Below are 57,267 nucleotides of genomic sequence, written 5' to 3'. Positions count from 1 at the left end.
AGGTCGAGCGCGTACATGAACGCCGATTCCGCCTCGTCCGAAAGGTCGACGGGGATGATTATTCTGGTGATGGCCCCGCCGTCGAAGGGTTTGTCCCTCTTGGCCGCGAGCACCGGCACGCGCGAGCCCCGGAGCACCTTGGCCGTTTCGCTGCCGACGACGACTTTTTCGAGGAGGCTGTGCCCCCTCTTGCCCATCACTATGAGTCCCGCCTTTCTTCTTTCCGCGAAGGCGATTATTTCTTCCGCGGGCTCTCCGCGCACGAGGACGCCCTCGAACGGTATGCCCGATTCCTCGAGCTCCTTCTTGGCGTCGGCGAACCTATCCTCGGCCTGGGCCTCGATGCCCTTCTGCCATTCGTCGAACGAAGCGTCCTTTTCCCTGAGCGCTTCGAAAAACAGCCCGCCGGGAAGCGGTATTACGTGAAGCCCGATGATTCCCGCCCCGGTGAGACCGGCCAGGTATTTCGCGTATCCGAGCGCGAGCTCGGCCTCCTGCGATCCGTCCGTGGCCCATAGTATCGTATCGATTTTCATATGCTTTTCTTCCAGTTTCCGTCAGTGTCTCCGTACCGGCCATGGGGCGGACGGGCTAAGATAATATTATCATAACGCGCCGCTTTCGTCAGCGCACGGGCCCCCGGCCGGCCGCGTCAGAGAGGCCTTACGGTGATTACGGGGCAGTGCGCCTCCTGGACGACCCTTTCGGTTATGTTCCCCACGAAGTCGTCCTTTCTCATCTTGTAATCACCGTACGTCGTCATGACGATAAGGTCGATTTCCTTGTGCCGGGCGAAATTCACGATCCCCGTCCACGCGTTCCTCGCGGTTTCGACGACCGTCTCGACCCTGTCTTCGAGCTTTGCGTCCTCGACCTGCTCGGTTAGCTTGTTGTAGGCGTCGCCTCTCGCGAGCTCTATCAGCTTCGGCGGGTATTTCCCTTCGCCCGTGACGACGATATTAAGGCTGTATATGTCGGCGTCGATCTGCCTCGCGATGCCCAGAGTGACCTCGAGGTCTCGCGACAGTATGCGGTAGAGGTCCGTCGGGACGAGTATCTTTTTTATCTCCTTCGGCGGCTTCTCGCCCTTCGCTATGTACACGGGGATCTTCGAGTGGCGGAGCACCTTGAGCGCCGTCCCGCCTATGATGTTCTTCTCTTCGGCCTTCCCCTTGCCGAGGATTATCAGGTCGGCATTTTCCTCCTCCGCCGTCTCTATTATCCTGTGATAGGGGACGCCCTGCTTTATGCGCGTCGTGAAGTCGAGCCCCTTTTCGCGCATTTCGGCCGCTATGCTGCTGAGCCTGTTGCTCCCCTTGGATTCCTTCTCCTTTATCCAGCTGGCCAGAAGGTCGAGCCTCTCGGATTCGAACTCGTCTATGGTGCTGACCTCGAAATACTCGGGGATGACGTACAGCCCCACTATCCCGGCGCCGAACATCCTCGCCAGGTTCTCCGCGTGCGACAGCGCATGTATGGAATCCTTCGACCCGTCCGACGCCCAGACGATCTTCTTAATCACTTTAAAATCCTCCTTGGTTTCATTACAGAGCCGGTCTAATCCTTCGAGAATAATAATAAATTAAATTATTACGCCGAGCCGAACGCCCATTACAACGCCGCCTGGTTTTATTCGTGGAAAGCCGTCACATACATTATACACAAAAAACGACGCGATTTTGCGAGTTTATAGCCCATTTTTTCGGGAAATTTTCGTGTTCCCCAGTCATATGCCCGCCCGCATTCCGCCGCGTGCGCGGTCCGGGTAAAATAGTAAAATAAACATAGGATTAACGCTCAGAAAACGCCGGGTTGATGTTATTCTATTACGCATCTTTATACACGCCGGGGCCGGGCACACATTTCGCATCCACGAATGGGCGGTATATAAGCCCGCGGACGCCAGCGGCGGCCGGTACGGGACACTGACTATATGAATAAAAAATATCTCATTATCGGGGGCATCCTCCTCGCGGGGGGCCTCGTCTATTTTCTCATGTTCATGGGGGACGACGGCACCGGCGTCGAAAAGGCCGAGAAGAGGCGCTACATAAAGTCCGTTTACGCCTCGGGATACGTAGACAGCATAGGCAAGGTGCAGATAAAGCCCGAGGTCTCGGGGTACATACAGCGGATATTCGTCGCCGAGGGGGACGAGGTAAAGAAGGGCGACGTCGTCGCCATCATACGGAACGACAAGCTCGACGAGCAGCTAAGGGAAGTCCGTGCGAAGAAGGAGCTCGTCGAGAACAGGATGAAGGAAGACTCGCCTTTCCTGAAGGCGCTCCGTGACGAGATAGACATCTGGAAGATGAACACCGAGATCGAAAAGGGCAACTTCGCCCGGAGGGAGTCGCTCTACCGGAAAGGCATCATATCGAAGGAGGCCTACGACCAGGCCCGCCAGAGCGTCGAAGTCACGGAAAAGACGTACACCAAGTCCATGGAAGCCCTGAAAGACCAGCTCGCCTCGCTCGGCTCCGAGCTCGATTCCCTGACCGCGTCCGAGCAGGCGGTCGTCGAGGAGATCGAAAAGCACAGGATAAAGGCGCCCGTGGACGGCAAGGTGCTGAGGAAGTTCATCGAAGAGGGCGACTACGTGAACAGCGTCTTCAAGGACGACCTCCTCTTTTCCATAGGCGACACGGGCAAGCTCGAAACCGTGCTCCAGGTAGACGAGGAATTCGTCCCGCTTCTTAAGCCCGGGCAGAAAGTGCTCGTCACGACCGACGCCTATCCCGGCGAGGTCTTCGAGGGGAAGCTCACCGTCATAGAAAGCGAGGCCGACAGGGTGTCGAGGACGGTCAAGGTCAAGGCCGATAACGACTATCCGCCGGGCATACCGGTCGGCATAACCGTCGAGGGCAACATCATCGTAGACGACAGAGATGGGGTTTTCGTCAGCGAAGAGGCCGTCGATGACGGCTACGTCGAGGTAGTAAGGGACGGAAAGAAGGTGAAGGTTCCCGTCGAGGCCGGGGCCAATACCGACGGCGTCGTCGAGATCAAAAAGGGCGTCGGGGCGAACGAGGAGATAATCACCCGTTGAGCCCCATAGTGTTCATAGCGCTCAAGCTGCTGACGGAAAGGAAGCGGCAGGCGCTCGTCTCCACGCTCGGTGTCGCGATAGGCGTCGCGGCCTTCATATCCATGAGCGCCGTCATGAACGGCTTTCAGCTCTACTTCATCCGCCAGGCGATAGACATAAACGCCCACATCACGCTCAGGGTCCAGGAAGAGGACGACGAGGGCAGGATACTCCGCGCGGCGTACGGCGACGGCGTGGTAGCCGACGTCCTGGGCTCGCGGCCCAAGGAGCTCAAGGACAAGATAATCGGCTACAACAATTTCCTTAAGCAATACTCGGCCGACCCGCGCATAGTGGGCATCGCGCCCCACCTCACCGGCGAGGGCATAATAAACTACGGCACCAAGGACAAGGGCGTGAGCATGATAGGCGTCGATCCCGAGCTCGAAAGGTCGGCCTCCGTCGTCGACGACTACCTCCAGCACAAGAACCTCGACAAGCTCGTCACCGACCGTAACAGCGTTATTCTCGGCAGCGAGCTCGCACGCGATCTCGGCGTCAAGGAGATCGGGAAGAAAGTCACGATAGTCTCCCCGGCGGGGGGCCTGTACACGCTCAAGGTGGCGGACTTTTTCGACTCCGGCATAACGAGCATCGACAAAACCAGGGTCTACTTCAACATGCGCACCCTCCAGGCGATACTCGACAAGCCCAACCAGGTGAACGAGCTCATCGTTAAATTGAAGGACGTCGACGACGCCGAGAGCATAGCCAGGGAGATGTCCTCGGACACGGGGTACTACGCCGAGAGCTGGCAGAGAGCCTTCCGGAATTTTCTCCAGATATTCAAGATGCAGAACATGATCACCTACATGATAGTCTTCGCTATACTCATCGTCTCGGCGTTCGGAATATTCAACATCATGATGATGACCGTCCTCGAAAAGAAAAAGGACATAGCGATACTAAAGGCCATAGGCTACGAAGACAGGGAGATTACGAAGATCTTCGTCATACAGGGCATACTCGTCGGCTTCATCGGCGCGCTTCTGGGCTGCCTCCTCGGCTATCTCATACAGGAGTGGCTCGCTTCCCTCAGGTTCGACATCGTGGGCATAATCAGGACGAAGGGCTTCGTCCTCGACAGGCGCCCCGCGTTTTTCGTCTACGGCTTTATCTTCGCGATGCTGTTCTCGTTCCTGGCGTCGTTCTACCCGTCGTGGCGGGCCTCGAAGCTCTTCCCCGTCGATATATTCAGGTCAAGCGTATGAACGTGATACTAGAAGGCAGGGATCTCCATAAATCCATAGGCGAAAGCAGCATACTGAACGGCATATCGCTCGCCGTCGGGAAAGGCGACTTCACCTCTATAGTCGGCTCGTCCGGCTCGGGCAAGAGCTCGCTCATGTACGTCCTCGGGCTTCTCGATTCGCCGACATCGGGCGAAGTTTACGTGGACGGACAGAAGGTCGATTTCACCGACAGCAAGTCCCTCTCCGACATCAGGAACCACAAGATCGGGTTCGTGTTCCAGTTCCACTACCTCATCGCCGAGCTCACGGCCTCCGAGAACGTCATGGTCCCTATGCTGAAGCACGGGATAAAACGCCCCGAAGCGAAGGACAGGAGCTACTCGCTATTGGCCGAGCTCGGGCTCGAGGGGAAGGAAGGACGGAAGCCCTACCAGCTTTCAGGCGGCGAGCAGCAGAGGGTCGCCATCGCGAGGGCGCTCGCGAACGACCCCGAGATAGTCATGGCCGACGAGCCCACGGGCAACCTCGACTCCAAAAACTCGGCCCTGGTCATGGACGTATTCCTCGAGCTCAACGAAAAGGGAAGGTCTATACTTATGATAACCCACGAGCCCGAGCTCGCGGAACGGACGAAAAAGGTCTACGAGATAAAGGACGGCCTCATCGTAGGCGAGGAAGAAACGGCCGGGGGGAAATGACGCCTTGAAAGCGATGTTGATAACCGAACTAAAGCCGGTCGGGCGGAATACACGTCCGCTGGCGGCGGCCGACCTCCCGGTTCCCGTTCCCGAGGGCGACGAAATACTTATACGAGTCTCGGCCTGCGGCGTCTGCCACACGGAGCTCGACGAGATAGAGGGCAGGACCCCGCCCCCGGACTTGCCGGTTATCCCGGGCCACCAGGTCGTGGGAACCGTGGTAGATGCCGGCGAGGACGCCGCGCTCCACCGGGCCGGGGACAGGGTAGGGGCGGCGTGGATATACTCCTCCTGCGGCGAGTGCGCGTACTGCGCCTCGGGCAACGACAACCTCTGCCCCGAGTTCCTCGCTACGGGGAGGGACCGTAACGGCGGCTACGCCGAATACATGCTCGCCCGCGACGCCTACGTCTACCCCATACCGTCCGTCTTCTCCGACGCCGAGGCCGCGCCCCTCCTCTGCGCGGGGGCGATAGGTCTAAGGTCGCTCAGACTTTCGAACCTCTCCGACGGCGGCGCGCTCGGCCTTACGGGTTTCGGCGCTTCGGGGCATCTCGTGTTAAAAACAGCTCTTCACCTCTACCCCCAGTCGCACATCTACGTCTTCGCCCGGAGCGAAGCCGAGCGCGAGTTCGCCGAAAGCCTCGGCGCGATATGGACGGGCGATACCGGGGACACCCCTCCCGTCCAGCTCGACGCCGTCATCGACACGACGCCCGTCTGGAGGCCTGTGGTCGAGGCGCTCGGGAATCTCGCCCCCGGCGGACGGCTCGTCATAAACGCGATACGCAAGGAAGAGGCCGACAAGGACTATCTACTCAAGCTCGACTACGCGCGGGATCTGTGGATGGAAAAGGAGATAAAGTCGGTCGCCAACGTCAGCCGCCGCGACGCCGCCGACTTCCTCGAAATCGCGGCCGGGATAAACCTCCGCCCCGAGATCGAGGAGTACCCTCTCGAAGACGCGAACGAGGCGCTCGTTCAGCTCAAGGAAGGGCGCATAAGGGGCGCGAAGGTCCTGAAATTGTAATTCTTCATTTCCCGACCCTGGCGGTCCTGTAACGAATATAATCTTCCATAAGCCCCGGCGCCGATGCGCCGAACATGCGTATGCGCCCGGTGTGGAGTAGAAGCAAAAGCCCCGAGGCATGTGCGAACACGTCCACCATCAAGAGGTTCGCCTCGTCACGCGTAGCGCCGAGGGCTTCGGCGGCGTCCGCTATCGGATGGAGGGCCGCCTCGAGCCCGGCATTTAGGGCCTTGTCACGTTCGCGCCCGAGCCCTACCGGCTTCATACCGCCCCTGAAAAGATAAAACCCGAGGTCGAGGTCGCGCGGATTGTCGGCGTAAAACTGGAAGAACGCCATTGCCGCCGCCCTGAGGCGCGTTTCGGGGGTGCGGGCCCCGGACACTGCGCCGTTAACCGCTCTGCCGAGCTCGGACAGCGAAACCCTTAGGAGCTCGGCGTAGACCGCCTCTTTGGAATCGAAGTAAAAATAGAGTGCGGCGGCCGTATAACCGGCCCGCGCCGCGATGGCTCTTATGCTGGCCCCTTCGAGCCCTTCCTTCTCGAACACCTCTCTCGCGGCTTTCAGGATGAGCCCGCGCTTGTGCTCGCTCACGGCCTCCATCCGGCCCCTCCGTCTTCGCTTTTCGAGGCTCTCCCTGGTCTTTGTAACAGCCATTCGCTCACCTTCCGGTATAACGGTTGACAATAATTCTAACACTGTTAGAATTTAGTACAAGTACTGCCTGAAGGGGGCGGCGTCATATGATAATGACAGCATCCGATTATCGCGAATCCCTGCGCGAATACAAGCCGCGCGTGTTCATAAACGGAAGCGCCGTCGATAGCGTTCCCGACGAGCCGCTTCTGGCGCCGGGCATAAACGCCGTCGGCGTAACTTACGACTTCGCCGACCTGCCCGAGTATCTCCCCGTGATGAGGGCCCGCCAGGGCACGTCCGGCGAGATCGTAAACCGCATGGTTCACATCGACGAGAGCTCTACCGACCTCCTCAATAAGCTCGAGGCCGTCCGGCTCGTGTGCAAGGTCTCGGGCTGCGCCATGCGCTACCTTACGCACGACGCGCTGAACGGTATCTTCCAGGCGACACGGCGTACGGACGACGCCCACAATACGGATTACTCGCAGCGCTTTCTCGAATATCTTCACGGAGTACAGGAGCGCGACCTCACGCTCGCCGTCGCCATGACCGACGCCAAGGGCGACCGCTCCATGCGTCCCGGACGACAGGCGAACCCAGACGTATACGTCCACATAAAAGAGCGCCGTCCGGGCGGCATAGTGATCCGCGGCACCAAGGCAATAGTCACGGGCGCGCCCTACGCTCACGAATTCCTCGTGATGCCCTGCCGCACGCATACGAAAGAAGACGCGGACTTCGCCGTCTGCTGCGCCGTGCCCGTGGACGCGCCCGGCGTAACGATAGTTGCGAGGCCGGCGGGACGCCCGGGAGAGCCCGCGGCGAAATTTTCGGCGAAATACGGACAGTCGACCGGCGTCGTCATTTTCGACGACGTGTTCGTGCCCTACGAAAGGGTCTTTCTCGCAGGCGAATACGAGGAGGGCGGCTTCCTTACGACGTCCTACGCCACGCACCACCGCCATTCCTGCATCGGCGCGCGCGCCGGGTTCGGCGACCTCCTCATCGGGGCCGGCGCGGTTATGGTCGAGGCGAACGGGCTCGACGCGGACAGGCACGGACACATACGCGAGCAGATGGTGGACCTCATCACGATCACGGAAAGCTTCTTCGCCTGCGGCGTGGCTGCGTCCGTGTATTGCACCGAGGACCCCGCCGGCTCGGTGATGCCCGACGCCGTGTTCTCCAATATAGGGAAGCTCCTGCTGGCGACAAAAATTTACGACATGCAGAGGATTGCCCATTACGTTTCCGGCGGACTTATCGTAGCTCTGCCCGGCCCGGACGAAGACCACAACCCCGAGACGAGGGCGTCGTTGACGGCCGTGCTGGGCGGACGCTCCGATATCCCGGCCGAGCGGCGGATGGAAGCCGCACGCCTCATAGAGGACCTCACGGTCTCCGGGCAGAGCGGCTGGTACTCGGTCATATCGCTCCACGGCGGCGGCTCGCCCGAGGCGATGAAGCGCGAGATATGGCGCAACTACCCCGTGGTTGAAAAGACGGAGCTCGTCCGGAACCTCCTCGACAGGGGCGTCCTCGCCGGAGAGAAGAGCGCTTCGAAGCAGCCCGGACGATGCTGCGCGGCGGGGTGCCGGGTCCCGAAGCCGCCCGAGCTGAAGTAATCCCCCCGCGCCATTATGGGCAGGTGTTCCGGGCAGGGGACTGTGCAGGTGCAATTAATGCTCCCCTGGCTCGCAAGCCCCCGCTCCGGTTACAAAATAACCGGTAAGTTCACACAATCTTAATATTTCCTTAATAATTCCGTAATATAATGCGTATGGTCCCGAAGATGTCCTCGCATCCGAAGCCGCCCCTAACGGGAGACCCGGGGGACCAAAATTCCGGAAACAAGGAAACGGTATTGCACAAAACGGAATATTATTCTATTTCTGACCCGGCGCGGCTGGACGAGATAAAAACCGCGCTGGAAGGGGCTTTCGCCGTCTCGCCCGGGGGGGCCTCGACGGTGAAGGAAACCTACTACGACACGTTCGACAGCGCGCTCTACAAAAGCGGCTGGTTCCTGACGAGGCAGGCCAAGCGCTTTCATCTCCGGGAGAAGGGACGCGAAGCGTCCTCGGCGGGGGCGGTGCCCCGATCCGGCTCCGCGTATCCGAAGTGGGCCGATTTCCCCGAGGGCCGCTTGAGAGACGTGCTCCGCGAGGCCGGAGAGATAAGGGCCATCCTCCCCCTGGTTACGATCACGAGGCACACACGGTCGTGGGCGCTCCTGGGCGCCGAGGAGAAAACGGTAGCCCGCGTAAGGCTCGTCGAATCCGTTTCCGGGGAAGAGAACGACGCGGCACCGATAAGGGCCGCCATACTCGAGGCCGAGCCCGTCCGGGGGTACGGGGCGGAGTTCGAAAAGCTGACCGGGATTCTGTCCGGCCTCGGGCTCGAGCCCGGCGAAGACGACATACTGTCCGCTTCCCTCAAGGCCGGGGGCGGGACGATCGGAACGTATTCGTCGAAGGTCAACGTATCTCTCGTCCCCGGCATGCCGTCGGGCAAGGCCGTCAGGAAAATATTGAAGGCGCTCCTCGAAACGATGAAAAAGAACGAGGACGGGATGCTCCGCGACATAGACACAGAATTTCTCCACGACTTCCGCGTGTCGGTCCGGCGCTCGCGCTCGGCGCTCACGCTCACGAGGGATATATACACCGAGGAGGAGAGGGAGCGCTGGAAGGACGCCCTCCGGACGCTCGGCAGGATGACCAACCGCCTCCGCGACCTCGACATATATCTTCTCGGAAAGGAGAAGTACGCCGCGATGGTTCCGCCGTCGTTAAGGCCCGGCCTCGAATCCCTCTTTACACTTATCGCCGGCGAGAGAGAAAAGGCGCTCGGGGAATTCAAGGCCTTCGCCGGATCGGACGAATACCGCCGGATACTCATTTCATGGGGGGCGTTCCTCGATTCGCCCGAATCGTCGGGCACCGGCGGTAAGGCCGGAAAGCCGGTCATAAAGCTCGCCCGGAAACACATCGGAAAACGGTACAAAAACGCCCTCGCCCTCGGGAGCGCCATAACCGGCGACTCCCCGGACTCCGACTTCCACATGCTCAGGATAGAGTGCAAGAAGCTCCGGTACTATTTCGAATTCTTCGAATCGCTCTTCCCCGGCGACGAGGTGAAGCGGGCCATAAAGCAGCTCAAATCCCTTCAGGACAATCTCGGGGATTTCAACGACCTCCACGTCCAGCAGGGGAGCATACAGGGCTTCCTTTCGCTCGTGCCGGCGGGCTCGCCGAAAGAAAGGGAAATAGTCGAAGCGGCGGGCGGGCTCATCTCGTGCCTCTACTCCCGTCAGGAAGAGCGCCGCGCGGAATTCGCGTCCCGCTTCGAGGAATTTTCGGGCCCGGAAACGAAGGACCTGTTTGATAAAATGCTCTCGGGTAATTAGAGTATGGTCTCATGATTACGATCGCCCTCTACAGCATGAAAGGCGGGGTCGGCAAAACGGCGGCCACAGTCAACCTCGCGCACCTCGCCTCTTCAGGCGGCTTCCGCACCCTCATATGCGACCTCGACCCGCAGGGGGCGAGCTCGTGGTACTTCCGTATCCGCGCCGGTAAGAACTTCAACTCGAACAAGTTCATAAAGGGCGGGCGCAGCATCGACGAAAACATAAAGGGGACGGATTACCCCGGCCTCGACCTCCTTCCCTCGAAACTCTCTTTCAGGAACCTCGATCTCGCGCTCGACGACCTCAAGAAATCGAAGACCCGGCTGAGAAAAATATTCTCCGAGGTGTCGGACGAATACGACTACCTCTTCCTCGACTGCCCGCCGGGTATCTCGCTCGTCTCCGAGAACGTCCTCGACGCCGCCGACGTCGTCCTCGTCCCGCTCGTCCCGACGCCGCTCTCGGTGTTGACATTCGAAAAGCTGGGCTCGTTCCTAGACAAAAAAGAGTTCGACGCGACGAAGGTATATCCGTTCTTCTCGATGGCCGAGCGGCGAAAGTCCCTCCACATGGAGATTATGGAAAGGCTGTCTTCCGAAAACGGGAACGTGCTCGCGAGCGTCATTCCCTACAGGTCCGAGGTCGAAAGGATGGGCGTATACAGGGAGCCTCTCACGGCGCACATGCCGGGCTCATTCTCCGCGAAGGCGTACGCCGCGCTCTGGGCCGAGGTGAAAGAGCTCGCCGCCGGGGACGCAAGAGAATCCCATGGCTGACGAAATAGAGCGTAAGTTCCTCGTAAAGGAAATGCCCGACGGGCTTTCCGGTTACGAAGTCCATCGGATACGACAGGGCTACGTTTCGATCGGCGAAGACGGGACCGAAGTCAGGCTCAGGGAAAAGGACGGAAAGTTTTTCCTGACCGTCAAATCCGGCGGTAATTTAAAGCGGTACGAGGTCGAAATACGCATCGGGAGGAAAGATTTCCACGCCCTCTGGCCCTTTACTGAAGGCAGACGCGTCGAAAAGCTCCGTTACGAGATCCCCTACGGCCCTCACGTCATAGAGCTCGACGTCTATTCGGGCAGGTTCGAAGGGCTCGTCACCGCCGAGGTCGAATTCGAATCCTCCGAAGCGTCCGCCGCCTTCACACCGCCCAAGTGGATCGGCAAGGACATCACCAGCGACAAGCGGTACAAGAACAAAAACCTCTCCCGGAACGGCCTTCCCCTCGACCTCTAAATGGCCGAAACGGATTATGGATTACCGCTCTTTTTAATACTATAATCATTACAGGCAGTGATGAAGGGGTGAGAACGGGGTAGTAATTTTTTATGGAGGAAGTTAACCATGAACCGGAAGCTGCTTTATACACTGACTATTCTATCGATTGGAATTATCCTGACCGGCTTGCCGGAACCTTCCCGGGCCGAAGATTCGTCGAGCCGCTTCGGGGCGATCGCATTTTCGCCTTCGACGCGCATGTACGGATACGTTTTCGACTATGCCGACAAGGATTCCGCCCGAAACGGGGCTATTGAGGAATGCAAGCTGCGCGCAGAAAAGAAGGACTGCAAGGCCGTGGTCGATTTCGAAAACGGCTGCGGCGCGCTGGCGGTGGGCGACATAGGCTACGGCGCCGGCTGGGGCGATTCGCTCGGGACAGCGCAGCGATATGCGCTCGACTCCTGCAGGGCGTGGACGGGCGGCTGCCACATCGTCCGCTGGGTCTGTACGACGAACGCCGCCGTGTCGAAATAGGGTGCGAAGACATGCCGCTGCAATTATTCACTCACCCGTTCGCATCCTATTGCCAGAAGGTATTGATAGCGCTATACGAGAACGAAACACCCTTCACGCCGCGCATGCTGGATCAATCGTCCGATCCCGCGACGTTCGCCGAGTTCGAGGCGCTCTGGCCGCTGAAAAAGTTCCCGCTCCTGCTCGGCGGCGGGCGGGCTATCGCCGAAGCGACGATCATAATCGAGTACCTCGACATTCACTATCCCGGCCCTCGCCGCATGATTCCCGCCGATCCGGAATCGGCGCTCGAAGTGCGCTTCATGGACCGCTTCTTCGATAACTACGTCCACACCCCGATGCAGACTATTGTCTTCGACGCCCTCCGCGAGCCGTCCGCCCGCGACGCCGGGGGCGTGGACGACGCGCGGGCCATGCTCGATACGGCGTATGGGTGGCTGGAAAACCGGATGACGGATCGTGAATGGGCGGCGGGCGGCGGCTTCGGCCTCGCGGACTGCGCTGCGGCCCCGGCCTTATTCTACGCCGACTGGGCGTACCGGATAAGCGAAGGGTTTCCAAACGTCCGCGCCTACAGGAGCCGCCTGAACGCGCGGCCTTCGTTCGCCCGCGTCATAGAAGAAGCGCGTCCCTACCGCCAATACTTCCCCCTCGGCGCGCCCGACCGCGACTGACCTCGAACGCAAAAGGTGTACGCTCGGGCAGACAGTCCCTTACTTACCCCCGAACGGGTCCTCCATATCCGGATGCCAGAGCTTAAAGTGGTTTTTGTGCATCTCGGTGTAAGCCCCCTCGGCATAGTGCTTGTCGTAGAATTCGAGGTCCAGGTGGTGCGCCTGGAAAACGAGCCTCGTGAACATCGGGTCTAAAAACGCGGGGAACCTTCCGTAATTCTCGTAGACGTACTGGCAAAAATCCTTCACGATCTCTATCCTGACTTCGCTCGGGTGGTACTCGTCTTCGAGTATGCCGCCCGGGTCGAGGTAAGGGTATGGGTTCTCCTCCTCCCAGAACCGCCCCCGCATGGCGAGGAACCTGTCCACTGCCTCGCGCATGTCGCCTACGTACGGCGGGCACAGCGCCTCGAAGACGCCGTCCCTCCCGACGGGCACGGGCGGCTTTGCGCTCCGGACGGTCTTTTCGGGGTGGGTGAACCTGAACCCGAGCCCCTTGTAGTCCGGGTGCACGCCGAGGGCGTAATGCGGCAGGAGCCCCGTGAAAGCCCATCCCCCGAGGCCGAGCGTCTGCAGCGCCAGGTTCATGTTCTGGCATATGAACGCCTGCTCGACGTTGAGCGTCGTCAAAACCCTGAGCTCCAGGTCGAACAGCGAGAGCTCGACGTCCTTCCTTATGTATCCCTTCTCTATCCACTTGTCGAGCCCGCACGACCTCCCGCCGTTCAGCTCGTCGGTTATGTTGAACCCGTACTTGGCGCCGAAGTAGATGAAAAGAAGCACCATGTACTCGACGGTCGTGTTCGTCACGGGCACGAAGAACGTCGTCCCCGGCTTGTTGCAGTTCCAGGCGTTGAAGTCGAAGAGCCCCGGCTCGCCCTTCGGGAGATCGGCGCGCCCGTCCCCGAGCTTAAGCAGGTTCTTCCTGAAAAGCGAGAGGACCTTCTCCAGCTTTTCTTCCTCGGACTTACCGTGGAATATCGACGTCTCACCCGGGCCCGGCATGGCGTCGTGGAGCTTCACCATGTAGACGCCGCTGTCGTTCGTGTAGAAGAGCTCCGTCGAATGCGAGTTACACGAGCACGGCCAGCTCCGGCCCGTCCACTGGAAGAGCCACGAGATACCCGTCCGCGGCAGGTCGCCGAGCGAGAGGCCCGTCATCCCCGTCCCGGCCCATATGAGGAACGCCTCCTCCAGCTCCGTCAGCGGCACGGGCTCGTGGCGCGACTTGTGCGCGAGCGTCCCTTCTTTAATCTCCATCCCGAGGCCGAACCGCCTTGACCGCCTCGTGAATATCGCGTCCATGAATCCGAAATTAAGCGCTTTCTCCAGCCCCTCTGGAATAGACATGCGAACCTCCGGAATTCGGTTTTAATATAGATTTACACGATTGAGGGGTATTTTGGAATGCCGCGCCAGGCGTTTACTTCCAGGATAATGGAAACCGTTCACACGACCGTTGTTCATCCAAACAAAAAAGGGGAGCCGAAGCTCCCCTTTTTCGATCTTTATGGTTCATAGCTCAGGCTGTGAGTCTTCTTTTCCTGTAGGTCAGTATCCCCGCGATGCCTATGAATACTGCCATGATCATCAGCCCCCATTCCGACATCGTCGGTATCGGTTTCGGGCCGGGCGGCTCGCAGCTCCCCTTCCACGCAAGTCCGTCGATCCCTACGAGGCCATTGGATCCTATAAGCGTCGCTGCGCCGGTACCCACATTGACAGTATAGAGAAGCCCGACCTCACCGTCGTTCATATATAAAATCTGGTTGCACTCGTCGTATTCGAGCCCGAACCGGTTCCCCTCGGCAACGCCGGTAGGGCCTATAAGCGTTGAAGTGCCGTCCGTCACCGAGACGGTATAGAGTGAAGCACCGTCGACTGCATACAGAATGCCGTTCGTATCGTCGTAAGCCATTCCTGCCCCGGATATGCCCGTTCCCGTACCGATTTGCTGAGTCGTACCGTCCGGAAACTGCGCCATCAGGATGTACGAATTGTTTATGTCGATCGAGTACATAACGTTCGCCGTTTCGTCCGCGGCCAGGGCCCACCAGTTAGACGAATCGTTCTGGTCGCTGATAATGTTCGTACTGCCGTTCGGCGAGATGGAGGCTACCGCATAGTTATCACAAATTGGCGACTGGCATTCGAAATCCGTGCCGTAAAGAGTTTGTCCCAGGTAAGCCAGACCGACGAGGCTCCAGGCACTGTCCAGCGTCACAATCGGAATCGCCGCGCCTGTGGATTCGTTTATGCGATAGACTACCCCGGGGTTGCCGCTCGAAAGTCCTACGAGACCGTCCGCGAATACCTGAGCTTTTGCAGAACCGGCGGCGAGAAGAATATACAGAACCATGGCAAAACCTATTGTCGTTAGAAAACCCATCCTCGGATTTCTCATCCTGTCCTCCATTAAAGATGCAATTACATAGGACTGATATTATTACAACAAATAACGAAACGCAAGCTGTTTCTGCGACTCTAAAAAAATGGGTGCAGACAATCTGCCGCGGACAATCCGGGCGCCGGGCCCAAGCATCCGGTAAAGGTCGTCTCGTAAGGTAATATTTCTAGTGTGTTGACGGCATGAACGGAGACCCGGCTCAATCGACCGGTTGGTTGCAGGCAGGGTAGGGGCGAACGGGGCACGTATGGAGCATTACAAAAATCTCTCCGGCAACTCGGGAGTCATGGCCTACGAAATCGGCGAGGATTATATAAAGGTAAAGTTCCGCAGCGGCGACGTCTATCTATACAACTACATCGTCACCGGCAAATTCAATATCGAGCGCATGAAAAAGCTCGCCGAAGAGGGCAAAGGCCTAAGCACTTTTATAAGCAGGTATGTGAGGGAAGACTATGCGGCGAAATCGTAGATTCCCTCACGCCACCATCCTGCTGTAAAGCCTGCTGGCGAGGATCACCAGCGCCGCCGTGATGATGAACAGTATCGCGAAGTCGTGGAATATGCTGAACTGCGAATGCGCCCCGTTTATCATGAGCGCCCTGAGAGCGTCCACCTGGTACGTCAGCGGGTTAAACGTCGATATCGTCTTCAGCCAATCCGGCATGAGCGCTATCGGATAAATCGCGTTACTCGCGAAGAAGACGGGCATGGTTATGAGCTGCCCTATGCCCATGAACCTCTCCCTCGATTTCACGATGCACGCGATGGTGAGCGACAGGGTCGCGAAGAGGCCGCACCCGAAACCTATGAGCGCCATGACGCCGAGGATATTCAGCGGCGACAGGTTGAGGTCCGCCCCCATGAGCCCGGCGACGACGTAAACCACTCCCCCCTGGAGCATCCCCCTGAAGCTCGCCGCGAGGGCCTTCCCTATCACTATGGCGGTCCTTGGCGCGGGGCTCACGAGCATCCTGTGGAGGATTCCGAGGTCCCTGTCCCATATGGCTGATATGCCGAAAAATATTGCTACGAAGAGCACGCTCTGCGCCAGTATCCCGGCCGACAGGTAATCGAGATAGCTCATCCCGGCCGGGGCCAGCCCCTTTACCTTCAGCATGACGACGCCGAAGAGGAGCAGCCACAAGAGCGGCTGCACCGCCCTCGTGAAAAGCTCTATAGGATCGTGCCTTATCTTCTGGAGCTCGGCGCACAAAACCCCGTACACCTGCATCACATAGTCCGTGACGGCCCTCGTCAGCCTAGCCGCGGGATGCGATAGATCTGCGGTTACGACGTACTTCACTATAATTTCCTCCCTCGGAATTTTCTTCGAACGAGCTCATGTATTTTGCGAAAACGTCGTCGAGAGTCGCCCCCTCGCCGACGCCTTCCTTAAGCCTGTGCGGCGTGTCGATGGCCACTATCCGCCCGTGCTGAATGAGCGCCATCCTGTCGCAGAGCTCCTCCACCTCGTCCATGTAGTGTGTCGTCAGGATTATTGTCATCCTGTATTTTTCCTTGAGCTCGCGCACGTGGTCCCAGACTGCCTTCCTGGCGACCGGGTCGAGGCCCACCGTGGGCTCGTCCATGAATATCACGGACGGATGGTGGAGCATGCTCTGCGCTATCTCGAGCCTCCGTATCATGCCGCCCGAATAGCTGCTCACGAGACGGTCGGAGAATTGCCCGAGCCCCATGAAGTCTAGCGCCTCCCGTATGCGCTCCTCCTGTTCGGCGCGCGGCACGCCGTAGAGCCTGGCCGAAAGCAGCAGATTCTCCCTCGCGGTGAGCGCCCCGTCCGAGGACACGAGCTGCGGTATGTAGCCGATGCTCCTTCTCACCTCGGTCGGCTGCCGGACGACGTCGTGCCCCGCCACCCGGGCCGTTCCCGACGTGGGCGGAAGGAGAGTCGTCAGCATCTTAATTATCGTGCTCTTGCCCGCGCCGTTAGGGCCGATCAAGGCGAAGACCTCGCCCTTATCGACGGCGAACGACACGCGGTCTACGGCCGTGAACGTTCCGAAAGTCTTCTCCAGTTCTTCAACTTCCAGCGCGGGCTCTGTCCCGTTTTTTCCCATGTTCGTTTTTAACCTTCTATCGATACAGAGTAAAAATCTTATTAAAAGGATGCAGGGTGAGTGCGCCGATTGCTACTGAAATTACCGCACTCCGGGAAGAAAGCACGGCTTTCGTCTCGAAAAACCCGCATAGCTAAGGCCGCCCCGGCGGCGTGGCCCTTCCGCCGCGCATCCAGCGCCTCGTCCTTTCTGTTTTGGAAGGGATTTTAAGAAGCCTTAATTGTCCCTGCAGTCCTTGCAGATACCGTTCAGGAGAACCGAGTAGCCCTTTATCTGGTAGTCGCCGAGTGTTTTGTCGGATATGTCGAGCGTAGTGAAAGAATCGTCGTAGACGTCCTCGACCCTCTTGCACTCGGTGCATACGATGTGGTTATGCGGCTCGAGGTTGGCATCGTACCGTGCGGCGTTATAGAGGACGTTAACGACCGAAATCAGCCCGAGCTTCTCGAAGGTCTCGAGCGTCCTGTAAACGGTCGTCAGCGAAATATTCGGATAATAGTCCTTTATCTTCTTGTATATGGTTTCCGTGCTCGGGTGCTGGTCCGTCGAGGCGAGCTCCTTGTATATGGCTATCCTCTGCGGGGTCACCTTGAGGCCGAGATTCTTGCTCCGGTCGATAAACTCGCTTATCCTGTCCTTTATCATTTCGCTGGTAATATCGCTCATGTGCTTCACACCTCACTAGATTTTACCCTAACCGGATTCGAATATCCATAGCCTGATGATACTGTTTAGAAAATAGTAATCATTATCAATAAAGATGACTTTGCGGTAAGGTCGGACTTGAAACAAGTCCTCCACGTCTGTAAGTTAATGCTGTGAATCCGCTCGAATTCATCAAAAAACACAAGGTCATATCCGTTGTCCGTGCGGAGAATGAAGCGCTCGCGCTCTCTTTCGCCGAGGCCTGTATCGCGGGCGGCCTCAGGCTTATAGAGGTCACGTTCTCCTTCCCCGGGGCCGAAGGCGTGATCGGACGCCTCGCGGAGAGGGAAGGCGTCCTCGTCGGTGCAGGCACAGTCCTCGACATGGAAATGGCCGAAAAGGCGCGCGACGCCGGGGCCCGGTTCCTCGTCTCGCCTCACACGAACGAGGCGCTGATAGGTTTCGCCAGGGCAAACGGCATGGCCGTCATCCAGGGCGCGTTCACGTCGTCCGAAATCGTAAGGGCGTGGAAGCTCGGCGCAGACATGGTGAAGATATTCCCGGTAAGCGCCGTCGGCGGGCCGTCTTACGTCAGGGCGATGAAAGAGCCGCTGCCGCAGATAGATATAATGACGACTGGCGGGGTAGGGCTGGACAACCTGGCGGATTTCCTTGCCGCCGGGGCGTCGGCCGTCGGGCTGTCGACGGCGCTCACGGGCAAGGGGGGCGTCATCGACCCCGAAACGATAACGTCCAACGCGCGCCTGTTCGCCGGGAAGCTCGAAGAAATCGATCGGGCCTGACGCTTTCAAGGGTTAATATTAATCCGGGAGTTACGCATGAACATCCTCTTCGTCGCCTCTGAGATGGAGCCCCTCGCAAGGGTGGGCGGGCTCGCCGACGTCATAGGCACCCTCCCCAAAAGGCTCGCCGCACAGGGGGCCGACGTAAGGGTCGTCCTCCCCTATTACTCCCGCGTGAAGACCTGGCTCTCCACCGCCGGCATAAAGCCGAAGGACGCCGTAAAAGACCTCGTCGTATGCATCGACTGGCTCCCGGTGAGGGGAGTCGTGAAGGAAATAAAGCTGAGCGGCGTGACGGTTTATCTCGTCGAGCAGGACGATTTTTACGCCAGGAAGTACATCTACTCGACGCCCGCCGCCGACTACGAGGACAACGATCTCAGGTTCGGGTTCCTCTCCCTCGCCGCGCTCGAAGCCGCAAAGTCCCTCGGTTTCAAACCCGAAATCATACACTGCCACGACTGGCAGACGGCGCTTCTTCCGATATGCCTCAGGTGGCGCAAGCACCTCCGCGACGACGAGTTCTTCAAGGACACGCGCGTCGTCTTCACGATACACAACATCTCGTTCCAGGGGCAGTACGACAGGACGATACTCGACAAGTTCGGCCTCCCGGAATTCCTCTTCACCTCGCAGGGCCTCGAGTTCTACGGGAAGGCGAATCTCCTTAAGGGCGGAATACTCTATTCGGACGTCGTCACGACCGTGAGCCCTACGTACGCCGAGGAGATCCGGAAGAAGGAATACGCCTACGGCCTCGACGCCGTTCTAAAGTGGGTGTCCCGTAAGCAGGACAACCTTATCGGCATACTGAACGGAATCGACTACGACGAGTGGGACCCCGAAACGGACCGCTATATCTACAAGAACTACGGCACCCAGAGTCTCGCTCAAAAACCGGTCAACCGCGAAAAGCTGAGAGAGGAATTCGGCCTCGACGCCTCCATCGACAAGCCCGTCCTGGGCGTCGTCTCCAAGCTTACGGAGCAGAAGGGCGCCGACCTCCTCCTGGAATCCGTCCCGCAGATAATAGATCTCGGCTACCAGATAGTCATAGTAGGCGCCGGCGACGAAAAGTACGAGCAGGCCGTCGTGCGGGCCGGGAAGAGATTCGGCAAGAACCTCTCCGTCACGATAGCCGTCGACAATACCTCGCTCGAAAGGAAGGTCTATGCCGGCTCCGACATGTTCCTGGTCCCGTCGCGCTTCGAGCCCTGCGGCCTCGGGCAGATAATCGCGCTCCGCTACGGCACGGTCCCCGTCGTCAGGGGCACGGGCGGGCTCCTCGACACGGTCCGCGACTACACCGAAAACCCGGCGGGCGGCAACGGTTTCATCTTCTACGAATTCTCCACGGTCAGCATGCTCGACGCGCTCCTCCGCGCGATAACGGCCTACGAGGACAAGGCCGCCTGGAGGAAGCTCCAGACGAGGGCTATGAGAGAGGACTTTTCCTGGAAGGCCTCGGGCAAGAAATACCTCGGCCTATACAAGGAAGTCATGGAGCGGAAGCCCGCCGTATACGGCGCGAAACACTAGATATTTTTCGGCCGTCCGCACACACGCCGCGGCCCCGGAATCGAGCTTGAAACATTTTGTACTTCTCGCCGGTTTAATATGGTAGTGTTGTATTTACAGGCGAGAGGTAACAGAACATGAAAAAAAAGCTGGCAGTATTAGCTCTGGCATTTGCACTTTTCACAGGGTTCGCGGCGGACGAAAAGGCCCGCGCGAACACCGCCGTAAGCTTCAATCTCTTCTACAGCTCACTTGCCCCGTACGGCAACTGGGTCCCGATGGACTACGGGTACGCATGGGCGCCCGCGGGGGTGGGTGCGGGCTGGCGTCCCTACATGGACGGCCAATGGGTATGGTCCGATCTCGGATGGACGTGGTCTTCCTACGAGCCCTGGGGCTGGGCGACATACCACTACGGCAGATGGGTGATGGACCCTTACTACGGGTGGTTATGGGTGCCGGGCACGACGTGGGCGCCCGCGTGGGTTTCGTGGTACCAGACCCCGGGATACGTCGGATGGTCGCCGCTCCCGCCCGACAATAACTTCTTCCTCGAGATAGGCCTCGGCTTCGGAGGCGGGGGTTATTACGGTGGAGGCTACTACGGCGGCGGTTACGGGTACTACCCCGGCTACGGCTACGGCGGCAACTATTTCAGCTTCAACTATTACGACTACGACTATTACGGCGGCCACAAGCACGGAAAACACCACGGCAACAAGTACCGCCATCACGATAAAGGGCACTACTACGACAACGATTACTACGCGCCGGGCGACCACTGCGTCTTCGTTCCCGAGGATAAATTCGGGAACAAGAACTCCAAGCTCGTCGCAGTCGACATTGACAAAAACCGCGACCTCGTCACGAACCGGAACACCAGGAACGTGACCAACATACAGGTCGATAACGGCAGGGTGCGTAACCTCGGCCCCGACAGGAGCGTCCTGGAAAATTCCGGAGGGGCCAGGATAGAGCGCGTAAGCCTCGTCGATTCGGACCTCACGACCGTAAGGAACCGTAACGCGCGCGGCGCTTCCGTCGCCGAAAACGGCAAGTTCGCGGTCTACAGGCCGAGCATAGAAAGAAAGGACGGCGAGAATCCGTTCTCGGCCGACGCCGTTCACAACCCCGGCCGTAACGGCAGGAATATAAATAACGGCGCCGGCACGGACCGCGCTTCTCTCGACAACGGTGCGAATCCCGGCCGGAATCTCAGGCCCGGCACGGGGGATGGAAACAGCCCCGCGAGCGGCGTCAGGAACCCGGTCGACGCAAACTCCCTTTACGGCAACACGAGCCCGAGCGAGCACGGCGTCATAAGAAGGAACGGCCCAGCGAACGGCCAGGGTGAAGACGGGCGGCTCGGCTCGATTAGGAACGGCGGCGGCAGGCCCGGCATGTCTCCGAACGGCCTGGCCCCGGACAACGGCCCGATGCGTCCCGAAAGGGGCAACCTCGATTCCGGCGGCCCCCGCGGCAACGCCCCGGCAATGAACAGGCCGCAGAATTCCGGGCCTGGGATGAACCGCCAGTCCCTCGACCGCACGCCGAATTACGGCCCGCGCCAGGAAGCGCTTTCGAACCCGGGCATGAACGGCCCGTCCGGCCGGTCTATGAACGGTCCACGGAACTACCAGCCTTCGATGAACGGCCCGCGGGGCAACGCCCCGACGATGAACCGCCCTTCGACGGTAAGGCCCCAGCCCGACAGGCAGGGCAGCGGCCCCCGGAACATGACGATGCCCCGGAATTACTCCCCCGATGCGGGCAGGCCATCGGTCAACCACCGGCAAGGCTACACACCGAGCATGAAAGCCATACCCCAGGGAAAGCAGGGGAGCGCCCCGTCCGTGAACAGGCAAGGGAATATGAGAGCGCCCGAAAGGCGGTCGGCCCCGTCGCCGGTCAGGAATATCGATTCCTCGGCCCCGCGTCAGGGCTACGACAGGGGCGGCGGGCCCGGCCAGGGCAGGCAGAGCGTCCAGCCCCGGAGCTACCGTCAGCCTTCGCAGGGCAACGTCCGCAGCAGCGGCGGCTCCGGCTCGAGGCCGAGCTACAACAGGGGAAGCTCCCGTCCGTCGGGCGGCTCCGTGAGGAGCGCCCCGAGCCGCAGCTTCGGCGGCGGGAACAATGGCGGCGGGTTGTCCTTCAACAGGTCTTCCATCAGGGGACGCTAGCACGGCAGGCTCACGGGAAGGGTGAATTCAGCTTCGGTGTCTGATAGAATATCCGCAGTGAACGCCGGCTCCGAATCCGAAGTTATACATATCGCCGACATAGACGAGAAGGCCGCGTCGCTCCTCCTCGAATCGGGGCGGGCAGTGATAGGCATTCGTATCTCGCTCGCGGACGACGAGGGGAATATCTCGGTCTCCGGGTTCGACCCCGGCACGGATACCATCCCCGGCGTCGGCGTGGACTTCGACCTCTCCCCCTGCGAATGCGCGGGGCTCGAGGACGGCGGCGCAGGGCTCTTCTTATCGACCCCCGTCCACACGAGCTCGGCCCGCGAGTTCTTCGACCTCATGCTCTCCGGCTACCCCGCGCTCGAATGCCTCGTCTCGTTTACGGGGAACGCGTGGAAAATACTGGCTACAACCGCACTCAAAGGCCCGTAAAGCCTTCCGGGCGACTAAAACGTACCTTCCGATGTGATCTTTGCTTTTGAATTCCCTCCTTTGTAAAGGAGGGTCAGAGTGGATTTATCCTTTCCTTCGAATTCTCAAAATTCTCTAAACTTTGCAGGCAGGCAGACGCCGCGAGAAGGCAATTCCAGGGCGCTTCAGTAACGCTGCACGACCTGGTAGTAGGTGTCCCTCCGGGCGGGGACGAATCCCGATGACCTTATCATGTGGACGAGGTCGTCCACGGTGGAGCGGAGCTTGTTCTCGGCGCAGCAGAGGACGTTCTCGTCGAACAGCGTTCCGCCGAGGTCGCTCGCGCCGTAGTGCATCGAGAGCGTGCCCATCTTGTTCCCCTGCGTGAACCACGACCCCTGGATGTGAACGAAGTTGTCGAGGTAAATCCTCGAAAGCGCGAGCACGCGAAGATACCTGTCGCCGCTTACCTCGTTCGGGAGCTTCCTTTCGAGGAATGTGTTCTTGGGCTTGAACGTCCAGGGAATAAAGGCGAGGAAGTTCCCCGTCTCGTCCTGGAGCTCCCTCACTCTATCGAGGTGCTCCAATATGTCCTCGTCCTGCTCGAAGTGCCCGAACATCATCGTCGCCGTCGTTTTGAAACCCTGGAGGTGCGCCTCGCGCGTAACCTTCATCCACTGGTCGGCGTCGATCTTGAGCGGGCTTATCTTCTTCCGGACGCGGTTCGAAAGCACTTCCGCGCCGCCGCCGGGGATAGTCCGGAGGCCGGCGTCCCAGAAGCGACTCAATACTTCCTCCGTGGTAAGGTCCGAGTACTTCGCTATGGCCGTTATCTCCGGCGCTGAAAATGCGTGGAGGTGAAGGCCGGGTATCTCCTCGCGCGTCCTTCTTATTATATCGAGGTAATAATCGAGAGTGATTTCCTTGTTGTGCCCCCCCTGGAGGAGGACGGTCGTGGCCCCGTTGTGGTATGCGGTCCGCATCGTCTCTATCATCTTGTCAACGCTGTGGGTGTAGGCGTCGCTGGCCCCTGCCGGGCGCCAGAACGCACAGAAAAGGCACTCGGTATCGCAGACGTTGGTGTAATTCGGGTTGGTGTCGGCGACGAACGTTACGAGCCCCTCGGGGTGGTGCCTCCGCCTCACGGAATCGGCCACGGAGCCCATCTGTATGGTGTCGGCGTTTTTGAGAAGGTAAAGTCCTTCGTCGCGTGTTACGCGCTCCCCGTCAAACACCTTTCCGAATATATCCATCGCGTCCATATCCTGTTTAGTGAACCTTAAACGCGTCTTTCTGTCAATCGCTTTTTAAAGACTGTTTACGGACGTTTACGAGTAATCGCGGTATCTACTGACAAAAACGGCGGGAAGTCCCGGAACGGCTCATCCTTCCAGCGGGCGGACAGCGCGGACAAGGCAAAACGCGGCCACTGCCAGGGACGACCCGATAAACGGCGCGGTGACGTATATCCATAGATACCCGGGCCTCATCGACACCAGGGCAGGGGCCAGCGACCGCGCCGGGTTCATCGACCCCCCGGACACAGGCCCGGCGAAGAGCGCCGCGAGCCCGACTACCGCCCCTATGGCGCAGCCGGCCATCACTCCCTTCTCCTTGCTCCCCGTAGCGACGCTCAGGATCACGAACATGAGATAGAACGTGAGCACGGTTTCGACAGCGAACGACTGCACCGAAGACCCCGAGGGCATGGTCCTCCCGAGCCCGGAGCCGTCCGCAAATAGCAGGCCCAGTACGAGGCTTGCCAGAACGGCCCCAAGGCACTGGCTCCCGATGTAAGGCGCGACGCGCCGTCCCGGAAAGCGGCGGGCCAGCCAGAACCCTACGGTGACGGCGGGGTTCACGTGAGCCCCGGACACGTCGCCGAAGGCGTATACGACCGTCATAACCACGAGCCCCCACACGACGGCGACGCCCACGTGGGTGACCATTCCGCCGTAGAGGTCGTTCACTATCATGGCCCCCGTCTCGGCGAAGACGAGCATAAAAGTCCCCAGCGCCTCGGCGAAACAGAGCCTGAGATTATATTTCAAGGAATCCTCCGCGAAACGGGAATGCAGCGCAATTCTATAAAACCCGGCGGGCTGTAGCTCTCCCGCGTAAGGTCATACGGCCCTCAGCCTCTCCCCGGCGCCTGACTCCGAAAGCCAGCCGGAGATCTTCTCCTTTATGGCGTCCCGGATTTCTCTTATCCTCTCCAGCTTTTCCTCGTCGCTTCCGGTGAACGTCGAAGGGTCGGGAAAGCCCCAGTGAAGCCTCTCCCTGGTCCCGGGGAATATGGGGCACGATTCGGCGGACGCCTCGTCGCATACGGTTACGACGTATGTGAAGAATTTCCCCTCCTTGAGAAGGTCGAGCGCGGACACCGTCTCCTTGCCGGAAATGTCGATGCCTTCCTCCGAAAGCGCCTTAACGACGAGCGGGTTTATAACACCCGGCTCGAGCCCGGCGCTCGCGACGTCGAACCTGTCCCCGGCCATCCTCCGTAAAAGCTCCTCGGCCATCTGGCTCCGCGCCGAGTTGTGAATGCATATGAATAGAACCTTTTGCTTGATCATTTACCGGCCTCCTTTCGTTTTACGGGTACGAAGCAGCACTCGGGATCGACGGCCCCGCTGCCGGTGCAGCATTCGACGAACAAGAACCTTAGCAGCCCCTCCATACCGGGGCAGTTCACCATGTATCTCAGGTAAGTCCCCTCGCGCCTTACGGTCACGACGCCTGCGGTCCTGAGCTTCTCCAGGTGGTGCGACAGCGTCGAGCCGGGTATCCCCAGCCCGGTCTGGATATCCCCCGCCACCATCCCCTCCGGGTGCGACTGCAGGAGGAGCCTCACGATACGGAGCCTCTGCTCGTTTCCCATCGCCGACATCATATCGGCAAAATGTCCGACCGTTTCGTTCTTATCGAGTAATGTTTCCATGTTACTAGAATACTCGAAATATGTGGCCCGGCAAGGGTCCATGCAACATTCCCCGAAGCGGAGGATAAATATGTTGAGAGAGCGGCCCCGGGTGTGTAAATTATTAGTTCGAATGTCCTTACGCACAGCGCTCTCGCTCCTCGCTCTTTGTTCTCTTCCCTTCTGGAATATCGCCTCCGGGGCTGAAGCCGCGCACGATACCCAAACGATGTCGATTTACTCCGGCGGCCGGAGAGTCGGCTCCTCCGTATATACGATTAAAAAGGAAGGCGGCTCCTCCGAGGTCTTCGAGAAGACCTCCATCAGGATAAAGCTCCTCGATAAGGTCCAGGACGTGAGCACCGTGGGGACGTATCACCTCGCGGGCGGCGAGGTGAAGTCCTTCGAATACGAGTTCGATTCCCCCTCGGGCGGTATGAAGCTCACGGGCGAAAAGGCGGAGGGCGGATTCAGGATAAAGACTGATTCCGTTTCGGGTGGAAGCGAGCTCTTCTTCAAAACCTCTTCTTCCCCGATCCCCGCGGCCCTCCTCCCCGAATGGCTTTCTTCCCGGGATATGAAGCCCGGGGCGGAATATAAAGTCCCTGTCATGGACCCGCTTACGATAGTGACGGGCGGGGACGAGAACGCGCTCCTGACGATACACAGGGTAAAGGGGAGGGAGAAGGTCGAGGTCCCCGGGCTCGGGAGATACGATGCGTGGAAAATCGTCTCCGACGTCTCCGGCATGGAGATAACCTCCTGGCTCACCGATTCGGGCCTTGTCGTAAAGCAGGAGATGCCCCCCGGCCTCACGGCGTATAAAGACGCCGAGGGCGCAGGCGCAGGCGGTCTCGATATATTCGACATCACGGACCTGACCTCCATACCTTCGAACGTCACGCTCGACGACCCGCGCGGGACGACGTACCTCAAGGCCGAGATTTCCGGCCTCCCCCGGGACGGCGGCTTTAAGCTCGCCGACGGCTACAGGCAGTTTACGAACGGCGATACGATAGAAATAAAAGCCGAAGGGCCCGACGGGAACGGCTCTTACGAAACCCCGTACAAAGGCGGCCTCGACGAATACATGAAGCCCGGCCCGCTCGTGGACAGCAGCGCCCCCGAAATCGCGGCGGCCGCCGCGGAGATCACCGGGAGCGAGAAGGACGCCGCAAAGGCGGCCGCGCTCATAAACGACTGGGTCTTCCGCAATATAAAAAAGGAGGGAACGGCCAGCGTGCCCAACGCCCTCGACGTGCTGAAAACACGCTCCGGCGACTGCAACGAGCACTCGGCCCTCTACGCCGCCCTGGCCCGCGCCGCGGGGATTCCCACGAAGGCGGTGTCAGGTACAATATACATCGACGGCAGGTTCTACTATCATGCGTGGAACGAAGTCTACGTGGGCAAGTGGGTGGCCGTCGATTCGGCTTTCGGCCAGATGCCGGCCGACGCCACGCACATCAAGCTCATAGAGGGAAATTTAAGCGATACCTCCCGAATAATGAAAGCCGTGGGTAAAATTAACCTCAGTATTCTGGAAGCGTCCCGATGAACGAAAGAACCGGAAAAAAGCTTCTGACGGCGGCGCTGGCGCTTTTCCTGCCGCTGGCCGCGCTCACAGCCTGCGCCCCTAAATCGGCGAAGACGATAGACCCGATGAATCCCGAGGCTCCGTTCGTCTCGGAAGAGCCGTCCAGGAACGACGCCTACTACCACTTCTCGCTCTCGCGGATGCTTTATCTCGACGGCCGTAACGCCGACTCGCTCCGCGAGCTCGAATACGCCGAGCTCGCCGACCCGGAATCGGCCTACCTTAAATACAACCTCGCACTCATGTACATATCCGAGGGCAGGATGACCGACGCTCTTACGAAGCTCGAAGAATCAATAGAAGTCGGCCCCGGTTTCGCGCCTTCCTACACGCTCCTCGGGAGGGTGTACGCCTCCTCCCGGGACCCGGCTCTCAAGGAAAAATCCGTCGATATACTCAATAAAGCGGTCGAGCTCGACCCGAACGACGCCGAGTCGCTTCTGTTCCTGGCCATAATGGACACGGAGGCCGGGAACCTCGACTCCGCAGAGGCCAAATTCGAGAAAATCACCGAGCTCTACCCCGACAGCGAAAAGGGGTATTTCTTCCTCGGGCGGCTCCTTTACGAAAAGGGCGACTACGCCGGCGCCGAGGCGAGCTACAAGAAAGCCCTCGAAATCAACCCGAGCTTCGGCTCGGCCCTCGTCGAGCTTGCCGTCGTATACGAGCAGCAGGGGAGGATAAAGGAATCCGAAGACATATACAGGGACGTCATCGTGCTTTACCCGAACAGCCTCGAGTCCTACGTCCGCTACGGCAACTTCCTCTTCCGCGTTAACCGCGTCGAGGACGCCCGCGAGCAGTTCGAAAAGGCGGAGACACTCGACTATCACAACCCGGATTTGAAACTCCGTCTCGGCCTCCTTTATATAGAAAGCCGCGACTTCGAAAAAGCGATAGAAGAGTTCAGGCTAATACTCCTCGGCAACCCGAACGACGAAAGGGCCAAGTACTACCTCGCCCTCGCATACGTCGAGACGGGCAACTACGAATCCGCGGTTCAGCTCCTGGACGCCCTCGGCCCCGAATCGGAATTCTACGACGCTAGCCTCGTCCAGAAGGCCTACATCTACGAAAAACAGGGCTCGCTCTCCGAATCGCTCGCCATAATGGAGCAGGCCTACCGGCGCGAGCCGCAAAACGAAATCATAGTCAATTACCTGGGAAGCGTTTACAGAAAGCTCGGGCGCGACGAGGACGCCGTCGGGCTTTACAAAAAGTTCCTCGAAGCAAACCCGGAAAGCGAAACCATATACTACTCGCTCGGGGTCACGTACTACCTCCTCGACGAGCAGGAAAAGTCGATCGAAACCATGAAGGAGCTCATCGGGATAAACCCCGAGCACGCCGACGCCCTTAACTTCGTCGGGTATACCTACGCCGAGCGCGGCGAGAACCTCGACGAGGCCGAGGCGCTGGTTAAGAAAGCCCTCTCCCTGTCGCCCGACAAGGGATACATACTCGACAGCCTTGGGTGGGTCTACTATAAAAAAGGCAGGTACGACGAGGCTATAACCGTCTTGAGGGAAGCCGCCGAAAGGCAGCCCGGCGACCCGTCCATATACGAGCACCTTGGCGACGCCTACTCCGCCGCGGGCGACGACGATACCGCACTGGCCTATTACCGCCGGGGCCTCGATATCATATCCGAGGAAGAATCGCCGGACGACGACGATACCGAGCTCCGCGCGAGGCTCATGGAAAAAATAGAGCGCATCACCCAGGTCCAGAGGATAAGAAGCGAGCTGTGATTCTCGAACCGCGCACCCTCGTTCTCGGAGCTCTCCTGCTGGTGACGGCCGCATCCTGCGCGCCGAAGGCGCCGACCGCGGGCCCGGGTGAGATGACGGCCGGCGAGGCTGCCTCAAAGGCCGCGCTCCTCGACAGCAGCGTAAAATCCGTCAAGGGCCTGGCCCGGGTGAGCATCTCGGCGCCCGGTGAGAAGATCTCCTACACACAGGTCACGGTGGCGAACGAACCCGACAGGATAAGACTCGAAGCGCTCAATCCCTTCGGCAGCACCGTTGGGTTTATATCCTCTGACGGCGAGAAGATATATATAATCTCCTCCTCGGCCCGCGAGGTTTACGAAGGCGGGGAAGAGTTCAACCTCGCCGACATCTATCCCGGGCTCGACCTCTCCGTAACCGCCGAAAGCCTCACGAGCCTCGTTCTCGGGAGGCTCCCGTACGACGTGTTCTCGTCCGGGAGAACGCCCGGCATGAGCACCGACGGCGCGCTTCTCAAGCTGACGTATCCCGGCGGCGCCGGCGGCGGAGATGATATCGTATGGCTCGATCCGTCCACCTTCAAGGCCCGCAAAGCCGAGTTCTCGCTCGAAGGGGGGAGAAAGGCTTCTGTCTCCTACGAGTATTTCGACGGCCTTATCGCGGGGCATTATTTCGCCCGGAGGATAGAGTTCGAATCGAAGGGGCTATCCATAACGCTCGTCTACGAGGACGGCGTCGAGGTGAACGTTCCCGTCGATTCCTCGCTCTTCCGCCCGGCTGCGTCCGCGGCGGCGATTGCAAATATACGCGCTCAAAATTATAATTAAAACGAGAGACAACCGGGCCCGTTCTAATCGTCATATTGGAAAAACTCATATCCTAGCGAGGTCACCACACATTGCCGGAAAAAGAATTGGCAAGGGAATTCACCGTTAAGAACAAGCTCGGTCTCCACGCCCGGGCCGCCGCTGCTTTCGTCAGACTATCCGGCAGGTTCTCGAGCGACGTCAAGCTCTCGAAGGACGGCTACGAGGTAGACGGCAAGAGTATTCTCGGCGTGCTTTCGCTGGCGGCGGCAAAGGGAAGCACGATAAAGGTCGTAACGAGGGGGGATGATTCCGAGAGCGCCATGGATGAAATCGGGGCGCTCATAGAAAGCGGATTCGGAGAAGGCGTATGAGGGTTGAGAGAAAGGCTATCCCCATCTCGGGCGGCATCGCCCTCGGGAGGGTCGTACTCCTCGACAGGTCGAGGATGATAGTAGAGAGGAAGCAGATAGACCCGGCCTCCGTCGAGTCCGAAAAGGACAGGTTTATGACCGCCGTGGGCCGCTCCAAGGCCGAGCTCCTGTCGATAAAGGACGGCATGGGCTCCACCGAAGAAGGCGACCACCTCCAGATACTCAACCTCAATATCATGATGCTCGAAGACGAGCTCCTTTCGGGCGAGGTCCTCCGGCTCATAGAGTCCGAAGGGGTAAACGCGGAATGGGCGGTTAACTCGGTCCTCTCCAGGAAGAGCGAAAAATTCCGTAACGTCGAGGACATTTACATGAAAGAGCGCCTCGCCGACATCTACTACCTCGGCGAGAGGATACTCCGGAACCTCCGCGGGGCCGGGGACGAAAAGCTCCGCCTCGGGAAGGATTCCGTCCTCGTGGCCCACGACGTGTCGGCCGTGGACGTCGTAGAGTACGCGAAGCACGGCGCGCTCGCCATAGTAACCGACATCGGCACTTCCACCTCGCACAGCGCCATCGTCGCCAAATCCGTCGGCGTCCCGGCCGTGATGGGCCTCGAAGACATCACGCTCAGGGCCTGCCCCGGCGACAGGATATTCGTCGACGGCTTCAGCGGCACCGTTATACTCGACCCCGGCGAGCACGAAATCGATAGCTTTCGCAAGCTCAAGTCCGACTACGCGGCCCTCGAAAAAAAGCTCCTCGAATATGCCAAGCTCCCCGGGAGAACCCTCGACGGCAGGGTCGTCCGTATAAACGCCAACGTCGAGCTCACCGACGAGCTCGGCCATGCCTCGTGCTTCGGGGCCGAAGGCATAGGCATGTACAGGACGGAGTTCCTGTTCACGAAGTCCGCGAACTACCCAGGCGAGCAGGAGCAGTACGAAAACTATAAAAAAGTCATCACGTCGCTAGATTCGCCTATAATGACCATCCGGACGCTCGACATCGGGGGCGACAAATTCCCCACGGGCATGGAGCTTTCGAGAATGCTCAACCCTGCGCTCGGCCTCCGCGGCATAAGGTATTCATTGAGAGACGTCGAGACCTTCAAAACCCAGATAAAGGCGATACTGCGGGCGTCCGCATCCACCGGAAAAAAGGTAAGAATACTCCTCCCGATGATCTCGGGGATAAGCGAGCTCCGAAAGGCGAAGGCCATAATATCCGAAGTCGCCTCCGGGCTCGGCGAAGGGCCGTCATGGGCCGTCGGTGTAATGATAGAAACTCCTTCGGCGGCTATAATGGCCTCTGACATCGCGGCCGAGGCCGATTTCCTCAGCATAGGCACGAACGACCTCATACAGTACACCCTCGCCATCGACAGGGTCAACGAGCACGTGTCCTACCTCTACTCCCCGTTTCATCCCGCGATACTAAGGCTCATCTCGGGCGTAGTCGACGCGGCCCGCCCCCGCGGCATTCCCGTCGCCGTCTGCGGCGAAATGGCCGGCCAGCTCCCCTGCGTCCCGCTCCTAGTCGGGCTCGGCGTGGGCGAGCTCAGCATGAACACGCACTCGATACCCAGGGTGAAAAAGCTCCTCGGCTCCATAACGGAGAAGGAATCCAGGGAGATCGCCCGCGCCTCGCTCGGGCTCAAAACGGAAGCCGACATAAGGGACTACGTTACGAGAGAGGTAATAAAGAAATGGGGCGACAGCCTCCCGCCCGAATTCATCGAGGAGATAGTCGTCCCCTCCTAGGCACTGTCCACGAAAGCCGCCCGGCTGCAGACAATTCTCCACCGCTTCTTGCATAGATTTCTACACTCGCCGGCGCTCCCCGGCATACGTTTCTCATAAACCCCTGTCATGCCTCGTTTCCCTCTATCCGGCATGCCAGTTGCTACTATATCGTTAAAACCATTATAGGAGAACAGTCATGCATACGCTCGAACACTTATTCATGAATCAGCTTAAAGACATTTACTACGCAGAAAAACAGATAGCCAAAACACTGCCCAGGATGGCGAGCGCAGCCGCTCAGCTTTCGCTCAAGAATGCCTTCGATCACCACCTCGAAGAAACCGAGCATCACATTGAGAGGCTCGAGCAGGTCTTCGAGATGATGGGCGAGAAGGCGTCCGGAGATAAGTGCGACGCCATGGAGGGCATAATCGAGGAAGGGAAAGAATTCATACAGAACGGCAAGGACTACGATCCCAGCGTGAACGACGCGGGGCTCATAGCGGCCGCGCAAAGGGTCGAGCATTACGAGATAGCCGCCTACGGGACTCTTAGGGCATTCGCCGAACACCTCGGACAGGAGCAAGCCGCCAAGCTTTTCCAGTCCACGCTCAACGAGGAAAAGCAGGCCGACAAAAAGCTCACGGGCATAGCCGAATCCGTAATCAACGAAAAAGCGGCCAAGTAAAATTTCAGGGAACCCATACCTCATGCCTCAGCCGGGGGAGATGCCTGGTCCATGGCCGGCTTCCTCTCCCGGCTCCTTATAATGGGGAGCGGGAATAATTTTTCCGGCGCCCTTTTCCTCTGGCTTATTTTCCTTTATTCTCGATATACCGAACTGTCGATGTAGTGTATTTCACGACGTTTGCACATGCATGTTCGAGTACCCCGTATTCACGCAATTTACTATCAAGAATAAGGCTTTTAATGTAATACCAATACATCGAATTGAGGATTGATTCAAAAAAGGAACGGCTATATAATTAGCGAATAAATCCTGGGAATTCCGTTTTCGACAAGAGCGTCTCGATTACGTGCAGCGGCTTTATACGATGAACACCACATTCCTTTCAGAGCAAAACAGAAGATCCCCGTACCAGAATCATCCGAAGATTCCAGAGGGGGCGCTAGTGGAGGATTCATGACAGCACCCGGAGTGGTCGCTTTTCTGAATGCGTTCTCCAAAACGGCAAGTATTGTCGTAGTCGCTATAGGGATACTTGTGCTTACCGGATGGGTGACGGACTCCGGAACCCTTAAGTCGCTGATTCCCGGATACCCGTACATGAAGGTCAACACCGCCATCGGATTCGTTCTGGGCGGTCTCTCCCTCTGGCTCCTCCTGACGGTGCGGGGGAGCCGGGCCGCGGAAGCCGTGGCCGGCATATTCGCCTTCCTTCTTTTCGTTCTCGGGCTCATGACATTGCTCCAGTACGTCTCGGGCCACGATTTCGGCATAGACAATCTAATCTACGCCGACCCTAATGCCGAAATAAGCGGCGGGTCCCCGGGCAGGATGTCCCCCCTTTCGTCTTTTAACTTCGCTATACTGGGGCTGGGGATGCTGATGGTGGCGGTAAGGACAGGGGCGGAGCCCTATGCCGGGGTTCTCGCCATGATTGCGGGGTTCATGAGCCTCCTTTCGATCATCGGCTATGCCTACGGCGTCGAAGCGCTTTACAAATTCTACGCCTATTCTTCCGTCGCTCTCAATACGGCTATCGCCACGATACTGCTTTCCTTCGGCGTCCTCTTCATAAGGCCGGGCAAGGGGCTGATGTCCGTCGTAACCATGGATACAATGGGCGGGATGCTCGCCCGCCGGGTGCTCCCGTGGGCGATAATACTTCCGTTCTTCTTCGGGTGGCTGAGGCTGAAAGGCCAGGAGCTCGGCTATTACGATACAGGCATAGGCCTCTCGTTCTTCGCCGTTTCCACGATGGTCCTCTTCACCATCCTGATATGGCTCAGCGCGAGGTGGCTCAACAGCTCCGACGTAGAACGCACAAGGGCGGAGAACGAAGTGCATCTTCTGAACGAAACCCTCGAACGGCGCGTATCCGAGCGGACGTCCGAGCTCCAGAGAGCGATAAACGAGCTCGGAAAGGAAATCGGCGAGCGCCGGAAGGCCGAGGAAGCCCTCAACGACACCCTCGAGGAGCTTTCCCGGAAAAACAGGACGGAGGCCATAATAAACGCCATTACCGGCAGCGTTCACGGGTCGGTCGACCTGCGCGAGGTCCTCTCCAACGCCGTAAAATCCATAAAGGAAAATATGCACGGAGCGGATTACATCGGGGTATTCATGGTAGAGGGGGACAGCGCCGTCCTGACCGCATATTCGGGCTATCCCGAAAGCATATACGAGAAGATAAAGATCATACCTTCCCCGAGGGGGCTCACGTGGAAGACCATTACGGAAGGCAAGGCTACGTACTGCCCCGACGCCGGGAACGATACGGCCATGGGGCCCGCGGGGAAAGAGCTCGGAACGAAAAGCTACATTTCGATGCCCATACGATACGAAGGCCGGGTAGCAGGCGTCGTTAACATAAATTCCCTGACGGAGGACGCCTTCGACAAGGAAGAGCTCGGACTGCTAGATACCGCCGCGGTTCAGCTGGAGGCTGCGGTTCATAACGCCAACATAGTCGAAGCGCTCCGCAAAAGCGAAAAAGAGAACCGCTCCCTGAACGCGGAGCTCGAACTGCGTCTCGATGAGCTCACTGCCGTCAACAAGGAGCTCGAAGCGTTCAGCTACTCGGTTTCTCACGACCTCCGGGCGCCGCTCCGGGCGATAGACGGCTTTTCACGTATACTCCTCGAGGATTACTCCGAAGCACTCGACGAGGAAGGGCTCCGCCTCTTCTCCGTCATAAGATCGAATACTCTCAACATGGGCCAGCTCATCGACGACCTCCTCGCGTTTTCGCGCCTCGGGAGGCAGGATGTCCTGCCGGTCGAGGTAAACATCAGCGAGATGGCGAGGATCGTTTTCCAGGAAATTCAGGCCGATAACCCTGACAGGTCGCTGAAATTCACGCTGAACCATCTCCCGTCCGCTTACGGCGACAGGGCCATGATACGGCAGGTGATGGTCAATCTTATCTCGAACGCCGTCAAGTTCACCAGGAACAAGGGCAATGAAGGAACCATAGAGATGACAGGTCATTCGTCCGGACGGGAAAACGTATACTGCATCAGAGACAACGGTATAGGTTTCGACATGACCTATGTAGACAAGCTGTTCGGGGTCTTCCAGCGGCTCCACAGCCAGAACGAATTCGAAGGCACGGGGGTGGGGCTTGCGCTCGTAAAGCGTATAGTGGTAAGACACGGCGGGCAGGTCTGGGCCGAAGGAAAAGTGGGGGAGGGGGCGGCATTTTATTTCAGTTTTCCAAAAGACGAAGGAGGTTTGACATGACGGACATGAACCAGGTCGAGATACTTCTGGTCGAGGACAACCCGAACGACGAGGAGCTCACGCTCAGGGCGCTCAGGAAGAATAATATCGCGAATAACATCCACGTGGTAAGGGACGGCGCCGAGGCGCTCGATTTCATCTTCGCTTCGGGGATATACGCGTCGAGAAGGGTCGAAAGCCGGCCCAAGGTAATACTTCTCGACCTCAAGCTCCCCAAGGTGGACGGCCTCGAAGTGCTGAAGAGAATAAAAGCCGACGAAAGAACGAAGATGACCCCGGTCGTCGTGCTTACGTCGTCCAAGGAAGAAAGGGATATCGTCGATAGCTATAAATTGGGCGTAAGCAGCTATATAGTTAAACCGGTGGACTTCGACAAGTTCATACTCGCCGTATCGCAGCTCGGCCTCTACTGGCTCCTTCTCAACCAGCCGCCGGGCTAGACGGGGACGGACATGTTCGGAGGATGCGGGTTTTAATATTTTTGTTCGAGGAAACCAGATGGAAAAGGAGCTCAAGGTCCTCATAGTCGAGGACGTGCCAACCGATGCAGAGCTTGTCGAGCGCGAGCTCAAAAAGGCCAACATCGCTTTCCGTACGAAACGTGTGGAGACGAGGGAGTCTCTTCAATCCGAGCTCGAGCGGTTCCTGCCCGACATTGTCCTTTCGGATTACTCGCTTCCGTCATTCGACGGTATGTCCGCTCTAAAGCTGGTGAGGGAGAAGGATTCGGAGCTGCCCTTTATATTCGTCTCCGGCTCGCTCGGAGAAGAACGCGCGGTGGACATGCTCAAGAACGGGGCCACCGACTATATACTCAAGGACAAGCTCGCCCGCCTCGTCCCGGCGATAGAGCGCGCCCTCCGCGAAGCCGAAGAGCGCCACGAGCTCGAAAGGGTGTGGAATACGCTCCGGGACAACCTCGATTACCTCTCGAAGAAAAACCGCTACGAAACCATAATCAACACGGTTACGAAGGCCGTGCACCAGTCCATCAATCTCCAGGACGTCCTCGACAACGCCGTCCGGACGATGAGCGACAACATCGATTCCGCAAAGCACGTCGATATATACTTCGTGGATAAAGACGCCGAGCTCAAGGCGTGCGAAGGATACGACGACAGGTATGTAAGCGAGGTCAGGCACCTGCCGCGGGGCGTGGGTATAGTCTGGCGCACCGTGCGCGAAAACAGGCACGTATACGTCCCCGACGCCGAGAACGACGAATACCTCACGCCGGCGATGAAAGAGGCCGGAACGAAGAGCTACGTCTCCATGCCCATCCGGTCCGAGGGAAAGACGGTCGGCAGCCTGAATATCTATTCCGACGAAAAGAACGTATTCGACGAGGACGACCTCAAGCTCCTTGAAAACGTCGCCCAGCAGATAGGGGTCGCCATAAACAACGCGCAGAAGGTTGAGGCGCTTAGCGAAAGCGAGCGAAGGTTCGCTCTCTTCATGCACAACCTCCCGGGCGTAGCGTTCATGAAAGACGCCGAAGGGCGGTATATATACGTGAACGATTCACTCCAGGCCATAATCGGCAGGGACGTCGACTACGTGGGCAAAACGGACGACGAGATATGGCCTCCGGCCGTGGCTTCCCAGTTCAAGGAAAACGACAGGATAGTCATCGAAACCGGAGAGCCGCTTCAGACGATTCAAATCATGCCGACGCCGTCCGGGATCGGCTACTGGCTCGCGAGCAAATTCCCCATACTCGACAAGCACGAAGAAATAGTCATGGTCGGCGGCGCGGCCGTCGACATCACCGAGCGAAAGAGCGCCGAAAGCCGTATAGCCGAGCAGGCCGCTCTCCTCGACATCGCATCCGACGCCATAACCGTCCGCGACCTCGATCACCGCATACTCTTCTGGAGCAAGGGGGCGGAGCGTATTTACGGCTGGGAGAGCGACGAGGTCATAGGAAAGAGCGTCACCGACCTGCTTTTCGACGGCTCGTGTCCCGAATTCGTCGAGGCCCACAGGATATTGAACGAGTTCGGGCACTACAAGGGCGAGATGCAGCAGGCGACGAAAAACGGGAAAAGCATAATCGTCGAATGCCGCCTTACGCTCGTTACCGACGACCACGGCAATCCCAAGTCCATACTCGCCGTCACGAGCGACATCACCGAGAAAAAGCGCTTCGAGGCGCAGCTCCTCCGCGCCCAGCGCATGGAGAGCATAGGCACACTCGCCGGCGGCATAGCCCACGACCTCAACAACGTCCTTCAGCCGATACTCATGGCCCTCCAGATACTCCGCATGAGATTCCCCGACGAAAAATCCCAGAGGCTCATCGACACGCTCGAATCGAGCACCGAGCGGGGGAGCAACCTCGTAAAGCAGGTCCTTTCGTTCGCCCGCGGCCAGGAAGGCGAGCGCACGATCCTCCAGGTCAGGCACATCGTCCACGAAATAGAAAAAATGGTGAAGGAAGCCTTCCCGAAATCGATAGAATTCCGCACTAATTTCCCGAGAGACCTCTGGAACGTCATGGGCGATTTCACACAGCTTCATCAGGTCCTGATGAACCTCTGCGTAAACGCCCGCGACGCCATGCCCGAAGGCGGCACGCTCGAAATTTCCGGCGAGAACCTCATCATAGACGAAAATTATGCGAAGATGAACGTCGACGCCGTCACGGGCCCCTACATAGCCATAACCGTATCCGACAACGGCGAGGGAATCCCGCCCGCCCTCATAGAAAAAATATTCGAGCCCTACTTCACGACGAAAGATCCGGGCAAGGGGACGGGTCTCGGGCTCTCCACATCGTTCGGCATCGTAAAGGACCACGGCGGCTTCATTCACGTCTACAGCGAGCCCGGCAAGGGAACCACGTTCAGGATATATATCCCGGCTGTAGAGACCTCTGAAACGAGGTCCGTCGAGCAGATGCGGTCCGAGGACATACCGCTCGGGAAAGGAGAGACCGTGCTCGTCGTCGACGACGAGGCTTCCATCCGCGAGATTACGCGCTCGACGCTCGAAACGTACGGCTACAAGGCCCTCACTGCTTCCGACGGGGCCGAGGCCGTGTCCATCTATTCCGTTAACAGAGACAATGTAAAGGTAATAATAATGGATATGACGATGCCCATTATGGACGGCCAGATGAGCATAAGGGCGCTCAGACGAATAGACCCCGGGGTCAGGGTCATATTCGTGAGCGGCTTCAAGGAGGCGTCGAGAATGGCCGAATCGTATGCTCAGGGCCAGGACGTTTTCCTGTCCAAGCCCTACACGGCCGAAACGCTGCTCAAAACCCTTCGCGGCATAATTTCAGGGGCGAAGGAAGGGTAGCCCGTGCGCCGCGCCGGCGGTATCCCTACGGCTTTCCAAAGGCATGTCCGGCGCTTTGCACGAGGTGCGGGCGAAAGCCGGATTTTCCGTGTATATTAAAGCCCTTTACAAATGGATTTAGTGTATTTCATAAAAGGCATAGTCATCGGGATAATCATCACGGCCCCAATCGGCCCGGTAGGGGCGCTCGTCGTTCAGCGCACGATCAACAGGGGGAGAGGGGTGGGTATACTTTCCGGCCTCGGCGCGTCCGCCGGCGACGCCGTATACGGCATCATAGTCGCATTCAGCCTTACATTCGTATCCGATTTCCTTATGAGCCACGAGGTGTGGGTGCACGTCATAGGCGGCGTCATACTTCTCGTCTTCGGTATAAGGGTCTACTTTTCGCGGCCGCGCTCGCTCGACCCCGGCAGGCCCGGGAGGAGCCACTTCGGCAACTTCAGCTCCGCGCTCCTGCTGACGCTTTCAAACCCCATGGTCATACTCTCGATACTGGCCCTGTTCGCCATTCTCGGGATCACGGAGCCCGCCGACTACTACAGGACTGCCTCCATCCTAGTCGCGGGCATATTCACCGGGTGCTTCATTCTCTGGACCGGGCTCTGCTATTTTATAGCACATCTCCGGGGACGCCTCAGCGAAAGGAACCTCGTCCTCATAAACAAGATTACGGGAATACTCATACTCGCCTGCGGCGCATATGCCTTCCTGAGCCTTATAAAACTCCCCCCGGCCTAACACCGAGTGGTTCACACCGGATAGTCCAATAACGGTCTTAATTGCACTTTTCGGTTGTCGGACTTTAATCAGACTTGCTTTCTCTTCCTAACAGGCGGATAAATGAATCAGGCGCCGGTTATTTGTCTTTTGGAGGAAACTAAATGGCCTTGTATTTTTTGAGCTACGATCTCAGAAAGGATAAAGATTATCCGCGTCTTACCGAAGAGCTTGAACGCTTCGGCGCTATCAAGACGCTGAAGTCCGAATGGTGTTTTCGCCATAGTGATACATCTGCAGCCGCTTTAAGGGATCATTTCAAACAATATATCGACAACGACGACGGTTTAATGGTGGCCGCGGTAATCGACTGGGCCGCCTATAAACTCAAAGACAATCCTAATAAACTTTAGATTGACAGAGACTCATTCCCCCTCGCCCAGGTCGTCGGGCTTTTTGCCCCTGAATATGACGAGGAATATGACGCCCGTTATGATCGCCGCCCCGCCGAGGAGCTTTATCACTGACGGTATCTCGTGGAATATGAAGTAAGAGAGGAGGACGACGAACAGGCTTTCGAGCGGGAGAACCGCGGTCGTCCGTGAAACGTCTATCATCTTTATCGCCTGGAACTGGCACGCCTTGGCGATGTATGCCCCCGTGATGCCGCCGAGCGCCATGTATATCATGTCCACCGGCCCGGGCGTCCTGTACGTGCCGACAGCCAGTATGTAGATGAGGAGGCATATCGCTACGCCGAGCGCCCTCATGTTGGCGACCGTCAGCATGTTGAGCTCCTGCCCGACCTTCTTCACGCTAAACGACAGGCACGAATAAAAGAACGCCGCGCCGAGCGCCGTAAGGGTCCCCATCAGCAGCGTAAAGTCCCTCTGGTACGCGACCACTATCCCGCCCGCTACGGTTATGACGATGCCGACGGTCTCCCCCTTGTTGAGCCTCTCCCCGAGGAATATCATTCCGAGTAGGAGCGAGAAAAGCGTCTGCGCCTTCATCAGAAACGACGTCAGCGGTATGCCGATGGTCTTTATCGACGATATCCAGAGCGCGGCCCCTATGGCGGTCAGCACCGAGCTGTAAATGAATATCTTCGTATATTTCGGAAGGTGCTTTATCTCGGCCCTCTGCGACGGTATCGCCATCACGACGAAAATGGAGCACACGAACGCACCGGCGAACCAGAAGAACGTTATGAGAAAAGGATCGAAGCTCCTGTCTATCGCCCGTCCGAACACGTACGACAGCGCGGTGAAGAGCGCCGTCCCAACGAGGAATAAATACCCGGCCAGCGGGAATTTCGTCCCGCCCCTTTTAACCGTGCCTGTGCTCATGCGCCGCTGCCGTCCCCGGCCGGGCTACGCCTCCACCACCACGCTATGGCCGAGCCCGATATGTTATGCCATACGCTGAACACGGCCCCCGGGAGCGCCGCCAGCGCCCCGAAATGCATGTTCGCGAGCGCGACCGCCAGGCCCGAGTTCTGCATGCCGACCTCCACGGACACCGCCCTCGCGCTCTTGACGTCCATGCCCGAAAGCCGCGCCGCGAAATACCCGAGCACGAGGCCGGCGGCGTTGTGGATGACGACGATCAGCGCGACCTCCGCCCCCACGCTCGCGATCGAGCCCGCGTTGGCCGCGACTATTACGGCAACTATAAACACTATGGCTATCGCGGACAATGCCGGAAGCACCGGCAGAACATATTCGATCCTGTCCCTGAGCAGTGTGCGTGCTACGACGCCCAGGGCCACTGGCACCAGTATGATTTTCACGGTCGATACGAAGAGCCCCGAGGCCGGGACGTCTATCCACTTTCCGGCGAAGAGATACATGAACGCCGGGATCATGAGCGGCGCCATGAGCGTCGTGGCCGAGGTAATCGTCACGGAGAGCGCGACGTCCCCGCGCGCAAGGTAAGTAATCACGTTCGACGCCGTGCCGCCCGGGCACGAGCCGACGAGTATGACGCCCGCGGCGAGCGTGGGGTCGAGCTTGAACGCCTCTGCGAGGACGAATCCCGTAACCGGCATGATGCCGTACTGCGCCGCGACGCCTACCCCGACGTCCCTCGGCCTTTTCAGCATACGCCTGAAATCCTCGACCCTGAGCGTCATTCCCATGCCGAACATTATCACCCCGAGCACGGGCACTATCAGCCCCGAAAGGCCGGCGAAAGGGGAGGGGGCGTAAAAGGCGACTGCCGAAAAGAGAATTATCCAGAGCGTGAACAGGCTCGTGATGAACGAATTAATGAACGAAAGGTATTTCAATCAGGCGTCTTCTGGCTAGCGGTATTTAGAACGGCTAAGCTACATAAGATTTCACACCGTGTCAATCCGGCGCAGGCCACGCCTGCAGGAAATCGGCGGACTGTGTCCGCAGCCAATCGAGGTGGCAGTGCCGTTGCTATTACCACTTGCCGCGCTTCAGATACCTAGAACCTGGGAATTCGCTACGTCGAGAAACACACTACGTGTGTGTCACTCCCAACAATTCCGGGCGAGCGAGGAATCTCCACATATTTGTCATTCCCGAATGTCTTAATCGGGAATCCAGTTTTTGCTTTGTCATCTCGAACAACGATTTCGAGCGAGCGAGGAATCGGACGCCCTGAGCCGATTGCAAGAAAGCATATCTGGTACGGCTCGGAAGTACCTCAAATTAAAACAGTGAGAGATCTATCTTTCATCTTTTCTTTATAGTTATCCTCCACGTCCGGCGCGCTCCGGAAACCCTCTCTGCCCACAGTATAAAAAACGGGCCGCCCCAGGGAGCGAGACGGCCCGCAGAATGGGCATAACCGGGTGAGTTATTCGCCGTTGTTTAACACGTTTATTGCATAATCGGTAATTATTCCCGATTCTCCCGTTATGAACCCCCTGGTCTGAGACAGCTCCGTAGCCAGTCCTCTCAAGGTATTGGAAGAAGAAACGTCGAGTGACTCTATACTGTCGCATTCTCCCTCCATGTCGAAATCAAAAACGACATTACCTACGATAAGGTCGTTTACCTGGAATACACTGCCGTTATCCAGTCGCACACCGTCTCCGGATGCATCGAATACCAGGTCCTCAACAATCGCAACATCTATGAGTGCAAGGTCAGCACTTACAGGTATTGCTCCAAGGGCGATAATAAGCGGGTCCTCAATGATATCCGCAGCCGCTATCGCGACAGTCTCTCCGTCGGACGTTACACCGATGACGATATTGTTTGGCTCGTCTATAAAGATATACAGAAGATTGGAGAAATTGGTGTTGAGCGGCGGCACCTGGCACGCGGTCGGCGGTGCCGTAGGCGGCGCTGTCGGTGGAGCAGTCGGCGGGGCCGTGGGCGGGGTTGTCGGAGGGGCGTCAGTAGGCTGGCCCCCTCCTCCGCCTCCACCGCCGCATCCCCCTACGATTCCGATACCAGTGAACACAAACAGAAGCGATACTGCCAATACCCTCAGTACTCTCATGAATACCCTCCTCTATAAAGATGTTTTTGTATAATCGTCTATCGTGATTCCTCAAGAAACAACAATCTATAATATATTAGTTATCGTATTATAGAATAATTGGGTAAGGCTGTAAAGGGTATTCCGATAATTATATAGTTATTGAATAAGAAGAACGCGTGATGCCTGTAACGGGCCGTCCGAATTGAAGATATTGCTTTGGAAGGGCAGGGGGGATCCCGGACTCCCGGCTTTTCGGCTATTTATTATTTGTCGTATCCGGCGGGGGCGCCTGGTCGACTGCAATGGCGATCTTGCTGAGCCCCTCCGACTTTACGGTGTCCATAACCTGAACGACCTTTCCGTGGGGCACGGTACTGTCGGCCCTTATAATAATGATGGATTCCTTGTTTTTGACTTCCTTGAGCTTTTCCGCAAGGCCCGCGAGATCGACGCTCGTGTCGTTATAGAACAGCTTCCCGTCCTCCGTCAGGTTGACGGTGATCTCCTCCGTCTCGACAGGGTCGGCGGAGCTCGCCGACGGCAGCTTCACGTTTATACCGCCCGACGTCGCCGCGAAGCTGAGCGTCACGGCGAAGAAGATGAGCAGGTTGAAAACCACGTCCACTATGGGCGTCAGGTCTATCGCGCCGCCCGCCGACTTGGATTTCTTTACGGGCTTGAATTTCATCTGAGTATATCCCTCGTGCTCTCGGCCCGGACGAGTGCGCGCTCCTTCGCGTTAGTGATATATTCGAGCATCCTCCTGCCTTCCTCTTCCATGAGCGCTATTAGCTCGTCGGCCTTGCCGGTTGCGTACTTGTACGCAATAAACGCCGGTATGGCGACCATAAGCCCGAACGCCGTCGTGTAAAGCGCTTCGGATATGCCGCCGGCGAGCTCCGGCGGATTGACTACCGGCTTTAGGGAAATGACGTCGAATATCTTGATCATACCGGAGATCGTTCCCAGGAGCCCGAGCAGCGTTGCGACGTTACTTATAGCGCCTAGACCCTCGATGTATCTCAGCAGGTCGAGCGCCTCCTTCCTCCCGGCCTCTTCGATGCTCTCGGCAAGGTCGTCCTCGGGCTTGTCCGCGTCTTCCAGCGCCGCCACCGCAATCCTCGCCGCCGATGAATCGTTGGCCCTCGCGAAAGCTTCCGCTTCGGTCAGCTTCCCCTGCGCCAGCATCCTGTAGAGCTGCCCGAGGAAGTTATCCGGGATGACCCTCCGTGGCCGGAGGGTCCACATCTTCTGAAGGAATATCCCGAGCCCGATTACTGAGCTAAGGAGTATCGGATACATGAAGAATCCGCCCTTTGAGAACGTCTCGAATATACCGGTGTTGAAATCCATCAATCCCTCCGTCAATGTGGCTGAACAATCTGCAATACGGCAGAGAGCCGCGGGGCCCCGCCGAAGCGGCGGATTCAGTGAAATAGGATAACCCGCTGCCGTGCCTGTGGTCAATCGGAATCTGCATTATTCCGGCGGCGCTTAATATCGGGCGATATTGCATTTAATCTCCGGAATCGGTAATTTATTCGGCTAACGTGAGATACTCGAACTACTTCATACCGACACTGAAAGAAGACCCTTCCGACGCCGAGGTCGTGAGCCAGAAGCTCATGATACGCGCGGGGATGATAAGGAAGGTCGCGGCAGGCGTTTACAACTACCTCCCCCTCGGCCTCCGGTGCATCACCAAGGTCGAGAACATCGTCCGCGAGGAGATGAACAGGGCGGGGGCCATCGAGATACTGATGCCCGCCGTCGTCCCGGCCGAGCTCTGGAAAGAGAGCGGGCGCTGGGATTACTACGGCAAGGAGCTCCTCCGCTTCAAGGACAGGGCCGAGCGCGAATTCTGCATCGGGCCGACGCACGAAGAGGTCGTGACGGACATCGTCAGGCGCGACGTCAGCTCCTACAAGCAGCTCCCGGTCAACCTCTACCAGATACAAACAAAATTCCGCGACGAGATACGCCCCCGCTTCGGCGTCATGCGCGCACGCGAGTTCATAATGAAGGACGCCTACAGCTTCGACGCTTCCGTCGAAGGCGCGGAGAAATCCTATCAGCTCATGTACGACGCCTACACGCGCATATTCGAAAGGTGCGGTCTCGAGTTCAGGGCCGTTCTCGCCGACACGGGCAACATAGGCGGCAGCTTCTCGCACGAGTTCATGGTGCTGGCCCCTACGGGCGAGGACGTCGTGATGAGCTGCGGCAAGTGCGGTTACGCCGCCAACCTCGAGCTGGCCGAGATAGACTGGCACACAGAGGGCGTAAAGACGCCCGACGGCTCCAAGACTATGGAAGAAGTCCACACGCCAAACCTCAAGACAGTCGAGGAAGTGGCGAAATTCCTCAGCGTAAAACCGTCCGACCTCATCAAGACGATGATAGTCGAGGCCGACGGCACGGCAATGGCCGCCCTCGTAAGGGGCGACGCCGAGCTCAGCCTCACGAAGCTCCGGAAGGCCCTCGGGGCCGAGATCGTCGAGCTCGCCACGCCCGACAGGATTCGCGAGGTCACGGGCGGTACGATGGGATTCAGCGGCCCGGTCGGGCTAAAGATTCGCGTCATCGCCGACAAGTCCGTCTCGGCCATGGGCCCGTCCGTCACGGGCGCTAACAAGGGCGACTACCACCTCGTAAACGTCGTCCTCGGGAGGGACTACGACGTAAAGGAATTCGCCGACATCAGGGTGGCGGCCGACGGCGACAGGTGCCCCCAGTGCAAGGAAGGCACCCTCGTTTCGACGCGGGGCATCGAGGTCGGTCACGTGTTCATGCTCGGCACGAAATATTCCGAGGCCATGAACGCGACGTTCGTCGATCAGGACGGCAAGGAAAAACCGTTCATCATGGGCTGCTACGGCATAGGCATCGGAAGGACAGTGGCGGCAGCCATCGAGCAGAACCACGACGAGAGCGGCATGATATGGCCGCCGGCGCTCGCCCCGTTCCAGGTGACGGTGCTTCCGCTCAAGGTGAAGGACCCGGAGATCATGGCCGCCTCCGAAAAGATTTACGAAGAGATCAAAGCGAAAGGCTACGAAGCCATAATCGACGACAGGGACGTCGGCCCCGGGTTTAAGTTCAAGGACGCCGAGCTCATAGGCATACCCGTGCAGGTGGCGGTCGGCCCGAGGACGATAAAGGAAGGCGAGGCCGAGCTTAAAATCAGGAGAACAGGCGGGTCGCGGAACGTGAAGCTCGAAGAAGTCGTAAAGGAAGTAGAACCGCTGCTCTCGTAGTTTATACTTAAATTCGACATGTCTAGGCCCGAACTGAAACCCCACGAACGGATCATCCTCGCGCTCGATTTCTCCGAGCTCAGGATTGCCAAGGTCTGGGTCGAGAACCTCCGCCACAGGATAAAGACGTTCAAGGTCGGCCCTATACTCTTCCTCGACGAAGGCCCCATCGGAATAAAGGAGTTCCGCGACATGGGCGCGGAAGTATTCCTCGACCTCAAGTTCCACGACATCCCGTCCACCGTCGAGCACTCCGCCCGCCAGGCCGTCCGCTACGGCGTCAGCATGTTCACGATTCACGCCCTCGGCGGGCTCGACATGATGAAGGCCGCGGAAGAAGCAGCCGCCGACGAGGCCGAAAAGCACCATAGAAAAAAGCCGCTCATCCTCGCCGTAACGGTGCTGACGAGCCACGACGACGAGAGCCTGAAAGGTATCGGGATTGACTCCACCACGAGGGACCAGGTTCTCCGGCTCGCCGCGCTGGCCGACAAGGCCGGGGTAGGGGGGCTCGTCTGCTCCGGTATGGAGGTCGAGATGCTGCGGAAGGAATTCGGCGACAGGTTCACGCTCGTCACCCCAGGCATACGCCCGGGCACGGCGTCACACGACCAGAAGCGCGTCACCACGCCGGCCGCAGCGGTAGCAGCCGGCTCGGATTACCTCGTCATCGGCCGCGCAATCACCGAAGCCGAGAATCCGATAGAAGTCGTAGACTCGATAGTTTCCTCAATCTCCTGAAATCTTTAATCCGTCATCCTGAACCATGTCCCGGACTCGATCCGGGATCAATTCAGGATCTCATCTTTTGTCATTTCGAGTGAATGCGAGGAATCTTTATTCTTTGATCCGTCATGCTGAACTCGATTCAGCATCTCGCTTTAATTTCTTTTGCTGTGGAAATACACTATGCTGTCATTCCCAACGATTCCGAGCAAGTGAGGAATCGGACGCCGTTACCTTACCGCGCAAACGTTTATCTAGTACCGCTCACAACTTACCACCTTTAGTATCAAAACTTGTATCGGGAATCCAGTCTTAATCTATCATTGCGAGAAGCGCAGCGACGAAGCAATCCGTCTTCACCTCAGTCATGCAATACAGTGAAGCCTGCCTGTTCGAAATCGTAGTCGAACGTCAGGACCTCTTCGATGCCATGTTCACGCATGATAGCAAACGATATGCAATCGACTAGGCCCCAATTCTTATCCGAATATTTCTTATAGTTCATGAGCCCGGCGATAAACAATTTTTCGTCGATTGCGATAATCTCTATATTGTCGGCGCTTAGAAATAAATCGATTATTTCAATAGCGCTATCCCTGTATCTCTTGGCGAGCCCGTTTCCAATTTCGAGCAGCACTCCGCTGCTGGTTAGCAGGGCCGCGCTTTCCAGGTTGTGCGACAGACGTATTGCCGCTTCGTGATACTGATCGTTCCGGTTTACAAGGGCGATTACGAAGGAGGTATCGACAAAGATCTTATTCGGCATCTTTGCGGTCGAGGTCGTATATGTCGAGCTTCGTGGAAAAATCGGACGGAGCCTCTATTTTTACCTGTCTCAGGCGTGCAAGCAGGTTATGTTCGGACTTGGCGTTCCCTTCCGTTTCGGTCTCGAACTGCTTGATCAGGCTATAAAGCTTCTGGTGATACCTTTCAGGTATCTTGTCGATTTCAGCGATGATTTTTTCTTTCGTCGTCATAACTCACCTATAACCTTAATTATAAGTTGTCTCGCTGAGACGTACAAGTTGGGGCTTGGCACGGCGTCACACGACCAGAAACGCGTCACCACTCCCGCCGCAGCCGTCGCCGCCGGCGCGGACTACCTTGTCATAGACTGCGCAATCACCGAAGCCGAGAATCCCATCGAAGTCGTAGACTCGATAGTCACATCAATTTCCTGAATTTATAAAGGGCTATTTAATATACAAGCTGTGTTTCATCTTTATCTTTTTTGCTTTCATCATCAAAATATGAATATCTCCATTTTAAATGTTTGCATAGCCCATCCAAATCCGGAAATACCATCGAGCTATTAACTCCTAAGATATTCAAATCTTTTCTGAGCTTAGAAAAATATTGTGGCAGGATCATAATCTTCAGTAGTTTTGAAGAATATTTGCTGTGTTTATGTAGTTTAATCATTTTTCCATTGCTATTAATTTTATGGACAGTGAATACACCACTTTGGGCTGAAATTCTTCGACTTACAATTTTCGATCGATAAATCTTTGTCGTATAATTTGAAAGTGGGTTTGTATCAGATGTTTCCAATTTGAAATCTTCAACTTGAGCTTTGAGTATCCAGACAACTCCTGGTTCTTCTTTCCCATTCTTGTCTTTTGATGGAGTTTCATTGACGGCAAACCAAAGTCCTGCTAAAGCGCTGTAGGTCCAGTCTAAAAGCCTAGTGGGTAATCCATGATGTTGTGCTAGAGCTAAAACATCCCAGTCATTTTCTGGTTTGAATTCTGTCAAAGGTAAACTTGTACGTTTGAATTCTTCAAGGATTAACTTTTCAATATTATTGATTTCACCCCGTAATGACAGTCGTCCTAATCTCGGCAGTAATTCCCAATCTCTTCTTTGTCCGCGAAATAGAAGGTCGGACATATTACCTAATTTCTCTGCTTCGGATTTTTGTTCCATTACCAATGCAACATAGTCTACAATAGACTTTATTTCCCTCTGTTTGTAAGTAGATTCAGTCATGCAGTTACAAATAGTCCTCCTATTTGGCTTTTGAACATTCCATAAACAGCTCATTCAATATTTGGTCTGCGCCCCAAGCTTGCGCTGCAGTAAAAGCAATTTTTCTTAGTTGATCTCTATCTAACTCTTCTTCTGGTTTATAACCTAAATCGTGATTGGTTTCACTCCAAGAATGTTGAAATAAGGTCTTAATTTGGAGCTCGAAAGCTGTAGGAATATGTTTCTTAGGAATATGGTTAATAAATACATCTACAGGCCATATTAAGATATAATGTTGTCCTTCATATCCAAATTTGTCATGTGATTCAGGTTGAATTTTTTTTGATTCAATTGGTCCAAAATAATCTTCTACCAACTCACAGATTGGTTTTATATCACACACATAATATGTAATAATTCTGGCGCCTAATTGGTCTTGTATTTGGTGTATCGGCTCATCATATTTCAACTCACCATCATCTTTGGTTTTCAAAGCTTTCTTTAGATAGCTGTCTGGAGACTTAGCCCTAGCTGATACTCGATCAATTCGCGGATAATCCTTTACTATGTCAATGAGATATTGTTCCATTTTGCATGCTAATTTTTGCAAGGACACATATCTTTCTTTATATTGTGTAAGAAGTTCTGCTTTAGTCATTACTTCTTCCCTTTTATTTTTTCATCAATGATTTCACCTTCTGTACTGAATCGATAGATATTGTTTTTCTCTTCGAGCTTTTCTTTTTTTATACAATCGTCAAAGATCTCAGACGGCGCTGTAATAATTTGCCCTTTATCAAGCTCTATACTCGTATACTTGATATATTTTTGGAACTCATCTAAATCGAGTATAAACTCATCATGCAAAAGATCGGTGTTACCAACTTCATCAAAAATAATATCCTTTACTTCATCAGGTAAGTTGAATCGTCGTACGATAGAACCAATTGAAATATTTTTTCCAGCTAAATTATGTAGCATTTTGGTTGAAGTTATAATCTGATCTTTAACTTTCAAATCTGTTGCTTTATTCGTAGCATCTTTTAAAGCAAGTGCTATACGTTTGCTTCCAGCTTTTGGTGTAGTCCGAAAATCAGAATTTAAGAAATCATGTATCCAATATTGAGCAATATCACTGTGTTGAAGGCTTAATTGTTTATCTACCACAAAACCAGTCCAAAAATCGGAGTCAAATGAAACTCCTTCATATACTGCAGATTTATATGTCCGAGAGCTTTTCATAAATATTTGTTCGACAAATTCTATCTCTAAGTCATCACCCTGTGTCTCAGCAAGAATTCCTTGATCTGCAGGAAATCGCGAAATAACAATTTTTTTCAACTCGCTTTCTATGCCAACTACGACAAATAGCAGTCCCAAACCGGATTTTCTGGTTGTATAATCTCTTAACCGATCGGCCAGATGCCGTACACTTGCAAGCTCTGGGTTTCGCATTATGGATATTAAGTGTTCTCTAACGGGGTTTGTTTGACCATTGCTGGCGCTCATTTTAAAACGAATTGGTGTGTTGCATTCATCATGAGATTTTTCGAAAACCTCTGACAGCATGTTGTATAAGCTACCAGTCAAAGGTATTTCCGTACCTTTACTTGGATCAGCATCTTCAATAGATTTTCCAGGTGCAACTAGAAAGCTCACAATTTTGATGATTTTCATGATTGTATTTGGGAGTATTTCCTTTTTTGCGTCCTGTTAGTCGAGGTTAGTTAAATAACGATAGTGAGATTAGATTAATACTGTTTTAAGAATAAATCAATTTAACTGTAGATAGGCACTCCCCCGTCTCCGAGGGAGCGCCCGTATCATTCTCAATTCAACCGGCTTTCCTTCTTCTCTTTCTTCCCGCCCGACTGCGAGCCCACCTCTTTCGTCAAAATAAGCTCGTTGTCCTTCCCGACGTCCACGACCACGTGGTCGCCTTCCTTGAAGGTGCCGCGCAGTATCTCCGTCGCCAGCGGGTCCTGTATCATCTTCTGTATCGTCCTCTTGAGCGGCCTCGCCCCGAACACCGGGTCGTACCCCTGCTCGGAGACGACCTTCTTCGCCTCGGGCGTAAGGTCGAGGGTGATCTTCCTCTCGGCCAGCCTCTTCTTCAGATGCTCAAGCTGAATATCGACGATCTTCTCGATCTGCTCCATCCCGAGCGGCTTGAAGATTATCGTCTCGTCGATACGGTTAAGGAACTCCGGCCTGAACGTCGCGCGAAGGAGCTCCATGACCCTGTCTTCCATAGTCGCGGGCCTGTCTATGTATTCCCTTATGATGTCGCTCCCGAGGTTGGACGTCATGATGATGATCGTGTTCTTGAAGTCCACCGTCCGTCCCTGTCCGTCCGTCAGGCGACCGTCGTCCAGGACCTGGAGGAGCACGTTGAACACGTCCGGGTGCGCCTTCTCTATCTCGTCGAAGAGTATGACGGCATAGGGGCGTCTCCTGACGGCCTCCGACAGCTGCCCGCCTTCCTCGTACCCGACGTACCCCGGAGGCGCGCCTATCAGCCTCGCGACGGTGTGCTTCTCCATGTACTCGCTCATGTCGATTCGTATCATCGCGTGCTCGTCGTCGAACATGAACTCGGCGAGCGCCCTCGCGAGCTCCGTCTTTCCGACGCCCGTCGGCCCGAGGAAGAGGAACGATCCTATCGGCCTGTTCGGGTCCGACAGCCCCGCACGCGACCGCCTGAGAGCGTTCGACACTGCGGTGATTGCGTCTTCCTGCCCGACGACGCGGAGATGGAGGTTATCCTCCATGTGTATCAGCTTTTCGACCTCGCCTTCGAGGAGCTTCGATACCGGGACGCCCGTCCACTTCGAGACGACGGCTGCGATGTCCTCGGCGTCCACCTCCTCCTTCAGCATCTGCTTTCCCTTCTGTATCTCGGCGAGCTCCTTCCCTAGCTCGTCGAGCTTCTTGTTAAGGTCGGGGAGCCTCCCGTAAAGTAGCTCCGACGCCGTGGACAAATCGCCCTTCCTCTGCGCTATCTCTGCATCCGAGCGGAGCTGGTCTATCTCGGCCTTTATCTTTCTCATTTCGGAGATGTGCTCCCTCTCCCGGGACCACTGCGCCCTTAAGGTGTCGGACTCCTCCTTCAGGTCGGCGATACTCTTTTCGATCTCCGAGAGCCTCTCCCGGGATGAAGGGTCCTTCTCCTTCTTAAGCGCCTCGCGCTCGATCTCGAGCTGCATTATGCGCCTCTGGACGTCGTCGATCTCCGCCGGGAGGGAGTCTATCTCCATCTTGAGCTTCGCCGCCGCCTCGTCTATGAGGTCCACCGCCTTGTCCGGGAGGAAACGCGCCGTGATGTAACGGTTCGAAAGGACCGCGGCCGCGATCAGCGCCTCGTCCTTTATCTTGACCCCGTGATGCACCTCGTACTTCTCCTTGAGCCCGCGGAGGATGGATATCGTCTCCTCGACGGACGGCTCGCCCACGTACACCTGCTGGAAACGCCTTTCGAGCGCGGCGTCCTTCTCTATATATTTCCTGTACTCGTCGAGCGTCGTGGCCCCTATGCAGTGGAGCTCGCCCCTGGCCAGCGCGGGCTTGAGCATGTTCGAGGCGTCCATTGCCCCCTCCGAGCCTCCCGCGCCGACGACGGTGTGTATCTCGTCGATAAAAAGTATTATCTGGCCGGCGGATTCGGTGACTTCCTTAAGTACAGCTTTAAGTCTCTCCTCGAACTGTCCCCTATACTTTGCGCCGGCTATAAGCGCCCCGATGTCGAGCGCTATGAGCTTTTTATTCTTGAGTCCCTCGGGGACGTCCCCGTTCACTATCCTCTGGGCGAGCCCCTCGACTATCGCCGTCTTGCCGACGCCCGGCTCGCCGATGAGGACGGGGTTATTCTTCGTCCTACGGGACAGAACCTGTATTACGCGCCTTATTTCCTCGTCCCTCCCGATGACGGGGTCGATCTTCCCCTCGCGCGCGAGCTCGGTGAAGTCGCGGCCGTACTGCTTCAGCGACTGGAGCGTGTCCTCGGGCGACTGGCTGGTGACGTTCTGGCCGCCCCTCACTTCCTTCATGGCGTTCAGCACGCTGTCCCGCGTTACGCCGAGCCGTTTGAATTCGTTCCTGAGCTCGCCCGTCGCGTCGGCGACTATCCCCAGAAATAGGTGCTCCGTGCTCGTGTATTCGTCCCCGAGCGACTTGGCCTCCTTTTCGGCCGTGTTGAACGCCTTGCTGAGCTCGCGGCTGAGATAAACCTGGTCGTCCTCTCCCTGCACCTTCGGCAGCCTGCCGACCTCTCTCCTCGCGATCTCCCTCAGCGTGTTCACGTTTACGCCGAGCTTGCCGAGTATCTGCGACGGTATGCTGCCCTCGGCCAAAAGGGTTTCCAGAACGTGCGGAATGTCGATCACCTGGTTGCTGTTTTCACGCGCAAGGGCCTGCGCTTCCGAAATCGCCTCCTGCGCCTTGATGGTTAACTTGTCGAATTTCATAGGTTATTTGGTCTCCACGGTTGGATTTGCGGCTGAAAATTAAGAGCCGTTATCCTAATAATAGTAATCGGTTAGCCGGTTTTCAACCCGGCCTCGGCAAATATATCCCGCCTCTCGGGGGCTTTCGGAATCTCCTTTCCGGGTGCGCTTGCCGCCGCCCCGGCGCCCGTCCTGCACCCTGCGTTTCGGGGGCCGGCGGAAGGGACGTATTTTTTAACTCGAAAACAACGTTTAAAGTGCGAATTACTTGACTTTTTTTTTCGGAAATAATAATATGGTTCATTGTCTGGTAAGAAACCAAATACATAGGACACAGGAGGCCGAAATGAGTCAACTAATAAGTGACGATCTCCCACAGGCCGGCGACGTACATCCGTTAAATACGTTCGAATCTATAGGTCTAAGGAGGTCAATCAGGTGGTACGAACCGAATAAACCCGTCGAAAGATGGAAAATACAGGCGATGCTCGAGGCTTCGAGGATTGCCCCTTCTGCCGGTAACTTCAACGGGCAGAGGGCTATCGTCGTTTACAGGGACGAAGACCCGGAGATTTGGGAATTCATCTCCGACTGGAGCCAGATCACCACGCAGATGGCTCCGATACTTGTTTTCTGGTGTTATGATCTGTCGGCGTACGATACGCAGGGACAGCAGCTCCACGACCTCATGAGGACGGGTGCTCTCGACAAAGCCCACGGCTGGGAATACGAGCGCGTAAACAGGCTCTTCCCGCTCCCCGCGATTCTGCCGGATTTCGTTCTTCACAGACTCGCTTGCATCGACCTCGGTAACGCAATACAGAACTCGATCCTCACTGCTACGTCCCTCGGGCTCGGCTGCTGCCTCAACGGTGCAAGCGGCGGCGCAAGGCGTAACGTTAAGGACAAATTCAATCTTCCCCCGTCATATGTATTCTGCTGGCTGATGACCGTAGGTTATCCGTCCGAGAGCCTCGACGGCGGCGGCACCAGGGGACGCCCCCCGTTCGAAACCATGTTCTACAAGGGCAAGGTCGGACAGCCCTTCGAAAGGGACCCGAAGACCGTAGAGCTTCTTAAAGAGCTCAAGATGATCCAGGAGCCGGGGCCGAAGCCGGGAAGGCTCGAAGAGATCAACAAGCTCACGATCAGGTTCGGACTCGGCGAAGAATCCCTCACCGACTGGAAGCTCACCCCATCGCAGCTTACCGACCCCGTAAACGCGGTCGACAAGAAGGTAGAGCCGCTCAGCCCCGAGGAAGTCAAGGCTTCCGCGGCTGGTGCGACGGAAGGCGACTTCAAGCTCGTTCCGACGGTCAAGAGGGAAGTCCTCGACCAGTACAGGAAAGAGAAGGGCATCGGCGACGCCGACTAAGGTAAGAAAACCAAGGAGGTTTTTAAAATGGCAGAAGTCACTATTCAGATACCGGATCCGATACTGAACATAATCAAGAAAAGGGCCGAGTTGACGAAGACCACGGCGGAGCAGCTCATAGCCACGACGGCTATCCTTTGCTACGCTTCGGCCCACTACGATTCCTCGAAGTGGCTGAAGTTCCAGGACCCGACCAAGGACGAAATGACGGCCCCCTGGAAGTAGGCGCCCTTCGCGGCACTATCGGAAACCCGATAGCGATTCATCGATAATAACGGCGGGGAGCATCGAAAGGTGCTCTCCGCTTTTTTTGTGCCTTGACGATGGGACGTACGTATCGAGGTCCAGACGGATAAGGCGGCTTCTATCGACCTTCTTGTATCGGCTGCGAAGCCGGCAATCGCGCTTTATCGGGGATTAAACAGCGGGAAGGAAAGATCGGCGGGGCAGGGCGCCCCACCGACCGTCCGGTCTCATTCTATATATTATTGTGCGAAATCGCCTAGATTCCGAGCTCTCTCGCTATGACGACGTGCTGTATCTCGGAAGTGCCCTCCGTTATCGAAGCCAGCTTGGCGTCCCTGTAGTATCTCTCCACGGGGAACTCGACGCCGTACCCGTATCCTCCGAGCACCTGCACGGCCTCCGTCGCCACCCACTGCACGACCTCTGCGGCATATAGCTTGGCCATCGAAGCCGTCTGGAGCGATTCCTTGTCGTCGCGGCCGTAATGCCACGCCGCCTTGTAGACGAGGAGCCTGGCCGTCTCTATCTTCACGGCCATCTCGGCCAGCTTGAAGCTTATTGCCTGGAACTTCGATATCTGCCTGCCGAAAGCCTCGCGCTCCTTGGAATACCGGAGCGCGAACTCGAAGGCGGCCTGCGAAAGCCCGACCGACTTGGCCGCGTGCGTGATCCTCGCGCCGAGTAGCGTGGCCATCGCGCCGTTAAAGCCGCCTTCCCCCACGAGGAGGTTCTCCTCGGGCACTTCGCAATTCTCGAACACGAGCTCCGCCGTGTCGGCCGAGCGGTGCCCGAGCTTGTGTATCTTGTTCTTTTCGGTAAAACCCGGCGCGTCGGCGTCCACTATAAAGAGGCTGATGCCCGTGCCTTTCTTTGTCTTGTCCGTGTAGGCCGCGACGATTACGAACTCCGCCATCGTCCCGTTCGTTATCCACGTCTTTACGCCGTTGAGCACGTACCGGCCGTCCTTCTTGACGGCGGTACAGCGTATGCTGCGCGCGTCCGAGCCCGCGTCGGGCTCGGTAAGCCCGAGCGCCCCGATTACCTTCCCCTCGACCCCGGGCAGAAGGTATTTCTCTTTCTGCGCGTCCGTTCCGAATTTGTATACCGGCACGCACGAAAGGCTCGTGTGGGCGTTTATGCACATGGCGATGCCCGCGTTTATCCTCCCCATCTCCTCTGCGAATATGCATTCCGTTATTTTGTCCAGTCCGACGCCGCCGTACTCCTCGGGGAACGAGATGCCTAAAAACCCCATCTCGCCCAGCTTGGGGAATATGTGTTTCGGGAATTTTTCGTTCTTTTCCGCCTCTTCCACGAGCGGCATTATTTCATTTTCACCGAAGTCCCTGATGGTATCCCTGAACATCTGCTGCTCTTCGGTAAATTCAAAATCGATAGGCATGTAACCCTCCTTGACGCTGCAAAATTATCCGTTCCCCGGCCCCCGGATTTTTCGTGGAAATCATTATAGCATGATTATAAATTTTGTGTAAGGAAAGGGCCCTCCGCGGGCCAAATTTACCTTGACTTTATTTTTGGATTTTTATTATAGTAGTAATAGGCGTGAAAACCACACAAGGAGGTATTGATTATGGCTGTCGCAAGAATCACGGAGATAATCGGATCGTCCCAGAAGTCCTGGGAAGACGCAGTGAAGAACGCGCTCGATAGGGCTAACAAGACCCTCCGGGGCCTTACCGGAATCGAAGTCACCAAAATGAACGCTGCCATAGGCGACGACGGCAAGATATCCGAGTACAGGGCTCACGTCAGGATAACCTTCATACTCGAAGGATAAGCTTCGTACGGCGGACCGTGAAACGGCCGCAACGTAACGTGGACAACTTCCCCGGGGAAGGGCGGCAAGACCGCCCTTCCTTATATATAATATATACATATACTGGTTACGCCCGTCTCTCGATCCCCGGGCCCGGCGCCCGGTTGACAAAATATCCCCCGAATTATAATAGTAATTGACTATGCTCAGGGAGGCGTGCAATGGCCGGAAAAGATAACCCCTTCAACGAATTCCTCAGTATCCTGGAAAACCAGGGAAAAGAAATAGAAAAGATGTTCAAGCCCATACTCGAGAGCCAGAAGAAGGCGCATGAAATGTCCGAGCCTGCGCTCGAATACCGGCAAAAGCTCTTCCTCGAATCCATCGAGCTCCAGAAGGCCCTCATGGAAAATATCATGGACACCACAAAGCAGATGCTCCGGATGATGTCGACGGAACCCGCCCGTTATAACTTCGGCGGGGCCTTCCCAGGAAACCAGTTCATGGATTACATGAAGACCATGCAGTCCATACAGGACAACTGGATGGACCAGCTTAAATCCACCTCATCGCTCTTTCAGGACTTCATGAGCGGGGCAAAAGGCAGAAAATAAGTCGTCGGCCGGGTAATCATATCCTTCGTTCCGTCCCTCCGGGCCGCCCGGGCGCTTTGCGCCATTCGCGTGCCTTCGGCCCCGGCGGCGGGCCGATTCCACCCCAAAATACAAGCGATTGCGTAATATTTATAGCCAGCTAAATGGTAAATTCATAATTTACAGCCGGTTACGGTGACCTTCCCCCCTTTTTTATACCACAGCAAATGAGAGTTTCCCGTTCATTTT

At 56.9% G+C, this 57,267-nt stretch carries 57 protein-coding genes (1 of these 57 only partly in view); 33 read left to right on the top strand and 24 right to left on the bottom strand.

Annotated elements, in window-relative coordinates:
* Positions 1 to 536, bottom strand: the 5' portion of a protein-coding gene (locus PKC29_09425) for a universal stress protein (protein HML95634.1). It extends 373 nt beyond the left edge of the window; the window shows 536 of its 909 coding nt (coding positions 1-536); its start codon is at positions 534 to 536; its stop codon lies beyond the left edge, outside the window.
* Between the two features lie 116 nt (positions 537 to 652).
* Positions 653 to 1,522: a universal stress protein gene (locus tag PKC29_09420; GenBank protein ID HML95633.1), complete on the bottom strand. Its 870-nt coding sequence runs from the start codon at positions 1,520 to 1,522 to the stop codon at positions 653 to 655.
* 411 nt (positions 1,523 to 1,933) lie between these two features.
* On the opposite strand from PKC29_09420, the gene PKC29_09415 reads away from it, so the two are divergent.
* Genes PKC29_09415 through PKC29_09400 form a run of 4 tightly spaced genes read left to right on the top strand, consistent with a single transcriptional unit; the run spans position 1,934 to position 6,009 of the window.
* Entirely contained in the window at positions 1,934 to 3,049 is a 1,116-nt protein-coding gene (locus PKC29_09415) for an efflux RND transporter periplasmic adaptor subunit (protein HML95632.1), read from the top strand.
* Positions 3,046 to 4,299: an ABC transporter permease gene (locus PKC29_09410; GenBank protein ID HML95631.1), complete on the top strand. Its 1,254-nt coding sequence runs from the start codon at positions 3,046 to 3,048 to the stop codon at positions 4,297 to 4,299. The genes PKC29_09415 and PKC29_09410 overlap by 4 nt, the downstream gene beginning before the upstream one ends.
* On the top strand, positions 4,296 to 4,979 hold the full coding sequence (locus PKC29_09405) for an ABC transporter ATP-binding protein (protein ID HML95630.1): 684 nt from the start codon (positions 4,296 to 4,298) through the stop codon (positions 4,977 to 4,979). The genes PKC29_09410 and PKC29_09405 overlap by 4 nt, the downstream gene beginning before the upstream one ends.
* A 4-nt stretch (positions 4,980 to 4,983) precedes the next feature.
* Positions 4,984 to 6,009, top strand: coding sequence for a zinc-dependent alcohol dehydrogenase family protein (locus PKC29_09400; GenBank protein HML95629.1), 1,026 nt, complete (start codon positions 4,984 to 4,986; stop codon positions 6,007 to 6,009).
* Between the two features lie 4 nt (positions 6,010 to 6,013).
* Here the strand turns inward: PKC29_09400 and PKC29_09395 are convergent, their stop codons facing one another.
* Positions 6,014 to 6,664 (bottom strand): TetR family transcriptional regulator, encoded by a 651-nt coding sequence (locus tag PKC29_09395; GenBank protein ID HML95628.1) that lies wholly within the window; start codon positions 6,662 to 6,664, stop codon positions 6,014 to 6,016.
* Positions 6,665 to 6,750: 86 nt separating this feature from the next.
* On the opposite strand from PKC29_09395, the gene PKC29_09390 reads away from it, so the two are divergent.
* The 6 genes from PKC29_09390 (at position 6,751) to PKC29_09365 (ending at position 12,493) form a co-directional block, all read left to right on the top strand.
* The gene (locus PKC29_09390) at positions 6,751 to 8,271 is read left to right on the top strand and encodes a 4-hydroxyphenylacetate 3-hydroxylase N-terminal domain-containing protein (protein ID HML95627.1); all 1,521 of its coding nucleotides are present in this window, start codon (positions 6,751 to 6,753) and stop codon (positions 8,269 to 8,271) included.
* Positions 8,272 to 8,510: 239 nt separating this feature from the next.
* Positions 8,511 to 10,055 carry a CHAD domain-containing protein gene (locus PKC29_09385; protein HML95626.1) on the top strand — a complete coding sequence of 515 codons (1,545 nt, stop codon included), beginning with the start codon at positions 8,511 to 8,513 and terminating at the stop codon, positions 10,053 to 10,055.
* Between the two features lie 11 nt (positions 10,056 to 10,066).
* Positions 10,067 to 10,834 carry a ParA family protein gene (locus PKC29_09380; GenBank protein ID HML95625.1) on the top strand — a complete coding sequence of 256 codons (768 nt, stop codon included), beginning with the start codon at positions 10,067 to 10,069 and terminating at the stop codon, positions 10,832 to 10,834.
* Positions 10,827 to 11,300, top strand: coding sequence for a CYTH domain-containing protein (locus tag PKC29_09375; GenBank protein HML95624.1), 474 nt, complete (start codon positions 10,827 to 10,829; stop codon positions 11,298 to 11,300). Before PKC29_09380 ends, PKC29_09375 begins: the two co-directional genes overlap by 8 nt.
* A gap of 108 nt (positions 11,301 to 11,408) precedes the next feature.
* Complete coding sequence (locus PKC29_09370) at positions 11,409 to 11,819, top strand: DUF4189 domain-containing protein (GenBank protein HML95623.1); 411 nt, start codon at positions 11,409 to 11,411, stop codon at positions 11,817 to 11,819.
* Positions 11,820 to 11,830: 11 nt separating this feature from the next.
* On the top strand, positions 11,831 to 12,493 hold the full coding sequence (locus tag PKC29_09365) for a glutathione S-transferase family protein (GenBank protein ID HML95622.1): 663 nt from the start codon (positions 11,831 to 11,833) through the stop codon (positions 12,491 to 12,493).
* 39 nt (positions 12,494 to 12,532) lie between these two features.
* Here PKC29_09365 and PKC29_09360 read toward each other — a convergent pair whose 3' ends face one another.
* Positions 12,533 to 13,843, bottom strand: coding sequence for a hypothetical protein (locus tag PKC29_09360; GenBank protein HML95621.1), 1,311 nt, complete (start codon positions 13,841 to 13,843; stop codon positions 12,533 to 12,535).
* Positions 13,844 to 14,015: 172 nt separating this feature from the next.
* Positions 14,016 to 14,897: an IPTL-CTERM sorting domain-containing protein gene (locus tag PKC29_09355; GenBank protein HML95620.1), complete on the bottom strand. Its 882-nt coding sequence runs from the start codon at positions 14,895 to 14,897 to the stop codon at positions 14,016 to 14,018.
* A 250-nt stretch (positions 14,898 to 15,147) separates the two neighbouring features.
* On the opposite strand from PKC29_09355, the gene PKC29_09350 reads away from it, so the two are divergent.
* Positions 15,148 to 15,372, top strand: coding sequence for a hypothetical protein (locus tag PKC29_09350; protein HML95619.1), 225 nt, complete (start codon positions 15,148 to 15,150; stop codon positions 15,370 to 15,372).
* Positions 15,373 to 15,378: 6 nt separating this feature from the next.
* On the opposite strand, the gene PKC29_09345 is transcribed toward PKC29_09350, so the two are convergent.
* The 3 genes from PKC29_09345 to PKC29_09335 all read right to left on the bottom strand — a co-directional run bounded on the left by PKC29_09345 (position 15,379) and on the right by PKC29_09335 (position 17,647).
* On the bottom strand, positions 15,379 to 16,206 hold the full coding sequence (locus PKC29_09345; protein ID HML95618.1) for an ABC transporter permease: 828 nt from the start codon (positions 16,204 to 16,206) through the stop codon (positions 15,379 to 15,381).
* On the bottom strand, positions 16,163 to 16,981 hold the full coding sequence (locus PKC29_09340) for an ATP-binding cassette domain-containing protein (protein ID HML95617.1): 819 nt from the start codon (positions 16,979 to 16,981) through the stop codon (positions 16,163 to 16,165). Before PKC29_09340 ends, PKC29_09345 begins: the two co-directional genes overlap by 44 nt.
* A 216-nt stretch (positions 16,982 to 17,197) precedes the next feature.
* Positions 17,198 to 17,647 (bottom strand): Fur family transcriptional regulator, encoded by a 450-nt coding sequence (locus PKC29_09335; protein HML95616.1) that lies wholly within the window; start codon positions 17,645 to 17,647, stop codon positions 17,198 to 17,200.
* 152 nt (positions 17,648 to 17,799) lie between these two features.
* On the opposite strand from PKC29_09335, the gene PKC29_09330 reads away from it, so the two are divergent.
* From PKC29_09330 to PKC29_09315, 4 genes are all read left to right on the top strand, one after another.
* Positions 17,800 to 18,429, top strand: a complete 630-nt coding sequence (locus PKC29_09330; protein HML95615.1) for a bifunctional 4-hydroxy-2-oxoglutarate aldolase/2-dehydro-3-deoxy-phosphogluconate aldolase — start codon at positions 17,800 to 17,802, stop codon at positions 18,427 to 18,429.
* A gap of 36 nt (positions 18,430 to 18,465) precedes the next feature.
* Entirely contained in the window at positions 18,466 to 19,968 is a 1,503-nt protein-coding gene (glgA, locus tag PKC29_09325; protein HML95614.1) for a glycogen synthase GlgA, read from the top strand.
* 116 nt (positions 19,969 to 20,084) lie between these two features.
* Complete coding sequence (locus PKC29_09320) at positions 20,085 to 22,127, top strand: hypothetical protein (protein HML95613.1); 2,043 nt, start codon at positions 20,085 to 20,087, stop codon at positions 22,125 to 22,127.
* 36 nt (positions 22,128 to 22,163) lie between these two features.
* Positions 22,164 to 22,568 (top strand): hypothetical protein, encoded by a 405-nt coding sequence (locus PKC29_09315; protein ID HML95612.1) that lies wholly within the window; start codon positions 22,164 to 22,166, stop codon positions 22,566 to 22,568.
* 164 nt (positions 22,569 to 22,732) lie between these two features.
* Here PKC29_09315 and mqnC read toward each other — a convergent pair whose 3' ends face one another.
* The 4 genes from mqnC to PKC29_09295 all read right to left on the bottom strand — a co-directional run bounded on the left by mqnC (position 22,733) and on the right by PKC29_09295 (position 25,488).
* Positions 22,733 to 23,800 carry a cyclic dehypoxanthinyl futalosine synthase gene (gene mqnC / locus PKC29_09310; GenBank protein ID HML95611.1) on the bottom strand — a complete coding sequence of 356 codons (1,068 nt, stop codon included), beginning with the start codon at positions 23,798 to 23,800 and terminating at the stop codon, positions 22,733 to 22,735.
* Between the two features lie 129 nt (positions 23,801 to 23,929).
* Complete coding sequence (locus PKC29_09305) at positions 23,930 to 24,598, bottom strand: aquaporin (protein HML95610.1); 669 nt, start codon at positions 24,596 to 24,598, stop codon at positions 23,930 to 23,932.
* Between the two features lie 72 nt (positions 24,599 to 24,670).
* On the bottom strand, positions 24,671 to 25,123 hold the full coding sequence (locus tag PKC29_09300; GenBank protein ID HML95609.1) for an arsenate reductase ArsC: 453 nt from the start codon (positions 25,121 to 25,123) through the stop codon (positions 24,671 to 24,673).
* Entirely contained in the window at positions 25,120 to 25,488 is a 369-nt protein-coding gene (locus PKC29_09295) for a metalloregulator ArsR/SmtB family transcription factor (protein HML95608.1), read from the bottom strand. Before PKC29_09295 ends, PKC29_09300 begins: the two co-directional genes overlap by 4 nt.
* 208 nt (positions 25,489 to 25,696) lie before the next feature.
* Between PKC29_09295 and PKC29_09290 the strand changes: the two genes are divergently transcribed.
* The 11 genes from PKC29_09290 to PKC29_09240 all read left to right on the top strand — a co-directional run bounded on the left by PKC29_09290 (position 25,697) and on the right by PKC29_09240 (position 39,585).
* Positions 25,697 to 27,025, top strand: coding sequence for a transglutaminase domain-containing protein (locus PKC29_09290; protein HML95607.1), 1,329 nt, complete (start codon positions 25,697 to 25,699; stop codon positions 27,023 to 27,025).
* Entirely contained in the window at positions 27,022 to 28,815 is a 1,794-nt protein-coding gene (locus tag PKC29_09285; protein ID HML95606.1) for a tetratricopeptide repeat protein, read from the top strand. Before PKC29_09290 ends, PKC29_09285 begins: the two co-directional genes overlap by 4 nt.
* A complete protein-coding gene (locus PKC29_09280) occupies positions 28,812 to 29,621 on the top strand; it encodes a DUF4292 domain-containing protein (protein HML95605.1) in 810 nt (269 codons plus the stop codon). Before PKC29_09285 ends, PKC29_09280 begins: the two co-directional genes overlap by 4 nt.
* A gap of 86 nt (positions 29,622 to 29,707) precedes the next feature.
* Positions 29,708 to 29,974, top strand: a complete 267-nt coding sequence (locus PKC29_09275) for an HPr family phosphocarrier protein (protein ID HML95604.1) — start codon at positions 29,708 to 29,710, stop codon at positions 29,972 to 29,974.
* Complete coding sequence (gene ptsP / locus PKC29_09270) at positions 29,971 to 31,737, top strand: phosphoenolpyruvate--protein phosphotransferase (protein HML95603.1); 1,767 nt, start codon at positions 29,971 to 29,973, stop codon at positions 31,735 to 31,737. Before PKC29_09275 ends, ptsP begins: the two co-directional genes overlap by 4 nt.
* Before the next feature lie 178 nt (positions 31,738 to 31,915).
* The gene (locus PKC29_09265; protein HML95602.1) at positions 31,916 to 32,407 is read left to right on the top strand and encodes a ferritin-like domain-containing protein; all 492 of its coding nucleotides are present in this window, start codon (positions 31,916 to 31,918) and stop codon (positions 32,405 to 32,407) included.
* Between the two features lie 456 nt (positions 32,408 to 32,863).
* Positions 32,864 to 35,146, top strand: coding sequence for an ATP-binding protein (locus PKC29_09260; protein ID HML95601.1), 2,283 nt, complete (start codon positions 32,864 to 32,866; stop codon positions 35,144 to 35,146).
* Entirely contained in the window at positions 35,143 to 35,586 is a 444-nt protein-coding gene (locus PKC29_09255) for a response regulator (protein ID HML95600.1), read from the top strand. Before PKC29_09260 ends, PKC29_09255 begins: the two co-directional genes overlap by 4 nt.
* A gap of 58 nt (positions 35,587 to 35,644) precedes the next feature.
* Complete coding sequence (locus PKC29_09250; protein HML95599.1) at positions 35,645 to 38,452, top strand: response regulator; 2,808 nt, start codon at positions 35,645 to 35,647, stop codon at positions 38,450 to 38,452.
* Positions 38,453 to 38,563: 111 nt separating this feature from the next.
* Positions 38,564 to 39,193, top strand: a complete 630-nt coding sequence (locus PKC29_09245; protein HML95598.1) for a LysE family transporter — start codon at positions 38,564 to 38,566, stop codon at positions 39,191 to 39,193.
* Positions 39,194 to 39,336: 143 nt separating this feature from the next.
* Positions 39,337 to 39,585 (top strand): CRISPR-associated protein Cas2, encoded by a 249-nt coding sequence (locus tag PKC29_09240; protein ID HML95597.1) that lies wholly within the window; start codon positions 39,337 to 39,339, stop codon positions 39,583 to 39,585.
* 12 nt (positions 39,586 to 39,597) lie between these two features.
* Here PKC29_09240 and PKC29_09235 read toward each other — a convergent pair whose 3' ends face one another.
* The 5 genes from PKC29_09235 to PKC29_09215 all read right to left on the bottom strand — a co-directional run bounded on the left by PKC29_09235 (position 39,598) and on the right by PKC29_09215 (position 43,987).
* Complete coding sequence (locus tag PKC29_09235) at positions 39,598 to 40,521, bottom strand: DMT family transporter (GenBank protein ID HML95596.1); 924 nt, start codon at positions 40,519 to 40,521, stop codon at positions 39,598 to 39,600.
* Entirely contained in the window at positions 40,518 to 41,462 is a 945-nt protein-coding gene (locus tag PKC29_09230; protein HML95595.1) for a bile acid:sodium symporter family protein, read from the bottom strand. Before PKC29_09230 ends, PKC29_09235 begins: the two co-directional genes overlap by 4 nt.
* A gap of 539 nt (positions 41,463 to 42,001) precedes the next feature.
* Positions 42,002 to 42,652 carry a hypothetical protein gene (locus PKC29_09225; protein HML95594.1) on the bottom strand — a complete coding sequence of 217 codons (651 nt, stop codon included), beginning with the start codon at positions 42,650 to 42,652 and terminating at the stop codon, positions 42,002 to 42,004.
* 238 nt (positions 42,653 to 42,890) lie between these two features.
* The gene (locus PKC29_09220; GenBank protein HML95593.1) at positions 42,891 to 43,322 is read right to left on the bottom strand and encodes a biopolymer transporter ExbD; all 432 of its coding nucleotides are present in this window, start codon (positions 43,320 to 43,322) and stop codon (positions 42,891 to 42,893) included.
* Complete coding sequence (locus PKC29_09215; GenBank protein HML95592.1) at positions 43,319 to 43,987, bottom strand: MotA/TolQ/ExbB proton channel family protein; 669 nt, start codon at positions 43,985 to 43,987, stop codon at positions 43,319 to 43,321. Before PKC29_09215 ends, PKC29_09220 begins: the two co-directional genes overlap by 4 nt.
* A 197-nt stretch (positions 43,988 to 44,184) precedes the next feature.
* Between PKC29_09215 and PKC29_09210 the strand changes: the two genes are divergently transcribed.
* On the top strand, positions 44,185 to 45,891 hold the full coding sequence (locus tag PKC29_09210) for a proline--tRNA ligase (protein ID HML95591.1): 1,707 nt from the start codon (positions 44,185 to 44,187) through the stop codon (positions 45,889 to 45,891).
* An 18-nt stretch (positions 45,892 to 45,909) separates the two neighbouring features.
* The gene (gene pyrF / locus PKC29_09205; GenBank protein ID HML95590.1) at positions 45,910 to 46,632 is read left to right on the top strand and encodes an orotidine-5'-phosphate decarboxylase; all 723 of its coding nucleotides are present in this window, start codon (positions 45,910 to 45,912) and stop codon (positions 46,630 to 46,632) included.
* A gap of 346 nt (positions 46,633 to 46,978) precedes the next feature.
* On the opposite strand, the gene PKC29_09200 is transcribed toward pyrF, so the two are convergent.
* Positions 46,979 to 47,383, bottom strand: a complete 405-nt coding sequence (locus PKC29_09200) for a PIN domain-containing protein (GenBank protein HML95589.1) — start codon at positions 47,381 to 47,383, stop codon at positions 46,979 to 46,981.
* The gene (locus PKC29_09195; protein ID HML95588.1) at positions 47,373 to 47,594 is read right to left on the bottom strand and encodes a hypothetical protein; all 222 of its coding nucleotides are present in this window, start codon (positions 47,592 to 47,594) and stop codon (positions 47,373 to 47,375) included. Before PKC29_09195 ends, PKC29_09200 begins: the two co-directional genes overlap by 11 nt.
* A 48-nt stretch (positions 47,595 to 47,642) precedes the next feature.
* Between PKC29_09195 and PKC29_09190 the strand changes: the two genes are divergently transcribed.
* Positions 47,643 to 47,798, top strand: coding sequence for a hypothetical protein (locus PKC29_09190; GenBank protein ID HML95587.1), 156 nt, complete (start codon positions 47,643 to 47,645; stop codon positions 47,796 to 47,798).
* Between the two features lie 16 nt (positions 47,799 to 47,814).
* Here PKC29_09190 and PKC29_09185 read toward each other — a convergent pair whose 3' ends face one another.
* The 4 genes from PKC29_09185 to clpB all read right to left on the bottom strand — a co-directional run bounded on the left by PKC29_09185 (position 47,815) and on the right by clpB (position 53,048).
* Entirely contained in the window at positions 47,815 to 48,606 is a 792-nt protein-coding gene (locus tag PKC29_09185; protein ID HML95586.1) for an FRG domain-containing protein, read from the bottom strand.
* Positions 48,607 to 48,625: 19 nt separating this feature from the next.
* Complete coding sequence (locus PKC29_09180) at positions 48,626 to 49,243, bottom strand: hypothetical protein (GenBank protein ID HML95585.1); 618 nt, start codon at positions 49,241 to 49,243, stop codon at positions 48,626 to 48,628.
* Positions 49,243 to 50,262: a hypothetical protein gene (locus tag PKC29_09175; protein ID HML95584.1), complete on the bottom strand. Its 1,020-nt coding sequence runs from the start codon at positions 50,260 to 50,262 to the stop codon at positions 49,243 to 49,245. The genes PKC29_09180 and PKC29_09175 overlap by 1 nt, the downstream gene beginning before the upstream one ends.
* 152 nt (positions 50,263 to 50,414) lie before the next feature.
* Entirely contained in the window at positions 50,415 to 53,048 is a 2,634-nt protein-coding gene (gene clpB, locus PKC29_09170; GenBank protein ID HML95583.1) for an ATP-dependent chaperone ClpB, read from the bottom strand.
* 325 nt (positions 53,049 to 53,373) lie between these two features.
* Here clpB and PKC29_09165 point away from each other — a divergent pair, with 325 nt between their 5' ends.
* Both PKC29_09165 and PKC29_09160 read left to right on the top strand, forming a co-directional pair.
* On the top strand, positions 53,374 to 54,402 hold the full coding sequence (locus PKC29_09165) for a nitroreductase family protein (GenBank protein HML95582.1): 1,029 nt from the start codon (positions 53,374 to 53,376) through the stop codon (positions 54,400 to 54,402).
* Between the two features lie 27 nt (positions 54,403 to 54,429).
* Complete coding sequence (locus PKC29_09160; protein ID HML95581.1) at positions 54,430 to 54,627, top strand: hypothetical protein; 198 nt, start codon at positions 54,430 to 54,432, stop codon at positions 54,625 to 54,627.
* Positions 54,628 to 54,904: 277 nt separating this feature from the next.
* On the opposite strand, the gene PKC29_09155 is transcribed toward PKC29_09160, so the two are convergent.
* Positions 54,905 to 56,044 (bottom strand): acyl-CoA dehydrogenase family protein, encoded by a 1,140-nt coding sequence (locus tag PKC29_09155; GenBank protein ID HML95580.1) that lies wholly within the window; start codon positions 56,042 to 56,044, stop codon positions 54,905 to 54,907.
* A 195-nt stretch (positions 56,045 to 56,239) separates the two neighbouring features.
* Between PKC29_09155 and PKC29_09150 the strand changes: the two genes are divergently transcribed.
* Positions 56,240 to 56,446 carry a dodecin family protein gene (locus tag PKC29_09150; GenBank protein HML95579.1) on the top strand — a complete coding sequence of 69 codons (207 nt, stop codon included), beginning with the start codon at positions 56,240 to 56,242 and terminating at the stop codon, positions 56,444 to 56,446.
* Between the two features lie 200 nt (positions 56,447 to 56,646).
* Positions 56,647 to 57,039 carry a hypothetical protein gene (locus PKC29_09145; protein HML95578.1) on the top strand — a complete coding sequence of 131 codons (393 nt, stop codon included), beginning with the start codon at positions 56,647 to 56,649 and terminating at the stop codon, positions 57,037 to 57,039.
* Positions 57,040 to 57,267: the final 228 nt, after the last annotated feature.

The organism is Thermodesulfobacteriota bacterium (assembly GCA_035325995.1).
Taxonomy (GTDB): Bacteria; Desulfobacterota_D; UBA1144; order Nemesobacterales; family UBA2774; genus JADLGH01.
Note: the sequence above shows the minus strand (reverse complement) of the source record. Positions and strands in the feature narration are given on the sequence as shown.

Excerpts from the sequence above, each read along its gene's own strand:
- PKC29_09370 (HML95623.1), top strand. The coding sequence starts at position 11,409 with ATGAACCGGAAGCTGCTTTATACACTGACTATTCTATCGATTGGAATT.
- PKC29_09295 (HML95608.1), bottom strand. The coding sequence starts at position 25,488 with ATGGAAACATTACTCGATAAGAACGAAACGGTCGGACATTTTGCCGAT.
- PKC29_09405 (HML95630.1), top strand. The coding sequence starts at position 4,296 with ATGAACGTGATACTAGAAGGCAGGGATCTCCATAAATCCATAGGCGAA.
- PKC29_09390 (HML95627.1), top strand. The coding sequence starts at position 6,751 with ATGATAATGACAGCATCCGATTATCGCGAATCCCTGCGCGAATACAAG.
- PKC29_09165 (HML95582.1), top strand. The coding sequence starts at position 53,374 with ATGAGTCAACTAATAAGTGACGATCTCCCACAGGCCGGCGACGTACAT.
- PKC29_09215 (HML95592.1), bottom strand. The coding sequence starts at position 43,987 with ATGGATTTCAACACCGGTATATTCGAGACGTTCTCAAAGGGCGGATTC.
- PKC29_09240 (HML95597.1), top strand. The coding sequence starts at position 39,337 with ATGGCCTTGTATTTTTTGAGCTACGATCTCAGAAAGGATAAAGATTAT.
- PKC29_09200 (HML95589.1), bottom strand. The coding sequence starts at position 47,383 with ATGCCGAATAAGATCTTTGTCGATACCTCCTTCGTAATCGCCCTTGTA.
- PKC29_09380 (HML95625.1), top strand. The coding sequence starts at position 10,067 with ATGATTACGATCGCCCTCTACAGCATGAAAGGCGGGGTCGGCAAAACG.
- PKC29_09175 (HML95584.1), bottom strand. The coding sequence starts at position 50,262 with ATGAAAATCATCAAAATTGTGAGCTTTCTAGTTGCACCTGGAAAATCT.
- PKC29_09225 (HML95594.1), bottom strand. The coding sequence starts at position 42,652 with ATGAGAGTACTGAGGGTATTGGCAGTATCGCTTCTGTTTGTGTTCACT.
- PKC29_09180 (HML95585.1), bottom strand. The coding sequence starts at position 49,243 with ATGACTAAAGCAGAACTTCTTACACAATATAAAGAAAGATATGTGTCC.
- PKC29_09220 (HML95593.1), bottom strand. The coding sequence starts at position 43,322 with ATGAAATTCAAGCCCGTAAAGAAATCCAAGTCGGCGGGCGGCGCGATA.
- PKC29_09290 (HML95607.1), top strand. The coding sequence starts at position 25,697 with ATGTCGATTTACTCCGGCGGCCGGAGAGTCGGCTCCTCCGTATATACG.
- PKC29_09335 (HML95616.1), bottom strand. The coding sequence starts at position 17,647 with ATGAGCGATATTACCAGCGAAATGATAAAGGACAGGATAAGCGAGTTT.
- PKC29_09340 (HML95617.1), bottom strand. The coding sequence starts at position 16,981 with ATGGGAAAAAACGGGACAGAGCCCGCGCTGGAAGTTGAAGAACTGGAG.
- PKC29_09415 (HML95632.1), top strand. The coding sequence starts at position 1,934 with ATGAATAAAAAATATCTCATTATCGGGGGCATCCTCCTCGCGGGGGGC.
- mqnC (HML95611.1), bottom strand. The coding sequence starts at position 23,800 with ATGGATATATTCGGAAAGGTGTTTGACGGGGAGCGCGTAACACGCGAC.
- PKC29_09255 (HML95600.1), top strand. The coding sequence starts at position 35,143 with ATGACGGACATGAACCAGGTCGAGATACTTCTGGTCGAGGACAACCCG.
- PKC29_09365 (HML95622.1), top strand. The coding sequence starts at position 11,831 with ATGCCGCTGCAATTATTCACTCACCCGTTCGCATCCTATTGCCAGAAG.
- PKC29_09260 (HML95601.1), top strand. The coding sequence starts at position 32,864 with ATGACAGCACCCGGAGTGGTCGCTTTTCTGAATGCGTTCTCCAAAACG.
- PKC29_09195 (HML95588.1), bottom strand. The coding sequence starts at position 47,594 with ATGACGACGAAAGAAAAAATCATCGCTGAAATCGACAAGATACCTGAA.
- PKC29_09145 (HML95578.1), top strand. The coding sequence starts at position 56,647 with ATGGCCGGAAAAGATAACCCCTTCAACGAATTCCTCAGTATCCTGGAA.
- PKC29_09285 (HML95606.1), top strand. The coding sequence starts at position 27,022 with ATGAACGAAAGAACCGGAAAAAAGCTTCTGACGGCGGCGCTGGCGCTT.
- PKC29_09320 (HML95613.1), top strand. The coding sequence starts at position 20,085 with ATGAAAAAAAAGCTGGCAGTATTAGCTCTGGCATTTGCACTTTTCACA.
- pyrF (HML95590.1), top strand. The coding sequence starts at position 45,910 with ATGTCTAGGCCCGAACTGAAACCCCACGAACGGATCATCCTCGCGCTC.
- PKC29_09395 (HML95628.1), bottom strand. The coding sequence starts at position 6,664 with ATGGCTGTTACAAAGACCAGGGAGAGCCTCGAAAAGCGAAGACGGAGG.
- PKC29_09350 (HML95619.1), top strand. The coding sequence starts at position 15,148 with ATGGAGCATTACAAAAATCTCTCCGGCAACTCGGGAGTCATGGCCTAC.
- PKC29_09245 (HML95598.1), top strand. The coding sequence starts at position 38,564 with ATGGATTTAGTGTATTTCATAAAAGGCATAGTCATCGGGATAATCATC.
- PKC29_09300 (HML95609.1), bottom strand. The coding sequence starts at position 25,123 with ATGATCAAGCAAAAGGTTCTATTCATATGCATTCACAACTCGGCGCGG.
- PKC29_09150 (HML95579.1), top strand. The coding sequence starts at position 56,240 with ATGGCTGTCGCAAGAATCACGGAGATAATCGGATCGTCCCAGAAGTCC.
- ptsP (HML95603.1), top strand. The coding sequence starts at position 29,971 with ATGAGGGTTGAGAGAAAGGCTATCCCCATCTCGGGCGGCATCGCCCTC.
- PKC29_09250 (HML95599.1), top strand. The coding sequence starts at position 35,645 with ATGGAAAAGGAGCTCAAGGTCCTCATAGTCGAGGACGTGCCAACCGAT.
- PKC29_09160 (HML95581.1), top strand. The coding sequence starts at position 54,430 with ATGGCAGAAGTCACTATTCAGATACCGGATCCGATACTGAACATAATC.
- PKC29_09185 (HML95586.1), bottom strand. The coding sequence starts at position 48,606 with ATGACTGAATCTACTTACAAACAGAGGGAAATAAAGTCTATTGTAGAC.
- glgA (HML95614.1), top strand. The coding sequence starts at position 18,466 with ATGAACATCCTCTTCGTCGCCTCTGAGATGGAGCCCCTCGCAAGGGTG.
- PKC29_09235 (HML95596.1), bottom strand. The coding sequence starts at position 40,521 with ATGAGCACAGGCACGGTTAAAAGGGGCGGGACGAAATTCCCGCTGGCC.
- PKC29_09355 (HML95620.1), bottom strand. The coding sequence starts at position 14,897 with ATGAGAAATCCGAGGATGGGTTTTCTAACGACAATAGGTTTTGCCATG.
- PKC29_09375 (HML95624.1), top strand. The coding sequence starts at position 10,827 with ATGGCTGACGAAATAGAGCGTAAGTTCCTCGTAAAGGAAATGCCCGAC.
- PKC29_09265 (HML95602.1), top strand. The coding sequence starts at position 31,916 with ATGCATACGCTCGAACACTTATTCATGAATCAGCTTAAAGACATTTAC.
- clpB (HML95583.1), bottom strand. The coding sequence starts at position 53,048 with ATGAAATTCGACAAGTTAACCATCAAGGCGCAGGAGGCGATTTCGGAA.
- PKC29_09360 (HML95621.1), bottom strand. The coding sequence starts at position 13,843 with ATGTCTATTCCAGAGGGGCTGGAGAAAGCGCTTAATTTCGGATTCATG.